This window comes from Salinisphaera dokdonensis CL-ES53 (genome assembly GCF_040361215.1).
Lineage (GTDB): Bacteria > Pseudomonadota > Gammaproteobacteria > Nevskiales > Salinisphaeraceae > Salinisphaera > Salinisphaera dokdonensis.
This window is the reverse complement of record NZ_APND01000001.1, coordinates 1189614-1247284: the sequence shown is the minus strand read 5'-3', so window position 1 is coordinate 1247284 and position 57671 is coordinate 1189614. Positions and strand designations below refer to the sequence as shown.

Sequence of the window (57671 nt, the reverse complement as noted above, 5' to 3'; positions counted from 1 at the left end):
AGCGTCAGGTCGTAGAGCGTGAAGTGCTGGGCGGTGGACACGGTGTGCGTCCAGGCCACGTTGTCGTTGAAACCGATCAGCGGAATCACGATGCCGATCAGGCCGGCGCCGTTGACGTCGTATACACCGGGGACCGTGATCTGCATCTGGTAGAGGCGACGGTTGCCGGTGTACGGGAAATGCGGGTTGGCCAGCAGGGCGCCCTTGCCGTTCTCGGTCATCTCGGAGCCGATGCCCCAGCCGTTGCTGCCCATGCCGCGGTCGTTGTAGTCGGTCTTAAGACCCAGTGCTTCCGGCGTAAGTCCTGCGACGTTGCTTGCCATCAGGCGCGCCTCGGCGCTGGCGGCATCGGCACTCGCTGCAGGCATCGCAGGCATGGGGGCCGGGCTCGTGTTGGGCGGCACGGCTGCAAACAGCGGTCCTTGAACGAAGTTGTCGCCACTCGCATAGAGCGCGACCAGTTGATAGTAGGCGTACAGGTCTTCGGCGCTGATCGACCGTACCCAGGGTGCCTGATTGCACTTGGCGGGCAGATCGGACGGCGCGGTTTCGTCGACGTACTTGTTATAGCCCTCGGCAAAGCCGCGGAGCATGGCCTGTGAAGGCGCTGAGAGTTCGGTGAATTCTTCGTTGGCTTTTTCCAGCAGGCCGAGCGCCTTGTAACTGAAATCTGTGACGACGTTGATACCGACCGGTAGGGCGGCGGCGACGTCCGGGCCCGGGCCGTAGAACAAAGCCCGCTCGCCGCGCGCGCGGATGATCGAGTCGGCAATCAGGCAGACGTTGTCTCGTGCCTGCACATAGCCGGAGCCGAAGGCGGCGGATTCGAGGTTGTCGGCGGTGATATGCGGCACGCCGCCGGTCGTGGTCTGAATGCGCGCACTCAGCTGGCCGTCCGGTGCATTGATCTGGCTGTCGCTCAGCGCCGGCAGGCCGTTGTTGCCACCGCCGTTGCCGGAGTCGCTGTCGCCGTCCGAAGAGCAGCCCATCAACCCGGCCGATAGACACAGCGAAATGCCGGCCACCAGCACTGGCCGTTTCCAGTGAATTGTTTTCATTTTCTCCCCCGTGATACGTCCTGAGTTGGACGGCTCGATATTAGCCAAGCCGAACGGGATTTGCACGCGCCATGCATCGGCACCTCGATATCGAGCTTTCCGGTCTCAAACATGCCGTTAGCGCTAGAGAGATACCCGCTGGCGCGACGAGATTCACGTGCGCTTGCATCCATGCCGGCGTCGCGGGGTTATAGTATTTCCATGAACAGAAAAATCTTCGTTCTCGCAATCTGTGGCGCGCTGTTGAGCGCCTGTGCCAGCGGTCCGGCTTACCGTCCGGCCGTGGAGCCCGACGACTACGGCTATCGTGATACGTTGCTGACATCAGATCGTTACCGGGTGAGTTTTTCCGGCGACTCCGGCATGGCACGCGAGACGGTGGAGAACTTCGCGCTGTTCCGTGCGGCCGATGTAGCGGTGAACCGCGGCGCGACCCGGTTCCGGATCAACTCGCGTGAAACCTCGCCGGTGACCAGCTACTCCGGCGGCGGCCCGAGCACGAGCATCGGCTATGGTTGGGGTTATCCCTTCTGGGGGACGAGCATCGGTTATTCGACCGGTGGCGCGAGCCGCACCCGCTATGAAACGGTGCTGGAGATCCAGATCGGCGACGAGGTGCCCGAGCAAGGGCAGGACGTCTACAATGCCACCGAACTCAAGCGCAATCTCTCGACCGCCGTCGCCGCCGACGGCGGCTAGGCGCTGGCCGGCTGAAGCCGGGTGAGAGGTCAGGCGTCGTGCTGGACGACGCCAGCCGGCGTGCCGAACGGATCCTGCGCACGCTTCGTTTCGGGATTGAGATGATTCATCGCGACTAAAGTATCCGCGTCCCGGTCTGCCCTGGCTCGCGACGCTAGCCTGTGCCCGCGACCGGGGCTCGTTGCCGCAGGTGCGCAGTCAGCCTTGGTCGATGAGCGTTACGAGCCGAGGATGTCGCGATAGGAGAGGTCTGCCGTTTCCGGCGAAGGCGGAGGGATGTCGGCCACGATGCGTTTGACCTTCATGGGCGTGTCTCCGGATAACCCGGTAGGCCCGGTCGCAACCGAAGGCGCGATCAGCGCAGCTGGAAACGCACCGGTACGGTCAAGGCCAGCCGCTGCATGGAGACGCTATCCGGCAGGGCCGGCATTGGATTGGCCTTGCGGATCATGTCGCGCACGGCCTCGTCGAGCAGTTCATGGCCGGAGCTTTCGCGGATCTCCCAGTCCAGCACGCGGCCGTTGCGATCCATGACGAAATACAGCAGTACGGTGCCCTCCTGACGCAGACGTCGAGCCCGGCGCGGGTAGTTCTTGTAGCGCTGCAGCCAGGCGCCGAGCTCGCTTTGATAGTCCGGCGGCGTTTCCGAGACGCTGCCCGTCGTGCCCTGCTGGGTGCGTTCGGCTTTCTGCGCGGCCTGCGCCGGCGCGTTTTCACGATTCTGGCCGCCGGCCGGCTTGGCGTTCTCCGAGCGCTGGGCCGTGCTCGTCGGCTGCGCTGGCTCTGGCTGCGGCTCGCGCCTGGGTTGGGGCTGCGGTTCCGGTTTCGGCTCGGGCTTGGGCGCCGGTTTCGGCTCAGGCTTCGGTTCGGGCTTTGGCTCCGGCTCGGGTTCCGGTTCCGGCTCGGGTTCCGGTTCCGGTTCCGGCACCGGCGTCGGTTCCGGCTCGGGTTCGGGCTCCGGTGTCGGAGCAGGTTCCGGTTCGGGCTGCGGCTCTGGTTCTGGTTCTGGCTCCGGTGGCGGAGCAGATTCTTCTTCCGGCGCGTCTTCTTCCTCGGGCGCGTCGGCGGCGACCTGTTCCGGCTTGGGTTCGCCCTGTTCGGGTGCGAGAGCGATGCGCACGCCGCTGGCACCCGTATTGGTCGCCGACAGCGTGTCCTCGACCTGGAAACGGATCAGGAGTGCCGCATGGGCGACGAGAGCGATCGCGAGTACGACCAGCCAGTGGCGCAGACCGATTCGTTTCATGGCTCTTCGTGTCGCGTCAGCAGGTCGACCTCGCTGATGCCTGCGCTTCGGAGTGCAGCGAACAGGCCCGTCATGGACTCGGCCTTGATGCCGCCGTCGGCACGAATCTGCAGGGGCTTGTCGTCCGGCCAGTCGGCCAGCGCTTCGGACAAGCCATCACGTTCGATCGGTTCGCCGGCAAAGGCGAGCCGGCCGTCGGCCGCGACGGCGAGAACCTGGCGCTCGAGCTGAGCCGAGTCTTCGGCTTCAGCGGTCGCGGGCGAGTTCAGTTCGAAAGGCGGGTTCTGGGCCAGCACGCCGGCGAGCATGAAAAAGATCAACAACAGGAAGACGATGTTGATCAGCGGCAGCACGTTCTCCTCGGTCGAGCGAGGCCGTTTCGGTGGTGGCACGATCATGGCTGGGAACCATTCGAGCCGGTGGCCAGCGACATCGGCGCCACGCCCGCGCCCGACAACGCATCGAGCGCGCCGACGGTGACGTCCAGCGTGGCTTCGGCGTCGGGCTGCACGATCACGGCAGAGATCTCGTCATTGCGCCGCAAGGTGTTCAGCCGCCGTGCCAGTTCACGCGTGTTGTCGTAACGGCGGCCGTCGTAGTTCAGGCCACCTTCGACATCCACACGGACGACAGCTGGCGGCGTTTCACTCTCCGGCGCGTCGGTGGTCCCGGTGGCCAGCGTGATCGGGCGCCAGTCGGTGAAGCTCGTTGCCAGCATGAAAAACACCAGCAGAATGAACACGACATCGATCAGCGGCGTGAGGCTGATCGTGTGCTTGCGTCGTTCGAAAGTCTCGATATGCATGGCAGGCGCCGATCGGAGTCCGGTCCGATCGAACCCTAGGCGTGCGCGGCCGAGGTCTTGGGCGTGCCGGCGCGCTGTCCCTGCTCTGCCGAGGCAGGATCGGCAAGCGCGGCCGCCTCATGGCGGGTGAAGAAACGGGTGAGCGCGTCCTGCATGTCCTCGTGCAGTCGCTCGACCACGCGTTCGCACCAGTTGAGCGCGACCACGGCAGGAATGGCTACCACCAGGCCCACGGCGGTGGTCAGCAAAGCTTCCCAGATGCCGTTCGACAGCAGCGACGGGTCGACCTGGCTACCGGCGTTCGCCAGTTGCTGGAATGCGGTGATCATGCCCATGACGGTGCCGAGCAGGCCCAGCAGCGGCGCGAGCGAGCCGATGACCTCGAGCGGACGGAAATAGCTGCGCATCTGGCTGAGGTGGCGGGCGCCGACACGGGCGGCTTCTTCGCGCACGATGGTCACGCTGGCGCCGGACGAAACACCGCGCATGGCGACCGCGAGAGCATCCGCAATCGGGTTGCGTTCATCGTCGAGCTCGGCAATGGCGCCGTTTCGGTCGCCGGAGCGCCACTGGTCCAGTGCCGGCGTGATGAAGCTGCGCTTGCCGACCCGCGCACTGGCGTACTGCCAGCACTTGAGCAGCACGATGGCCAGACCGACCACCGACATCGCGACCAGCACGGCGACGACGGGGCCGCCCAGGCTCAACAGGTCGAACAGACCGGCAAGATCGAAGATCGCGGAACTCTCTGGTGTCATTGCAGCTTTCCCGACTGATTTGGCGTGAAACGCAGCGCGTTACAACGCCAGGCAGTATGAATCAAAACCATTCTAAATGCGAACGATTATTATTAACTCTGCGCGATGTGCCGCTGCTCATCCATGGCGTGTCAGCCGCTGTCATGGGTGTAACGAACATGCCACATGCGCCTTTCGTCTGATGCAGGGTCGCTTTCTATGTGCGTATGCTGATTTGCATTCGCGTTAGATGCATTGGAGATTTTATGGCTGACAACAAGATCGAATCCGTCCTGCGAGAGGATCGACAGTTCGACCCGCCGCAGGCTTTCGTCGACGGTGCGACGCTCAAGCCGGCCGATGTCGATGCGCTGCGCAAGGCGGCCGCCGAAGACCACGAAGGCTTCTGGGCGGACCAGGCGCGCGAGAAGATCGACTGGCACAAGCCGTTCACGCAGGTTCTGGACGACTCTGACGCCCCGTTTTTCAAATGGTTCGCCGATGGCGAACTGAATGTCTCCTATAACTGCCTCGACCGGCATCTCGATACGAAGGGCGACAAGACCGCCATCATCTTCGAAGGGGACGATGGCGAGGTCGAGCACATCAGCTATCGCGAACTGCACGCCCGCGTCTGCCGCTTCGCTAACGCACTCAAGGCCAAGGGCCTGGGCAAGGGCGATCGCGCGGTCATCTATCTGCCCAATATCCCGCAGGCCGCGGTCGCCATGCTCGCCTGTGCGCGTATCGGCGCGATTCATTCGGTGGTGTTCGGCGGCTTCTCGGCCGTGTCGCTGCGTGATCGCATCGACGATGCCGAGGCCAAGATGTTGATCACCGCCGACGGCAACTATCGTGGCGGCAAGCTGATCCCGCTCAAGGAAACCGCCGACAAGGCGCTGTCAGAGGGCTGCAAGACGATCGAGACGGTCATGGTCTATAAGCGCTCCGGCGCCGACGTGACCATGGCCGACGGCCGCGATGTCTGGTGGCACGACGCCGTCGACGGCGAGTCCGACCAGTGCGAGCCGGAATGGGTGAGCGCGGAGCATCCGCTGTTCATTCTCTATACCTCCGGCTCGACCGGTAAGCCGAAAGGCATCCAGCATTCCTCCGGCGGCTATCTGCTGGGCGCGATCTGCACCTGCCGCTGGGTCTTCGACTACGGCGACGACGACGTCTTCTGGTGCACCGCCGACGTCGGCTGGGTCACCGGCCATACCTATATCACCTACGGCCCGACCGCCTGTGGCGGCACCCAGGTGATGTTCGAAGGCGTGCCGACCTATCCCGAGCCGGATCGGTTCTGGAAGATGGTCGATACCCATCAGGTCACCATCTTCTACACTGCGCCAACCGCGATTCGCGCGCTGATGAAGCACGGCGACGAGTACCCGCAGCGTCATGCGCTGGACAGCCTGCGCGTACTCGGCACGGTCGGCGAGCCGATCAACCCCGAAGCGTGGATGTGGTACCGCGAAGTCATCGGTCAGGAACGCTGCCCGATCGTGGATACCTGGTGGCAGACCGAAACCGGCGGGCACATGATCACGCCGATCGCCTCGGCCACGCCGACCAAGCCAGGCTCGGTGGCGCATGCGCTGCCCGGCATCGCAGCGGATATCCTCGACGAGTCCGGCGCGCCGGTCACCGATGCGAACGCCGGCGGCATTCTGGTCATGACCAAGCCGTGGCCGTACATGCTGCGTACGATCTGGGGCGACCCCGAGCGTTACAAGGACACCTACTTCGGCATGTTCGATGCCCATACCTATGTCGCGGGCGACTCCGCCCAGCGCGACGAGCAGGGCAACTTCCGAATTCTCGGTCGTATCGACGACGTGGTGAACATCTCCGGTCATCGCATGGGCACGATGGAGGTCGAATCGGCTCTGGTCGCCCACAAGGCTGTAGCAGAAGCCGCCGTGGTCAGTCGTCCTCACGAGATCAAGGGCGAGTGCATTGTCGCCTTCGTGATCCTCAAGAACGACGACCCGAGCGACGACCTTGCCAAGGAACTGCGTGACTGGGTCTCCGAGCAGCTCGGCGCGATCGCCAAGCCGGAAGAGATCCGTTTTGCCGACGGTCTGCCCAAGACCCGTTCCGGCAAGATCATGCGGCGCCTGCTGCGTACCGTGGCCCGCGACGAGGAAATCACCTCGGACGTGTCCACTCTCGAGAACCCGCAGATCATCGACCAGCTGCAGGCCAAGGGCAGCTAGCGTCGAGGCGATCCGCAGCGGCGGCGCTACCCGGCGCCGTCGCCTACGATCACAGGGGGTGGCTGGCCCGGCGTTGCGCATTGCGCGCGCCGGTGCCGGCCTTTTTTATGCGCGTCTTATAAGAAAGCCGACGCCACAGTCGCCTGCCGTTGTCCTGCGGGCCCTGATTTTTCGTAACATGGCGTCCTTCGTGCCGTCTCGCGGCTATTGGCTCTTCGTTTCAGGAGTACTCGCAAGTGAAGGACAACATCGTCATCGCCGCCGCCGGGCGTACCGCCATTGGCCGTTTCGGCGGCACCCTGGCGGGTATTCCCGCGACCGAACTCGGCGCCCACGCCATCCGAGCGCTGCTCGCGCGCCATGAGATTCCGGTCGATGCGGTCGACGAAGTGATTATGGGCCAGGTGCTCGCCGCCGGCGCGGGCCAGAACCCGGCCCGCCAGGCCTCGATCCGGGCCGGGCTCGGGGACGCAACGCCGGCCATGACCATCAACAAGGTCTGCGGTAGTGGTCTGAAGGCCGTGATGCTGGCAGCTCAGTCCGTGGCCATGGGCGACGCCGAACTGATCGTGGCCGGCGGGCAGGAGAACATGAGCGCATCGCCGCACGTGCTGCCGAACTCGCGCAACGGCAAGCGCATGGGCGACTGGGAACTGGTCGACACCATGATCCGCGACGGCCTCTGGGATGCCTTCAATGGCTACCACATGGGCCAGACCGCCGAGAACGTGGCCGATAAATACCGCGTCTCGCGTGAGGAGCAGGACGAATTCGCAGCCCGTTCCCAGCAGCTGGCCGAAGAAGCCCTCAAACACGGTCGTTTCGAGAGCGAAATCCTGCCGATCGAAGTGCCGCAGCGGAAAGGCGACGCCATCCAGTTCACCCGCGACGAGGGCCCGCGGCCCGGCGTAACCGCCGAAGGCCTGAGTGGCCTCAAGCCCGCTTTTACGCGTAACGGCACGGTCACGGCAGGCAACGCCTCCGGCCTCAACGACGGCGCCGCGGCGGTGGTGGTGACCACGCGCGAGAAGTGCGAAGCGCTGGGACTCACGCCGCTGGCGAGCATTGCCGGCTATGCCAATGCCGGCGTCGATCCGGCGCTGATGGGCATCGCGCCGGTATCGGCCACCCAGCGCTGTCTCAAGCGGGTTGGCTGGGAAGTGGCTGATCTCGACCTGATCGAGGCCAATGAGGCGTTCGCGGCCCAGTCCGTGGCGGTTGGTCGTCAGCTGGAATGGGATATCGCCAAGGTCAACGTCAACGGCGGTGCGATCGCCCTGGGGCACCCAATTGGTGCATCGGGCTGTCGCGTTCTGGTCACGCTGATTCACGAAATGATGCGTCGCGACGTGAACAAGGGTCTGGCGACCCTTTGCATCGGTGGCGGCCAGGGTGTGGCGCTGGCTCTCGAGCGTTGATTCGAGTCTCGAACGAATAATGCGAGCGGCCGCAGTCAGTTGTTATTCAAATAGTTGTCGGCGGTCAGGCGGCGTGACCGAACGTTCTGGTCATGCCGCCTGACGATGTTGGCCCTGCTTTTGCATTAACGAACACGTACAGCGATCCTTGCGCCGTGTTGTTCTCCTCCAATGCGCCCGCGCCCAAGTTTTTGCTTAATCGCTGTGCAATCGCGGTTTCCGGCCGGCGCTACGCGCCGGCCGGTTTTCTTTGTCCCGACGGGATTGAAGCCCTAGTTCTGCCAGGGCAGCGCCGGCGGCAGTTCGCCGGGCGCTTCGATGAGCCGCCGTGTGAGCAGGCTGCCATTCGCCACATGTAGATCGATCAATGCCTGGCGATAGGCAATGAATGCATTGATCCGGTCCAGCCGCGCGCTCAACAGATCGCGTTGCGCCTGGGCGACCAGTAGCCCGGTCGAGCGGCCGACATCGAATCGCGCCTGTTCGGCTTCCAATGTTTCCTGCTGCAGGCGCACGGTCGCAGCCGTGGCTTCGATCTGGGCGGCCGCCCGCTCGGCCTCGATCACCGCATAGCGCACTTCGGCGTCGATGACCCGTTCCAGGTTGTCGAGGCTGGCCTCGGCCTGGCGCACGCTGGCCTTCGCGCCGCGCGCGAGCGCCTTGCCCGCGCGGTTGCCCAGCGGATACTCGAATTCCAGCGCGCCGGACAGGTCGTAGGTGTCGCCGCTGTCGAGTTCGTCGTAGGCGCCGCCGTAGTTACGCGCGAATCCGGTCTGGCCGAGGGTGACGAACAGGTCGAGACGCGGCAGCAGGCCGTTGCGGGTGGCGACCACTTCCAGCTCGTTTCGGGCCACGTCGAGGCGCGCCTGGTTGAGTTCGGGTCGGCGCCGTTCGGCGAGCGCGACATAGTCGGCGGGCGCATCGAGCAGCGCGGCCTCGGTCACCACCTCGGTGGTCGGCGTGAGCGCGCGCTGGTAGCGGATTTCGCCGGGAATGCTGATCAGTTGTAGCAGGCGGATACGTAGACGCTCGGCCTCGGCTCGGCCGTCGATCAGGTCCTGCTGACGCCGCGCGGCTTCGGCTGCGAATGCGGCCTGTTCCACGCGCGCCACGGTGCCGGCCTCGATGCGCAGCCGGGCTTCCCGTGATTGCTGCTCGGCCACTTCCAGCGCGTTCTGCAGAATCTCGATCCGCCGACGCGCGCCGAGATAATCCCAATAGGTGGTCTCCACGTCGGCGACCAGTGAGGTCACGAAGCCGCGCAGCTCGTAGGCCGACGCCAGCGTGTCGGTACGCGCCTGGCGCAGGGCGACGAGGTTGCTGTCGATGCCGAAGCCGCGCAGCAAAGCCTGCGTGAGCGTCAGCCCGACGCGGGTGCCGGCCTGCTGCGGCGAGCGGTTGGACTGGGACAGATCCTGCTCGAGGCTGAGTTCCAGGTCGGTCCCGGTCGGCAGCGTCTGGCGTACGCCCACGCGGGCCAGTTCATCGTCGCTGCGTACATCGAAGTTCTGCTGGATATCCTCGGAGACGCGCTGGGCGACCTCGCGAGAGGTTTCCACACTGGCGAACACGCTCGGATCGAACACGGCCCGTTCGACCGCGGCGAACGTGCCGGTGATCAACGGCTGCAGGCGTTGGGCGGCCAGCGACGGATTGTGTTCGAGCGCGAGCGCGACCGCTTCCTCGACGCTCAGGTCGAGCTGATTGCGCGTGCCGAGATCGGCGAGATCGGGGTTGGTGCCGGACGCACCTTGCACCGGCGTTGGCGCGGCTTGCGCAGCCGGTTCGCCGGGCAGTGGCTTCTCCGGCCAGACCAGCGCTTGCGGGTTGAGCACCGCGAGCGCGGGTGTTGCCACGATGGCGAGCAGCGCCGCGGCCAGCCCCTGTCGGTGAACGCGCATCATGCGGCGCTCGCCCGGCGTGCAGGCCAGGCCCGATGCACGCCGGTATACACCACCGGAATCACCACCAGTGTGATCAGCGTGGCCGTGGTCATACCGCCGACCACCGCGCGCGCCAGCGGCGCCTGCGACTCGGAGCCTTCGCCGGCGCCGATCGCCAGCGGTACGAGGGCGAAGATGGTCGTCGCCGCGGTCATGAGGATCGGGCGCAGGCGTCGGCGCCCGGCCTCGCGCACGGCGGTGGTGGCGTCCAGGCCTTCGCGCTGCAGCAGGTTGGCCTGATCGACGATGAGAATGGCGTTGTTGACCACGATACCGATCAGCATCAGACAGCCCAGCATGGATTGTGAATTGAGCGTGGTGCCGGTGAGCATCAGCGTGGCGACCACGCCGATCAGCGCCAGCGGTACGGTGACCATCACGATCAGCGGGTCGACGAGCGATTCGTACAGACAGGCCATCACCATATAGACCAGCAGCAGGGCGAGCGCGACGTTCACGCCGATCTCACGAAAGGCGGCGACCTGGGCTTCGTATTCGCCGACCAGCTGCAGATCGTAGTTGGCTGGAATGGCGATCTCGTCGAGCGCGACCTGCACGTCGGCGACCACCGAACCCAGATCCCGGCCGGCGATATTGGCATCCACGCTGACGATGCGCTGCTGGTTGCGGCGATCGATCTCGACCGGGCCCTCGGAGGCCACCACCCGCGCCACGTCGTCGAGTTTGACCCGGTTGCCGTTCACGCCCGGCACCGGCAGGTCCAGAATCTGGGCGGTGCTGACCTGCATCGGATTGGCGAGTTGAACCCGCACCCGGACCTCGTCGCCGTCGTCGAGAAAATAACCGGCGTTGGTGCCGGCAATCGCGGTTTCGACGGTCTGGCCGATCGCCGCGACCGTGACGCCGAGATCGGCGGCCGCGCTGCGGTCGATGACGATCTCGCGCTGCGGCGCGGCGCCCTCGCGCGAGGCGCGCAGGTCGGTGATGCCGGGAATCGACAGAATGCGTTCCTGCACGCGGGCGACCAGGTCCTGCAGTACGTCGAAATCGTAGCCACGGACCTCGATTTCCAGGCTGCCGCCGTCGCGACCGATATCGAGCATGCGAAAGAAGAACGGTTGGCGCACGCCGACACGCACATCGGTATCCGGCAGTTTGCCGATGGCGGCACGCAGATCGGCCGCCACCTGCTGGCTGGTCCGGCTGCGCGCCGATGCAGAGGGCAGCTCGATACGAATATCGGCCTCGGCGCCGCCGTCGGCGCGGTAGCCGCCCGACCCCACGCTGGTCACCACCGAGACGGCTTCGGGCACCACGCGACGTACGATCGCCTCGGCTTTCTGTGTCTGCGCGTCGAGCAAGCCCAGGCGCGTGCCGGCGGGCATCTGCAGGCTCACGCGGACTTCGCCTTCGTCGGTGGCGGGCATGAATTCGCTGCCCAGTTGGGTAAAGCCGATCAGCGCCGCCAGGGTGGCGACCACGGCCGCGCCGACCACGCGCCGGGGCGCGGACAGTGCGCCTTCGAGCAGGCGTCGGTAGGCGGTGTCCATGCGTGCATAAATCTGGCTGCCGGTGCTCGCGACCCGTTGCATGGCGGCCCGCTGCGGCGCGCGCCGGGCGCCCACGAAACGGGCCGTGAGCATGGGCATCACGGTGAGCGCGACGATCAGCGAGCAGGTCAGCGCCAGGGCCACCACGATCGCCAGCTCTCGAAACAGCTGGCCGGCCAGCTCGCGGGCGAACAGCATGGGAATGAAGATCGCCAGCGTCGTCAGCGTGCTGGCCACGATCGGGCCGACGATCTCGTTACTGCCCGCGACCGCGGCGACGTGCGCGGACTCGCCCAATTCGGCACGTCGTCGCTGGATGTTTTCCAGCACCACGATGGCCGAGTCCACCATCATGCCCACGCCGAGGGCGAGGCCACCGAGCGTCATCAGATTGATGGTGTAGCCGAAGCCGTACATGAGCGCGAAGGTCGCGATCAGCGACACCGGGATCGCCACCGACACGGCGAGCGCGGCGCGCAGGTGCCCGAGAAATACCAGCAGCACCACGAAGGCCAGCACGCTGCCGTAGACAAGCGCGCGAGAGACGTTGGCGATCGAGCGGTTGATGTAATCCGCGGTATTGAAGAACGGCGTGATCCGTACCTGCGGGAATTCGCGGTTGAGGCGCTCGACCTCGCGGGTGATGCGTTCGGCGACCTCGACCGTGTTCGCGCCCGACTGCTTGCGCACGCCCATGCGCACGCCGCGCTCGCCGTTGATCCGAATCAGGCGGGTTTCGCGCTGCTGGGTGTCGCGCACGCGGGCGATATCGCCGAGCGTGATCGGCGTGCCCTCGCGCACGATCACCACCGCGCGGCGCAGATCGTCGAGATCCTTGAAACGCCCGGGCGTGCGCAGCGCCAGCTCCTGGTTGCCGATCTCGATCGACCCGGCGGGGAGGTTGCGGTTGGCAGAGTCCAGCGTGTCGCGGATATCGGTCAGCGACAGGCCCAGCGCGCGCACGCGGTCGATATCCAGATTGACCTGGATCTCGCGCTCGGGCTCGCCCCAGACCTCGACTGCGGCGACGCCCGGAATCTGCTGCAGACGATAGGACAGCTGGTTGTCGATCAGCCGGCGCAGCTCGATCGGGTCGATACCGCTGGCCAAGCCGAGCCCCATGACGGGCAGATCGGACGTGTCGAACTTGCGGATGCGCGGGCGGCCGGCCTCGTCCGGCAGTTCGTCGAGTTCGGAGAACAGGCGGTCGCGCACATCGTTGGCCGCGGCATCGATATCCGTGCCCCAGCCAAAACGCAGGGTCACGTCGGCGGTGCCCTCGACCGACGTGGATTCCATGTCCTCCAGTCCCGGCGTGGCGCCCACCGCCTGCTCCACGCGCCGGGTGATCAGCTCCTCCATGGTTTCAGGGCTGGCGTTCTCGTAGTCGACCGAGACGGTGAGCGTGGGCGTTTCGATATTCGGCAGCAGGTCCACCGGCAGCCGGCTCAATGCCACGCCGCCGAGCAGCAGGGCGATGGCCATGATCATCGAGGTCGCGACCGGCCGCGCGACCGAAAACGCCGGCAGGGTTCTCATGCGTCGCCGGGCGCGTCGGCCGTTGTGTCGGCGCTGTCATCCAGCGCCACGCCGATGCCGTCCTCGAGCTGGGCCTGGCCGAGCGTGACCACCGGCCCGTCGAGCGCGGCCGGCGAGCGCAGCGCGGCCTGCTCGCCCCGGGTGAAGGCAATCTCGGCGGGCACGAAGCGCGCTGTCGTCTGTTCGGTGTTCACCACGAATACGCCGTCGCGCCCGTCGCGGCTCACCAGCGCAGACCGCGGCACGACCAGCGCGTCATCCAGCCGTTCGGCGACCAGCCCGACCTGCACGAACATGCCGGGCGCCAGCCGGCCTTCGTCGTTCGGCGCGGTGAGTTCGACGCGCGCACGACGGGTTTCCGGGTCGAAGATGGGGGCGATACGCGTAATCTCGGCCTCGAACGCGGCGCTTTCCGCGCCCGCCACCCGCAGACGCGCGCTCTGGCCCACGGACAGCAGCGGGTAGAGCGCTTCCGGGACCTGGATCACGGCGGTCAGAGGACGCACGGATACGATGCGCAGCAGCGGCGTATTGGCGGCCACCGTGTCGCCGGGCTCGACTATGCGTTCGCCCACCCGGCGGCGGTTGTCGGCCTCCGGCCAGTTTGCGCGGATTTCGGTATAGCCGAGCCGGATACGCGCGGTCTCGACCTGGGCCTTCGCCTCGGCGATCGATGCGCGGGCCACCGACTGTGCGGCATTGGCGTTGGCCGCTTCCGCTTCGGCCGCATCCAGTTCGGCGGTGGCAGCGATGCCCTTGGCGTTGAGTGAGCGCACGCGCTCTCGACTGCGGTTGGCCGTGCGGGCGTCGCTGCGGGCTTGTTCGTACTGGGCGCGGGCCACCTGCAGCCGCGCCTCGGCCTCGGCCAGCGCCTGGCGGTATTCCTGATCGTCGAGGGTGATCAGCGTGTCGCCACTCGCAACCTCGTCGCCGATATCCACGGCCACGGCTTCGATGCGGCCGGCGATCTTGGGGGCGACGGTGAACTGGGCACTCGGCTCGAGGCTGCCCGAATATTCGCGGATGTCTTCGATATCCGCGAGACGAGCCGTCTGTGTTTCGACCGCGACGCGGCCTGTCTGTGTGGCCGCACCGGGACCCGTTTCAGTCGGCATGCCGTAGACCACGACAAGGAGCAGCGCGACCGCGATACAGGCGCCAATCGCGACCAGCGCACTACGGCGCGTCATGCGGCCAGCCCCGCGCAATAACCCGTGAACAGCATCCGTTCCTCGGTCGGCGCAGTATCGAAGAGAACACGGCCCGCCAGACGGCGTTGCGCGGCGCGATATTTATCCGGTACAACAAGTGCAGCGTGTTTCAACGTGCGGTCATCAGCCCGTGGAATGCTGACTTCTGCGGCGAAACCGGGCGAAGCGCGAAACAGGAGTGAACGGTTCGTGATGACGATTCCACGCATACTAAAGCTCGATGCGGGCGGTCTGCCCGTGGAATGGGTGGACTGGCGCGAGGCGGTCAGTCTTTATTTCACGGACAAGATTGCATGGGAAGCCGGCAGCGAAAAAATTCGCCTGCGCGGCGGCCGTTCCCGCGATACCGGTATCCGCAGCTTTCTGGAGATCGATTCCATCATCGCGGTGCGCGATCGCTCGCATCGCTTTGCCCGTAACCTGGTGCCGGCGCTGACCCGGCGGGAACTGTTCCACCGTGACGGCGGCCTGTGTCTGTATTGCGGTACCCGCTTGAGCTTCTCGCAGATGCAGATCGAGCACATCATGCCGCGTTCCAAGGGCGGCGAGCATGCCTGGACCAACGTCGTGTCCACCTGCGAAGGCTGCAATCGCTTCAAGGACGATCGCACCCCGGAGCAGGCCGGCATGAGCCTGCTCGCCTTGCCCTACGAACCCAATCTCGCGGAATGGCTGATCCTGGCCAACCGGCGCATCCTCGCCGATCAACAGGCGTTCCTCGAACGGCTTGCGCCCAAACGCAAGGCCCGCTTCGACGCCTGACATCGACGCGCGCGGCCTCTGCTACCTAGCGGCTGACGGTCGAGAACACCTTCTTCACGATGGCGCTGCCGGTCGCGGCCGGATTGGCGCGAATCTTCTGCTCCTGCTGGCCGATTACGGCGAAAAGTCCGTCTAGCGCCTGCTGGGTCACGTAGTCGTTGACGTCCAGATTCATGCCCGGCACGAACTGCAGCATCGGCTTGGCCTTGGAGGTGAGCGATTCGTAGCGCGAGACCGCCTGGGACTGGGCCGTGGTATTCGCGATGATCGGCTCGAACTTGGCGGCCAGATCGTCGCCGGCCTTGTCGCGCAGATATTCGGTTGCGGCGGTGTCCGAGCCCTGCAGGATGTCGTAGGCATCACGCACGCTCATGCTGTTGATGGTTTCGCGCACGATCGGGCCGGCTTCGGCGGTGGCCTGCTCGGCGGCGCGGTTCATCGACAACTGGAAACTATCCATCTGGTCGCCGAAACCAGCGCCGCGCAGCACGCCCGAGGTCTTGCCCATCCAGCCCGGAAGAGGGATGCGCCGTGCGGCGTCGCCCCAGAAGCCGTCGTTCTGGCCGAGCTGGGTGACCGCGGCGGAGGCGCCATCGGCGAGGGCTGCGCGCAGGCCGGATACGACCTCGCTCTCCGGCAACTGCTGTGCGCTGCTGTTGGCGTTGCCACCGTCCACGCTGCCCATGAACTGCTTGAATCGATCGCCCAGGCTCTGGGCGCCGACGGTCGTGGAAGCTGCCAGCGCGCCGCTGGCAATAAGGCCGATGAGTGCACGTCGCATAGTCGCCTAGTCCGTTGTTCTGTCTGCAAAGGGCGATCATACCGCGCTGCGCTCGAGTGCAATCGAACAGGATGCGGCAAGCGTTGCCGCTGGCCGGGCGCGGGCGGACAATGCCGTGCATGAAAGCGACGCGCGAACAGATCACGGCCGGCATTCTCGCCGGTGGCGCCGGGCGCCGGCTCGGCGGTGTCGACAAGGGCTGGTACGTTCTCGACAAGAGGCCGCTGGTCGAACACACCATCACTCGCGTACAGCCGCAGACCGCTGCCGTGATCATCAGCGCCAATCGTTCGCTGGACCGTTATCGCACGCTCGGCTGGCCGGTGGTGAGCGATGAAGACGCGACCTATCGCGGCCCGCTGGCCGGTATCGCCCGGTTGTTGCAGGCGGCGTCGACCCCGTATGTGCTCATTGTTCCCGTGGACACGCCACAGCTACCGGCGAACCTGGCCGTCCACCTGGCCGCGGCGCTGGATACGGATATCGACCTCTGCGTGGCACGTTGTGGCGGTCGACGCCAGCCGCTGCATGCGCTGGTGAGGCGCGAGCTCGCGGGCGGTCTGACCCGGGCGGTGGCCGAGGGCGTGTCGCGTGTCACCGATTGGCAGGACGCGCTGCGCATTCGGGTCGTCGATTGGCCGGAATGCGACGCCTTTGCCAATATCAACGCCCCCGCAGACGCACGACATTTGGCGCCGCGGCGTTGACTGACGCGCGCTGTCGCGCCGTACAGAACGCCAATTTCCCGATCACGAGCCATGCCATGACGCAGCCGTCCGAACAGTCCGCTTTTCGCCCGACCCCACAGGACAAGCCCATGCCGCTGGCCGAGGCGCGCGCCCGTATCGTGGACGCGATCACGCCGATCACGGATATCGAGCAGGTACCGCTGCCGGCGGCGCTGCATCGGGTGCTGGCCGAACAGGTGACCGCCGGGGTGGACGTGCCGGGCGCGGACAATTCCTCGATGGACGGTTACGGCTACCGTGCTGCGGACGCCGAACAGGACGGCGCGACGCTGCATGTCGTTGGCGAGAGCCTCGCCGGCCACCCCTTCGTCGGCCGTCTCGGCGCGGGTGAGTGCGTACGCATCATGACCGGCGCGGTCGTGCCCGAAGGCGTCGATACGGTGGTGATGCAGGAGAACACCCGCGCCGAAGACGAACAGGTCGTGATCGAAAAACGCCCGGCGCCCGGCAGCAACATCCGTCTAGCCGGCGAGGATCTGAAGGCCGGCGCGACGGTGCTCGCCGCCGGCCATTATCTGCGGCCCGCGGACATCTCGGTGCTCGCCTCGGTCGGCGTAAGCGAGGTGTCGGTCGTTCGCCGTCCGAAGGTGGCGTTCTTCTCCACTGGCGACGAACTGCGGCCTATCGACGGGCCGGCTGGCCGGTCGTTGGCGCCCGGCGAAATCTACGACAGCAACCGCTATGGCCTGGCTGCGCTGCTTTCGGATCTGGGTATGGAAGGCGTGGATCTCGGCGTGGTGGGCGATTCGCGCGAGGCTTTGCGAGACGCCTTTGCCGAGGCTGCGGCCTATGATGCGGTGGTAACCAGCGGCGGTGTGTCCGTGGGCGCCGCGGATTTCGTGCTCGACGTGCTCGGCGAGCAGGGCACGGTCGATTTCTGGCGGGTGGCGATCAAGCCCGGCAAACCGCTGGCATTCGGAACTGTGGGTAATGCGCGTTTCTTCGGTCTGCCGGGTAATCCGGTATCCACGGCCGTGACGTTCATCCAGTTGGTCCGACCCGCGCTGGTGCGCATGGCCGGTGGCGTGCCGGCCGATCCGATCCGATTTGCGCTGCCGACAACGGCGGACCTGCGCAAGAACCCCGGTCGCGAGAATTTCCTTCGCGCGCGGCTGGTCACCCACGCGGGTCGCGCTGCGGTCGAGCCGGTCGATCACCAGGGCTCCGGCGTCATGCGCTCGATGAGCCGGTCCGATTGTTTCATCGTGCTGCCGGCCGAACAGAGCGATGTGCCGGCTGGCGAAATCGTGCCGGTAGAACCGTTTGCGCAGACGATCTGGGGTCAGCCGGACGAGTGAATCGTCGCCCGTAAAAGGGCGGTCGGACCGAATTGCGGCGCCCTTGGCGACGCGCGAACCGAACGCCCCAACTTTGGTCGCATAGATGCTTGCGTGCGCCATGCAGCTGCTAGGGTAATTCGCCTAACTCGTATGCGTCGCGCCGCGGCGTGGGAAGTCAGGGGGATGAATGGCCGGTTTTTTTGAAAAGTCCAATACCGTGGCCAAGCCCGGTTTCAACCGCTGGATGGTGCCGCCCGCCGCACTCTGTATCCATCTGTGCATCGGGCAGGTCTACGCTTTTTCCGTATTCAAGATTCCCCTGACCCGAGTCGTCGGCGTGACTGAGTCGGCCGGCGCTGACTGGTCGCAATCGACGCTGGCCTGGATCTTCTCGTTGGCGATCGCCGCACTCGGGTTGGCCGCCGCGTTTGGCGGCCAGTGGCTGGAGCGGGTCGGCCCGCGCAAGGCCATGGCCCTCGCTGCGAGCTGCTTTGGCGGCGGCTTCATCGTTTCGGCCTTCGGCGTCTGGACCCACCAGATCTGGCTGATCTATCTCGGCTACGGCGTGCTGGGCGGCATCGGCCTGGGCATCGGCTATATCTCGCCGGTCTCCACCCTGATCAAGTGGTTCCCGGACCGTCCCGGTCTGGCGACCGGCATGGCGATCATGGGTTTCGGCGGCGGTGCGATGATCGGCTCGCCGCTGGCGACCTCGCTGATGGCGTTCTTCTCCGGACCGGAGTCGGTCGGCGTGGGCTCGACCTTCGTGGCCATGGGGATCATCTACTTCCTGTTCATGATGGTCGGTGCGCTCATCGTGCGTATTCCTGCCAAGGGCTGGACGCCGGAAGGGTTCGATCCCGAGCGTGATGGCAAGCAGGACAAGATGATCACCAATCATCATGTCCACGTGAACCAGGCCATGAAGACGCCGCAGTTCTACTTCATCTGGCTGGTGCTGTTCATGAACGTCACCGCCGGCATCGCGCTGCTCGAGCAGGCATCGCCCATGGCACAAGAAATGGTCGGCACCAGCGCGGCCGCGGCGGCCGGTTTCGTGGGCGTGCTGTCGATCTTCAACATGGCCGGACGCTTCTTCTGGGCGTCCACCTCCGACTACATCGGCCGCAAGATGACCTATGTCATCTTCTTCGTGCTCGGCATGCTGCTCTACGCCGCGGTGCCGAGCGTCGCGGCGGGCGGCAATATCGTGCTGTTCGTGCTGGCCTGCTGCGTGATCGTGTCGATGTACGGCGGCGGTTTCGCCACTGTGCCGGCCTATCTGCGCGATATCTTCGGCACCATGCATGTGGGCGCGATCCACGGCCGCCTGCTGACGGCCTGGGCCGCAGCCGGCGTTGTCGGCCCGGTGTTGCTCAACCAGCTGCGCGAGGGCCGGATCGATGCCGGCGTGGCGCCGGCAGAAGCCTATACCACGACGCTCTACATCATGGTCGCGCTGCTGGCAGCCGGCCTGGTCTGCAACCTGCTGGTGCGCCCGGTGGCCGACAAGCACCACTACCAGGGTGACACCAGCAACCCGGAGTAGGTGGCCATCGGCTCCATGAATCTACGGATTGATCAAGCTGCATCATGCAGGAGACAATTATGAATACCGACTCGACCGCAGTCGCGACGACGCCGACATGGCAGATTGCCGCCCTCTGGGCCATGGTCACGATCCCTGCGCTGTGGGGCTTTATCGAGACCCTGACGAAGGCGCTGCGCCTGTTTACGGGCTGAATCAGCAGCTCACACGGGGGCAAGCCCCGTCGACGGCCCGTCGTGCGCGCCACGGCGGGCTTTTTTTGTGGACGCAGTCTGTCGTCGTCAGAGCGCAACCGGACGGTATGACCATTGCGTAGGTCGGAGCGCCAGGGACCGAACAGGAGACCATGCATGGATGATGTTGCCGAGCAGATCGAGATTATCGTCGACGGCCAGGCCGTGCGGGCACGCCCCGGCCAGCTGCTGCCTGACGCGCTGGAGGGCACTGGCATCTATCTGCCGCATGTCTGCTATCACCCAAGCCTCGGGCCGCTGCAGACCTGCGATACCTGCTTCGTCGAGATCGATGGCAATCTCGTGCGCGGCTGTGGTGTGGCGGTCAAACCTGGGCTGGAAGTCACGATCGAAAGCGACACCGCGCACGCCGCGCGGCACGAGGGCATCGACCGCATCGCCTCGAACCACGATCTGTACTGCTCGGTCTGCGACAACAACAACGGCAACTGCGACGTGCACAACGCCGTGCGCGATATGGAAGTGCCGGGCCAGCACTACGAATACCGCGGCAAGCCGTACGAGAAGGACTACTCCAACCCCTTCTATATCTACGACCCGGATCAGTGCATCCTCTGCGGGCGCTGCGTCGAGGCCTGCCAGAACCTGCAGGTCAACGAGACGCTGTCGATCGACTGGTCACGCGAACGCCCGCGCGTGATCTGGGACGACGACGTACCCATCGAGGATTCGTCGTGCGTGTCCTGTGGCCACTGCGTGACCGTCTGCCCCTGCAACGCGCTGATGGAAACGACCATGATCGGCAACGCCGGGCCCATGACCGGCCTGTCACCGCAGGCGCGCGGGCGTTTCCAGCAGCTCGGCCGCTCGGCCATCGATCTGGTCAAGGCTGCCGAGCACACCACCGGCTTCGGGCCGATCTTCGCGGTCTCGGAAGTCGATGCCGCCATGCGCGAGACCGAACTCAAGCGCACCAAGACGGTGTGCACCTACTGTGGCGTGGGCTGCTCGTTCGAGATGTGGACGCGCGACCGCGAGCTGCTCAAGGTCCAGCCGCAGCCCGAAGCGCCGGCCAACGGCATCTCCACCTGTATCAAGGGCAAGTTCGGCTGGGGCCATATCAACAGCGAACACCGCCTGACCAAGCCCCTGATCCGTGAGAACGGCGCTTTTCGCGAAGCCGAATGGGACGAGGCCTATGCCCTGATCGCTCGTCGCTTCGGCGAGATCAAGGCCGAGCACGGCCCCGACGCGCTGGCCTTCATAGCCTCCTCGAAGTGCAGCAACGAGGAAGGCTATCTCATGCAGAAGTTCGCCCGCGCGGTCATGGGTACGAACAACATCGACAACTGCTCGCGCTACTGTCAGGCGCCGGCCACGGAAAGCCTCTGGCGCACTGTCGGCTATGGCGCGGATACCGGCTCGATCGCCGATCTCGAAGCCTCCGAACTGCTGATTATCGTCGGGTCCAACACCGCCGAGAGCCACCCGGTGATCGCGACCCGCATGAAACGGGCCGCCAAGCTGCGCGGCCAGAAGCATCTGGTGGCCGATCTGCGCAAGAACGAGATGGCGCAGCGGGCAGACATGTTCATCAAGCCCGAGCCGGGCACCGACATGATCTGGCTCAACGCCGTTGCCAGGACCATCATCGAGATGGGCCGCGCGGACGACCAGTTCATCAAGGACAATGCCGAGAACTACGACGACTACGTGGCCAGCCTCGAAGGCTTCACCATGGAGTTCGCCGAGCAGCGCTGCGGGTTGTCGCGCGACCAGCTCGACCGGGTGGTCGACATGGTGCTCGAGGCCAAGACCATCTGCGGCGTCTGGGCGATGGGCGTGACGCAGCACACCATGGGCGCGGACACCGCGACCGCGCTGTGCAACCTGCTGCTGGTGACCGGCAACTTCGGCAAGTTCGGTACCGGCGGCTATCCCATGCGCGGGCACAACAACGTGCAGGGCGCGAGCGACATGGGCTGCATGCCCGATCGTTTCCCCGGTTACGATTTCATCAGCGACGACACGGTGCGCGTGCGCTACGAAGACGCCTGGGGCGTCGAACTGCCCACTGGTAAGGGCCTCAACAACCACGAGATGGTCTCCACCATCCACGATGGTGATCTGAAGTCGTTGTATGTGGTCGGCGAGGACATGGGCATCGTCGATTCCGACGCACTGCATGTGCAGTCCGCGTTCGAGAAGCTCGATTTCATGGTTGTGCAGGACATGTTCTTCTCGCGCACCTGCGAGTATGCGGATGTCGTATTGCCGGCTAGCCCCTCGGTCGAGAAGGAGGGCACCTTCACCAACACCGAGCGGCGTATTCAGCGGCTCTACGAAGTGTTTCCGCCGCTCGGCGACTCGCGTCCGGACTGGCGTATCCATACCGAGCTGGCCCGCGCCATGGGTGCGGACTGGGCCTACGGCCACCCATCGGAGATCTTTGACGAGATGGCATCGCTAGCCGACATGTTCGCCGGTGCCAACTACGATGCGCTCGAGGGCTTCAAGTCGCAGCAGTGGCCGGTCGCGGCAGACGGCACGAGCCAGGCGAACCTATATTCAGACGGGCAGTTTCACTTCGACAGCGGCCGCGCACGTTTCCATCCGGTGCACTGGAACGAGCCGACCGACCAGCCCGATGAGGAGTTCGATCTGCACCTGAACAACGGCCGCCTGCTCGAGCATTTCCACGAAGGCAATCTCACCGACGAGACCGCCGGCATCGTGTTCAAGATCGAGCGCAGTTTTGTCGAGGTGTCGCCGGAACTGGCCGCAGAGCGTGGCGTGAAGGCCGGCAGCATCGTGCGCCTGGTCTCGCGGCGCGGCGCGATCAAGGTCAGCGTGGAGGTGACCGATCGCGTGCAAGGAAGACAGATGTACATGCCCATGCACGGCAAGAAGAACATCGAGGCGATCAACGTGCTCACCAGCTTCGAGTCCGACAAGGACACCGACACGCCGGCCTACAAGGAACTGGCGGTGAAGATGGAAGTGCTCAGCGTCGAGGGCCATCCGCCGCTCAAGGCGAACAACCAGCGCAACGCCACGCCCAATCCGGTGACCGGCGTACAGGTCAACCAGAAATGGCAGCGTGAGGACTACAAGCGTCCGCCCAAGCGGCGCCCGGCCGGCAGCGGTCTGTAGCCGTCGCGTTCAGCGCTTTCTCTTTCGCCTAAAGACTTTCAGGACTTCGCCATGGCAGAACAGATTCATTATCGGCCCGCCGAGGCCAAGCGGTTCCGCGAGGAAACGCTCGACGAATTCGAGCGTCTCGAAGGTCGGGTCGCCGAGATCAACGGCTTGCTAGACGAGCTCTACGACTCGGGCATGATCCGCTGGCTCAAGAATTTCGCCGGTGCCTTCCCGCAGATATCCAATATCGCCGTCGAAGGCATGAACACGCCCGAAGGCCATGCCGGCATGCGCAATCTGCTGGTGGTTGCCAAGCAGCTCGGCAAGATCGATCCGGACCAGCTCGAACGCACTTTCGACGCCGCCAACGCCGGGCTGGCCAAGGCCGGCCAGCCCGCGACCGAAGACACGCCCTACAACCCGCCCGGCGTGACCGGCGTGTTCAAGCTGCTGCACGACAAGGAACTCTGGGCCACGTTGTCGCCGCTGATTGCGGGCGCGAAAGCGTACTCCGAAGCCCAGCGACGTCAGCAGAGCGAAGACAAGTCGGACAGCGAAAAGAGCTGAGGCCGCGCGCGCCGCGGCTGGGTTCAGATCACGCCCAGTGCTGTCAGCGTGAATACGCCGGCCGTGATGGTGGCGCTGGCCGCCAGCGTGGTCACGGCGACGATATTGGCCGCCAACCGCGCGTTGCCGCCCATGGCCTGGACCATTATGAAACTGGCCGCGGCCGATGGCGTGGCAAAGAACAGGTAGAGCAGGCCGAGTTGCCGACCCTCGAAGCCGCATGCCCAGGCCGCCAGCGTGGCGGCGGCAGGGAAGATCACCATCTTGATCAGCGAGGCGGAAAAGGCGATGCCGCGGGCCTGATAGAGCGCGCCCAGCGACAACGTGCCGCCAATACAGATCAGCGCAAGTGGCAGGGTGAGGCGGGCGAAATACTCGCCGGAGGTCATCAGCCATTGCGGGATCGGCAGGCCGATGGCGGCCACCGGAATCGCGACCACGGTGCCGATGATCAGCGGGTTGGTGACGATGCCGCGGCTGATGCTACGCCAGTCGGCCTGCTGGTCCGGCTGATACCAGGTCAGGATCAGCACCGACAGCGTGTTGTAGAGCAGGATGACGAGGCCCACGAGGATGCCGCCGGCCGACAGGCCGAAATCGCCGTACATGCTGGCCGCCAGCGCCAGCCCCACGATGCCGCAGTTGCCGCGAAACGCGCCCTGCACATAGACGCCGCGTTCGATGCGCTCCACGCGCCAGATCGCCCATAGCCACGTCAGACCGAAACAGGCGAATGTAGCCACCGTGAAGAAGGCCATCAGCCCCGGCAGCAATGCCTGCGACAGATCGGCCTTCACGATGCTGATGAACACCAGTGTCGGCATGCTGCCCTTGAACACCAGCGTGGATGCCGTCTCGATAAAGCGGTCGTCGATCCAGCCGGCTTTCTTCAGCCCGATGCCGAGGAACACCATCGAGAACACCGGCAGGGTGACGTTGAGGGTCTGCAGAAAGACAGCGAAAAGATCCATGAACGAGATTGCGCGTGGATGGATGACAAGGCCCTGCAACCGACGTGCCGAAAAACGGCCGGGATGCCCGGTACGGGCCGCGATGCGCGTGCAGAATACACAGGTTCGTGCGGGCCGCCTTTATGCAACCGCCGCGTGCTTGAGCGATCGGTTACCGTGACAACATGACATCAGCTGAAGACGACGCCGAGCCGACAGGCGCACGCCCGCGCGAGATCGTGCGTATCCACGCCTACGGGCGCGACGGTTTCACGGCGCGTGACGACACGCTCGCGGTCGAGCGCGCGCTCGAGATCCATGTCGCCGGCGCCGACCCGCTGATCACCATGCGTACCCCCGGCGCGGATGCCGAACTCACCGCGGGCCTGATGCACGGCGAGGGCGTGATCCGCTCGCGCGACGACATCGTCTATCTGCGCCCGGCGCCGGGCGAGGACGACGTGATACGGCTGATGCTCAAGCCAGAGGCGCGTGGTCGCCTGGATAGGGTCGAGCGCAACACGCTGGCGACGAGCGCCTGCGGCGTCTGCGGCAAGCCGAGTTTCTCGCCGCCCACGCCAGGCCGTGACGCCGCTACACAAGCCGGCCCGGCACAGGTCACGCCCGAACTGCTGCTGTCGTTGCCCGACCGCATGCGCGCCGATCAGGGCGTGTTCGAATCCACCGGCGGCCTGCACGCGGCCGGGCTGTTCGACGCCAGCGGCACGCTGCTGTCTATCCGCGAGGACGTCGGCCGCCACAACGCGCTCGACAAGCTGATCGGGGCCGCGCTGCTCGAGGATCGGCTGCCGCTGTCCGACCGCATCGTCATGTTGTCCGGGCGCGCCAGCTACGAGCTGCTGCAGAAAAGCATCATGGGGGGCGTGCCGATCGTCTGTGCGGTGTCTGCGCCGAGCAGCTATGCCGTAGCGCTGGCCGAGCAGTTCGGCGTCACGCTGGTGGGGTTTCTGCGCGGCGATCGATTCAATGTCTATACCCACGGCGAGCGGCTGGCTGGCACGGTGGACTGATCGCCCGACCGCCAAATCCGTGTGCGAGCGCGTCGCTGCAAGGCCCTGCCACCATCGCCGCATTGATGGACTACGCAAAGCTCTGGTATTTCTGGCGATTACGCCAGCGTGCGCGCGGCTTCGAGTTATCAAGCAAAGAGGTGAACACATGGCCAGGAACAAGGCGAGCAAAGCCAGTCTCTGGGTGGCGACCATCGCGGGCGCGGGCTTGCTGCTCGCCGGCTGTGGCAATGGCGACGACAACGGCGAAGTGGATGCCCAAAGCTCGGCCGAAGGCAAGAGCGAGCCGGTCAACCTGATCTTCGGCACCGGCGGCACGTCCGGCAGCTATTACCCGATCGGCGGCGCGCTCAAGCGCGTGTTCGAGGACAGCGACCTGGTCGCCGGCGTACAGGTCGTGTCCACGGGCGCTTCGGTACAGAACATCAACAATATCGAGGACGGCACCAACCAGCTGGCGCTAGTGATGAGCGATGTCGCCTTCGATGCGGTCAATGGCAAGGGGCAGTTCGAAGGCCAGAAGGCCAAGATCAAGTCCATCGCCGGGATCTACCCCAACGTGGTCCAGATCGTGGCGACCGCAGATAGCGGTATCGAGAGCGTGGCGGACATGAAAGGCAAGCGCATCGGTGTAGGCAAGGTCGGCTCCGGCGTGGAGCAGAGCGCCAAGAAGGTGCTCGAAGCCGGCGGTATGACCTATGACGATCTCGCGCGCGTGAGCCATACCGGCTATGCGGACAGCGTTACCGAGATGAGCAACGGCAATCTCGACGCGGCGTTTTTCACCTCCGGCGTGCCGAACTCCAGCATCACGGGGCTGATGCAGAACACCGATGTGACTTTCGTCAACGTCGATGGCGAGACCGCGAACAAACTTCTCGAAACCTATCCGTACTACGAGAAGTACGAGATTCCGTCCGGCGCGCCCGAACGCTATGACCTCGACACGGCGGTGAACACCGTGGCGATCCGCAATCTGCTGATCGCACCGGAGTCGATGTCCGAGGACGTGAGCCGGGATCTGGCCAAGCGCTTCTACGAATACCTGGGCACCGACAAGGTCTCGGTCGGCGCGCTCAAGCAGTTCGATCGCGATCGCATGGGCGAGGATGTCGTGGTGCCTGTCGCTTCCGGTGCGCAGGCGTTCTACGACTCGCTTTCCGGTTCGGGCGACAGCGCCGGCGACGAGGGCGATGCCTCTGGCGACAGCATGTCTGAAGAAAACGAGGCCGAAAGCAGCGACGCCGGCTAGCCCCGCGGGCGCTGCGTGCTGACGCGTGTGCGCCGCGGGCGGGCGGTCATCGGTGGTGCAGCGCTGGTCGTGGTGGTCGTCATCGCGACCGGCCTGTGGCCGTCGAGCTGGCTGGTGGTGCGCGACGCGGCCGGGCTGCGCTATGCCTTCGTCGTCGACGAGGGCGCGCGGTTTTCGCTGGCCTGGCGGCATTCGGTCGAACAGGAAGACTGGATCGAGACTTTCAGCATTCGCGATGGCGCGATCGTGCTGGTCGAGACCCGCTTCAAGACTTTCGGTGCCGGCGTGCCGGCGCAGGTCGGGCGTCGCACCACCCTCGAAAACGGCTGGGTGGTGATGGACGGTATCGATCGCGTGGTCGATCCGTACGCCGTGCAGGCCGCGGCCGCCGAAAATTATCGAATGCGCCGTGGCAATAGCCGCTGGTTTGCTCTTTCCACTGAGTCGGCAGCGCCCATACTGCGCTTTGCCGTGATTCGTGCGCCGCTGGTCGCCATGATCGGTGGTGTCGTACGCGCCTGGCGCGCCCCTGCAGCAGGATTGCCATGAGTTCCGATACCCGCCACGCCGAGCCGGCCGAACCGGAAATCGTCGACCCGGAAACCCTGGAAAAATACGACGTCGAAAGCCGGGTGCGTCATTCGCTGCCCAGGCGGGTGACACAGTTCGTCGTCGTTGTGAGCGTGATGCTCGCGCTGTTTCATCTGTATACGTCGTTCTCGGGGCCGCTGGTCGACGTGGTCCAGCGCAGCATCCATCTCTATGTGCTGCTCGGGCTGACTTTCATCATCTACCCGTGGGCGATGCGCGGTTCACGCGAGCGGGTGGCCTGGGGCGACGTGATCTGCGCCGTTCTGGCGTTCGCGATCGGCGTCTATATGGTGTTCGCGGCCGACCGGGTGATCGCGTCGGCCGGGCGCATCAATACGCTCGACATGATCGTCGGGCTGGTCGCGCTCGCTTTGGTTATCGACGCGGCGCGTCGCGTGACCGGCTGGGGGCTGCCGGGGCTGGCGGTACTGTTCGTGGCGTACGGCTTCTACGCCAAGCTGTCGTTCTACCCGGAGCTCAACGGCGATATCGTGCTGGCGACGACGCGCCAGATCGTGTCGCATCTGGTCTACATAACTGAAGGCCTGCTCGGTACGGCGATCGCGGTCTCGGCGAGCTATATCATCCTGTTCATTCTGTTCGGCGCCTTCCTGGTCAAGTCCGGGCTGGGGCGGCTGTTCAACGATCTGGCGCTGGCGCTTGCCGGGCCCAGCCGAGGCGGGCCGGCCAAGGTGGCCGTGGTCGCGAGTGGGTTTCTGGGTTCGATCAACGGCTCGGCGATCGCGAACGTGGTTACGACCGGCGCGTTCACGATTCCGCTGATGAAGCGCACCGGCTACAAGGCCAATTTCGCGGGTGCGGTCGAGGCCGCGGCCAGCGTGGGTGGCCAGATCCTGCCGCCGATCATGGGCGCGGCGGCCTTCATCATGGCCGAGGTGCTGGGCGTGCCCTACACCCAGATCATGCTCGCCGGCATCATTCCGGCGCTGCTGTTCTATCTCGGCATTCTGTTCCAGGTGCATCTGCGCGCGCTGCGCAACGGGCTGGAAGGCATTCCGCGCTCCGAGCTGACGCCGCTCAAGTCCGTGTTGCTGGAGCGCGGCCATCTGCTGCTGCCGATGGTGATATTGCTGTGGCTGATCTTCGACGGCCGGGCGCCGTTTTTTGCGGCCTTCTGGTCGGTGGCCGCGACGGTGCTGATCTGCGGCACGCGCCGGGTGGTCGTGGGGCTGACGCTCGTTCTGATCGCGCTCGTGTTCGAGCCGCAGATCTGGGCGCTCGTCGACGGCCGCACGTTACCGGGGCTGCCCCCGGATCGGCTCTGGCTGTTCGCGATCATTGCGCTGCCGGTCGCGATCAATGCGATCCGCACGAGCCTGGGTCTACAGGCCGAAGTGATGGATATCGCCGACTGTCGCGATGCCATGACCGAAGGCGTGCGCAACTCGATCCCGGTCGCGATCGCCTGTGCGGCGGTGGGCATCGTCGTGGGCATCGCGACGCTGACCGGCATCGCGCTCGATGCGGCGGATGCGGTGGTCAGCCTCGGCCAGGCGATCCCCTCCGAGATGCTGCGGCTGTTGGTCACGCTGGCGCTGACCATGGGTGCGTCGATCGTGCTCGGCATGGGGCTGCCCAGTATCCCCTGCTACATCATCACCTCGACCATGGCCGCGCCGATCCTGCTCAACCTGCCGTTGTTCCGCGAACTGGCCGGGTCCAACGAAACGGCCATCTTCGTGGCCCATATGTTCGTGTTCTATTTCGGCATCTTCGCCAATCTCACGCCGCCCGTCGCGCTCGCGGCCTATGCCAGCGCGGGCATTTCCGGCGGCTCGCCGAACGCGACCGGCGTGCAGGCCATGAAGCTGGCGATCGCGGGCTTCGTGGTGCCGTACATGTTCGTGTTCGCGCACAGCATGCTGATGATCGATGCGACCTGGTTGAATGTCGCCACCGTGGCCGCGACCGGCATCGTCGGCGTACTGCTTCTCGCGGTCGCGGTGGAAGGCTATCTGCGCCGCGAACTGGCTACCGGATGGCGTCTGCTTGCGCTCGCGGGCGCCTTGGCGCTCATTTATCCGGGCTGGATCAGCGATGGGGTCGGCGCGCTGGTTGCGGTGGTGCTGTTTGCGATGGGCGGGGGCGGCAAGGCCCGCTCGGCTCCGGCACGGAGCGCCTAGGTTTTTTCGCGGCGCGCCGGAGCCCAGGTGGGCTATTGGTTCGCAGTGATCCATGAAGGCGCAGCAGGTGGCCGGATAGAGATGCTCCGTGGAATTGCGGAGTTGACTCTGCATGTGAAACGGAGGATTTTCTAAAGCTCGATATCGATGATCTCGAACCTTTGATCTCGGAGGAGCCATGGCCACACCTGCAGAACAGATCAAGCACACCGACGACGGCAAGCCCGATGTGGTGCCCGAACGCCGCGACCTGCATTTTCTGCCGCCCGAAGACCGTATCCACGACTGGCACAAGCTCGGCGCGCACATGACCCAGTTCATGAATGCGCTGTCGCTGTTCTTTCCCGCCGGCGAGCGCATGTTCATCGATGCCGTGCGCGATTACCGCGAAGAGATCCCGGACCCGGACCTGAAAAAGGCCGCCACGGCATTCATCGGCCAGGAGGCGATCCACAGCCGCGAACACAAGGAATACAACGATCTCATGACGCGCCAGGGCCTGCCGGCCGAGCAGCTGGACGCCTTCGTCTGGTCGTTTCTGGGCTCCATCAAGAAGCGCACGCCGCGCTCGTTCCCGCTGTCGGCCACGATCGCGCTCGAGCACTTCACGGCGCTCATGGGCAACTCGATCCTCGATAACCCGGACGCCATCGTCGGCTCGCAGGAAGACTACACGCGCATGTGGCAGTGGCATGCGCTCGAAGAGATCGAGCACAAGTCGGTCGCCTTCGATGTCTACGATCGTTGCGTGGGCCGCGGTCCGATCGCCTATGCCGAGCGCGCCGCCGGCATGGTGGCCGCGACAACGATCTTCTGGCCGCTGGTGGCGTATTTCTATTACCGCATGACCCAGGCCAGCGACGAATGCAGGAAAGAGGGTTGGCGTGGCCATCTGCGCGTGTTCAACACGCTGTTCGGTCGCCCCGGCGTGCTACGCCGGCAGCTTCCCGAGTGGGCGTCGTACTTTCGCTATGGTTTTCATCCCTGGCAGCAGAACAACAGCCATCATCTGAAGATGATCGACGAGCTGGTCGAGAAGACCGAGGGCGCTTATGCCACTAAGCATTAGCGACGATAACTCGGGTTAGGCTCGGGCCGTGTCCATTGCTTCCAGGATCATCTTCAGTCGCAATCTTGGGCGAATAAGAATGAGGCCCTATCCGGGAGCGCCTGAATCAACGGGAACGGTCTGGTCGGCTTGGGGTTTCGCGCTGCTGCGCGAGTGTCTTTTATTTGTTTGTCCAAATAAAAGGCACCAAAACAAAAGACACCCCGTCTTGCGTCGGCGCTACGCGCCGATACCCCGCGCGGCTCCGGCCGAAAGCGGGCCAGCCGGAAACTCGCTTCGCTCAGACATCCGGCTGTCTGCTTCCGCTTTCGGTCTCCACTGCTCGGCGCTACGCCCAAGGGGCCCCAATACAGAAAGCTCGCTTTTGCTCGCTTAAGTGTCCCGATCTACGTAGGCCGGGTTAGCCCAAGGCGTGATTCTTCAGGGTTACGGGCAACCGCCCTAACTTCAACTCTGCAGTTTCTAGGGCTTGGGGTACGGCTGTACTGCCTCTATTGCCCCCTTTGCACGGCGACGGAGACGCGCAGTGGCGAAGGGTGCCCGGCGCACTGCGCCGGTGCGGCCAGCTGTCTGAGGATCGCCAACGCGATCCGAGTTCTGGCCGCATCCCTTCGCCGCGAGCATCGGAGTGCCACCGGCGTAGCCGGCGCCGTGCTGGGTGTCTTTTTCTTTGCTTACTTTCTTTTGGACAAGCAAAAGAAAGTGAGTCGCACAGCAGTGCGAAATAAAAGGTTCGACTAACTCGTGAGTGGGGTAAGGCCGGAGGCCTTGAACCGCAGAGTCTGGATTGCCGAAGCAGGGTGGCTCACCTCGGAGTTCGAGCGCTATCGCACCGGCGCACGCCGTTTCGCAGGCGCACTCACCACGATCACGCCACTGATGATCGCCACACCGCCCACAATGAAGTTCCAGGTCAGCGCCTCGCCGAGTAGCAGGGCGCCGAACAGTACGCCGAACACCGGCGACAGGAACGAGAACACGCCCAGCCGCGAGGCGAGGTAGCGCCGCAGCAGCGCGAACCACAGCAGCAGAACCGCGAAGGCAATGCCGAGCGTCTGGAAGGTCATGCTGGCGAGTACGGGGCCGGTGACGTTGATATCCGACAGGTCGCCCATCAGCGCTGCGAACGGCAACAGCAACAGCCCCGCGATCACCAGCTGATAGGACAACGTCAGCGTCGGAGGCTGTTCCGACAGCTTCGTGGTGCGGATGACGACGGTGGTGGCGGCCCAGCCCATGCCGGCCATCGTGCCGAGAATATCGCCGATGATCAGCGACGACACCGCCGGCCCGCCGGCGCTTTCGCCGGTCGGCGCCATAGCGAGAATTATACCGATGAAGGCGATCGCGATACCGACCCAGTGACGCAGGCCCAGTTGCTCGCCGGGCACGAGAAAATGCAAGCCGAGCGCGGCGAAGACCGGCGCGGTATAGAGGAACACCGACATATGGGAGGCCGTGGTATAGCCCAGCCCGAGCGCTACGAAGCAGAACTCGCTGGCGAAACCCAGCCCCACAGCCACCCCGGGCCAGAATACGGCGCGCGCATCGGCCAGCCGCACGCCGCGCGCATAGGCCACGCCCATGACCAGAAACGCGGCCAGCGTTGAGCGAATCGCAATCTGCGCCAGCGGCGCGATATCCGCAGCCACCCATTTGATTGCGACCTGCTGCAGGCCAAGCGCCAGGCAGAACACAAGCATTAGCAGGCTGCCCTGCATATCGAGCGCACGTCGCGTTGCCTGCGGATAGGCGGGTTTGAGAGTGTCTGCGCGCGTGCTCATGGGAATGCGGTCGGCCTAGAGAATAGGCGCACAGCAAAGCACCGGGCACAAAGCTGTGCAAACCATTAAACTGGCGACCCAGGCTCAGGAAAACTCAACACTCGTGGTCGAGCGGCTGCCTCTCAACGCCTTGCGTGCCTTTGTGTTCGCGGCGCGCCATGAAAGCTTTAAGGCCGCGGCCGGTGAGCTGCATGTGACGCCGGGCGCGATCAGCCGCCACGTCAAGCAGTTGGAAACGGTGCTGGGCACCGCGCTGTTCATCCGTCATCCGCATGGCGTCAGCCTGACCGTACGCGGTGCACTGTTGGCCGAGGAGGCGGGCGATGCCTTTGCTGCGCTCTCACGCAGCGTGGAAGCGGCCCGCACTGTTTCGCCGACGGCGCTGCCGTTGACGGTCAGCGCATCGCCTTCGCTTATCCAGCATTGGCTGTTGCCGCGCCTGGTCGATTTCGAGGCCAGCCACCCGGGTGTGGATCTTGCGCTCGAAGCCAGCGCGAATCTGGTCGAACCTGCCTGGCGTGCCGACCGCGCGCAGCTGACCATCCGCTACGGGCAGGGTCCATGGCCGGGCGTGCACAGCCGGCAACTGATGAGCGAAACGCTTTTTCCCGTGTGTTCGCCGGCGCTGCTGGAGCAGGGGCCGCCGCTCGACACGCCCGCGGATCTGGCGCACCACACGTTGCTGCATGTGACCTGGCTGTCGAACCAGGCGGAGTTGTTTCCAGGCTGGCGAGCCTGGCTGGATGCCGCCGGCGCACCCGAGGTGGCCGTGCCCGTGCATCGGCGTTATTCGTTGTTCGGGCTGGCACTGGATCAGGCGATCGCCGGGCGCGGCGTGGCGCTGACTTCGAGCGTGCTCGCCGCGGATCGGTTGGCCAGCGGTGTGCTGGTGCGCCCGTTTGGCGATCGCTTCGCGCTGGTGTCGCCGTTTTCCTACGATCTGCTGATGCCGGCACGCGGCGAGGCGCCGCCCGTGGCCGCCGCGTTTGCCGACTGGCTGGTCGCGCAGGCCGCCCGTTTTCGCGAGGATGACGCTCAGCGGTGATGCCGGCTCGGTGCGTTTCTGCCGCGCTTGCGATCGGTGGCGCACAAACTAGGGTTCAGATCGCGCGCTGGATAAGGTCTAATGCGCGCGTTCGCACCGATATCGCTGCTGTTGTACGAGGAAGCTGCCCAATGGACGACAACGTCACCGTCATCAATCATCCGCTGATCGCGCACAAATTGACCTTGATGCGGCGCAAGAACTCGTCGACCCAGAAGTTCCGCAGCCTGCTGCGCGAGGTTGCCCATCTGCTGACCTACGAGATCACCCGCGATCTCGAGCTCACCACCGAGACGATCGAAACGCCCCTGCAGGAAATGGACGCGCCGACCCTGGCCGGCAAGAAGCTGTGCTTCGTGTCGATCCTGCGCGCGGGTAACGGCCTGCTGGAAGGCATGGTCGAGCTGATGCCCTCGGCGCGTGTCGGCCATATCGGCATGTTCCGCGATCCGGAATCGCTGCAGGCAGTCGAGTACTACTGCAAGGTACCGCAGGACATCGAGGAGCGGCGAGTGATCGTGGTCGATCCGATGCTCGCTACGGGCAATTCGGCGATCGCCGCGATCACGCATCTCAAGAAGCAGGGCGCAAAGAACATGAAGTTCCTTTGCCTGCTGGCCGCGCCGGAAGGCGTGAAGGCCCTGCGCGAGGCGCACCCGGACGTGCCGGTGTTTACCGCGGCCATCGACGAGCGCCTGGACGAACATGGCTATATCCGCCCCGGACTGGGCGACGCCGGCGACCGGATGTACGGCACCAAATAGCGATGCAGCAGCGGGCTATTGGCCCGTTTTCTGCGTGTCTCGCCAGTTCGGTCTTTTGAGCCGGACTTTTGATGGGAAGTAACAATATGTCGACGGGTGAGTTCGACGCACGGCCCGACGCCGAGGCCAGCGCCTACCGTTTTCGTGCCCGCGACGGCCTGCTCGGCGCGCAGATGCTGTTCGTGGCCTTTGGCTCGCTGGTGCTGGTGCCGTTGCTCACGGGCCTGGACCCCAACGTGGCGCTGTTCACGGCTGGTGTCGGTACGCTGATTTTCCAGATGGTCACCCGTGGCCGCGTGCCCGTGTTTCTGGCGTCGTCGTTCGCTTTCATCGCGCCGATCATCTATGGCGTCGAGACCTGGGGTATCCCAGGCACGCTCTGCGGGCTGATGGCCGCGGGCGTGGTGTACATGTTGTTGAGCCTGGTCATCCGCCTGCGCGGCGTGGGCGTGGTCACCCGGCTGCTGCCCACGATCGTGACCGGGCCGGTGATCATGGTGATCGGCCTTGTGCTGGCCCCGGTCGCGGTGAACCTGGCCATGGGCCTCGACGGTAACGGCGAGGCCCAGCTCGTGGCGTCCGGACCGGCGATGCTCGTGTCCTTCATCGCGCTGGCCGTGACCGTGGCAGTGTCGCTGCTGGCACGCGGTTTCCTGTCGCTGGTGCCGATCATCTGTGGCGTGATGGCAGGGTATATCGCGAGCCTGCCGTTTGGCCTTGTCGACTTTGCGCCGGTGGCCGAAGCGCCGTGGTTTGCGGTGCCGAACTTCGTGGCGCCGGAATGGAACTGGCAGGCCGTGCTGTTCATGATCCCGGTGGCGATTGCCCCCGCGATCGAGCATTTCGGCGATGTGGTCGCCATCCGGTCGGTGACCGGGCGCGATTACCTGAAAGACCCGGGCATCGATCGGACCATGCTAGGCGATGGCCTCGCCACCTCGGTGGCTGCCGCGCTCGGCGGGCCGCCGAACACCACCTATTCGGAAGTCACCGGCGCGGTCACGCTCACCAAGGCCTACAACCCGGCGCTGATGACCTGGGCCGCCGGGTTCGCGATCGTATTCGCCTTTGTCGGCAAGCTCGGCGCGCTGCTGGCGAGCATTCCCACCCCGGTAATGGGCGGCATCATCGTGCTGCTGTTCGGCGCAATTATCGTTGTGGGTCTGAACAGCCTGGCCAAGTCCGGCGAGGAACTCACCGAGCCGCGCAATCTGGCGGTGGTCGGCATCATTCTCGTTACCGGCGTGGGCGGCCTGAGCTTCTCGGCCGGCGAGTTCACGCTCGAGGGGATAGCGCTTGCAGGCGTGCTCGGCGTGGCACTGAATCTCGTGCTGCCGAGGACGCGCGCCTCGAACTAGGCTCGGATGATCGCCGCTGCCAATATTGACAGCGTGCGATGTAACGGTATTAACTGCGGCGTTGCAACCGACTGGAGGGTTTCATGCCGCAGCAGTCCGCCCGTACGTCCGAGGCCAATCGCGAGGCCGTTGACCACGATGTGATCGTCATTGGCGCAGGTTTTTCGGGCATCAATGCCGGTATCCGCCTGCGCGAGCAGGAAATCACCGATTTCATCATTCTCGAACGGGCAGACGACGTCGGCGGCACCTGGCGGGATAACACCTATCCAGGCTGTGCCTGCGACGTGCCTTCGCATCTGTATTCCTACTCCTTCGAGCAGAACCCGGACTGGTCGACGACCTATTCCGGCTCGGCCGAGATCCAGGCCTATATCCAGCGCTGCGCCGAAAAATACGGCCTGCACGAACACCTGCGTTTCGGCGTCGGTATCGCGAGCGCCGAGTTCGATGACGAACGCGGTGTCTGGCGCCTGCGCACCGAGGGCGGCGATTTTTACACCGCCCGCGCCGTGGTGTCGGCGGTCGGCGGGCTCGTGGAACCGTCCACGCCCAAATTTGCCGGCATGGACGAATTCAGCGGCGCGATCATGCATACCGCCCGCTGGAATCACGAAGTGGATCTGCACGACAAGAAAGTCGTGATCATCGGCACCGGCGCGAGTGGCATCCAGGTCATTCCTTCGATTGCGCCGGATGTCGCCCAGTTGACCGTCATCCAGCGCAGTGCGCCCTATGTGCTGCCCAAGGCCGACAAGGCGCTGCCGGAAGCCATGAAGGCGACCTTTCGTCGCATTCCGTTCGCGCAGACCGCATTCCGGCGCGCGATCCTGACGATCACGGAAGGGCTGGTCGGCCCGGCGGTCATTCTGGACTCGCCGCTGGCTACCGGCATGAAGAAGCTCGCGCTCTGGAACATGCGGTCGGCGGTTAAAGATCCGGTACTAAGGGACAAGCTCACGCCGGACTACGAGATCGGCTGCAAGCGCGTGCTGTTTGCCAGCAACTACTATCCGGCGCTCACCCGCGACAACGTGACGGTCGAGACCGAAGGCTTCGATCGCTTCACGGCCAACGGCGTGCGGCTGGCCGACGGGCGAGAGATCGAAGCGGATGTCGTGATCACCGCGACCGGCTTCAAGGTGAATATCGCCGAGCCGCCGTTTCCGATCCTGGGTCAGAACGGTGAAGCGCTGGCCGACAAGTGGGCCGGGCCGGGTGGCAAGGCCTACAAGGGTGTGGCCACGGCCGGCGTGCCCAACTGGTTCTTCATGCTCGGGCCCAACACCGGGCCGGGCCATACCTCGGTTCTGATTTATACCGAGGCGCAGGCGCGCTATATCACCGAAGCGATCCGTACCCTGTTGAACAAGGATCTCACCGCGATCGCGGTCAAGCCGAAGGTGATGCGCCGCTATCACGAGAAGCTGCAGAACCGCATGCGCTACACCTCGTGGACCTCGGGCTGCCAGAGCTGGTATCTCGACGCGCACGGCGAGAACCACACGCTGTTTCCGGGGTTGGCGACCGAGTACGCGTTGTCCATGCGTCGTTTCAAGCTCGGCGAGTACGAGGTGGCGCGCTAGCCTCGTTGGAGTGGGCACGGCTTCTCGCTGTGCCGTGGTGCCGTGCAATAAAAAGGCCCGCTCCCTTTCGCAGGGGCGGGCCTTTTTCATGATGCCGATGGGAGTCCGCGCACCGACATGCGGGCGCGGCGCCCGGCTTATTTCACGACATCGGCAATCGCGTTGCAGACATAGTCGAGGTTGGCGCTGTTCAGGCCGGCGACGTTAGCGCGGCCGGACTTGACCATGTAGATGCTGTGCTTGTCGCGCAGCTGAGCCACATGATCGGGGGTCAGGCCGGTGAACGAGAACATGCCGCGCTGCTCGGCGACATGGGCGAAGCGCTGGTCGAGGCCGTGCGGCGCGAGGCCTTTCACGAAGTCGCTGCGCAGGCCGTTGATGCGGCCACGCATCTCGTCGAGTTCCTCGCGCCACATGGCGGTCAGCTCATCCGAGTTGAAGATGGTCGCCACGATGGCGCTGCCGTGACCGGGCGGGTTGGAGTAGTTCTCGCGCGCGGTGATCGCCAGCTGCGAGCGCACGTCTTCCATGTCGTCGGCGTCCTTGGCGACCGCAATGAAGCAGCCGGTGCGTTCGCGATAGATGCCGAAGTTCTTGGAGCAGGACTGGGTGATGATCATCTCATCGAGCGTGTTGGCCAGCAGGCGCACGCCGTAGGCGTCCTCGTCGAGGCCGTCACCGAAGCCCTGGTAGGCGAAGTCGACCAGCGGCAGCAGGCTGCGCTCCTGGACCACGGCCAGCACCTGTTGCCACTGGTCCTTGGACAGGTCGAACCCGGTCGGGTTGTGGCAGCAGGCATGCAACAGCACGACATCGCCTTCCGGAATCTGCTTGAGCGCGGCGAGCATGCCGTCGAAGTCGAGCCGGTTGTCGGCATCGACGTACGGGTACTTCTCGATGTTGAGGCCGGCTGCGCCGAATACGCCCAAGTGGTTCGGCCAGGTCGGGTTGGACAGCCAGATCGATTTGCCCGGCAGGTTGGACTTGATGAAGTCCGCGGCCAGACGCAGCGCGCCGGTACCGCCCGGCGACTGGGTCGCGCTCGCGCGATTGGCGGCCAGCACTTCGCTGTCGGCGCCGAACACTGTCTCGAGCACGTCGGCGCCGTATTCCGGGTCGCCGTGGGAGCCGATATAGGCCTTGGTCTTTTCGGTCTCGATGAGCAGCTTTTCGGCTTCCTTGACCGCGCGCATCACCGGCGTGATGCCGGCTTCGTCGCGGTAGACGCCGACGCCGAGGTCGACCTTGTCCGGGTTGCTGTCGTTCTTGAAGGCTTCGATCAGCCCGAGAATGGCATCGCCGGGGACTCGCTCAATCGATTCGAACATCCTGTCGCATTCCTCGTGTTTTGCCGCGCCCGCGGAACACGGGCGCTTATTTCGTAGCGTAGTTTAACCCCTGCGACAGGGTGCTGCCGAATGCGGGAGCGACGGGTGCAGCGGGCGCGGCGACTGCTGCCGCCTGCGGCGCGGCCTCGGCAGGCGCTGTCTGTGGTTCGGGCTTGTAGCCGATACGCAGACCGCCCCAATGACGCCCGCCGACGATGATCGGCACCGACAGGTCGTGCATCACCTCGCCGGTATCGCGCTTGTAAGTCTGCACCAGCAGAGCCTCGGTATGCGCGCCGCAGCGTGAGCCGGTGGCGTCGTCGAAGATGCGCTTGTGGCGGCTGTGCTTGAGATCGGTTTCGTAGTCGCCGGTCAGCGTCTGACTGCAGTGTTGGTTATGGGTCGGGATATAGCCGCGCTGGTCGCAGGCCATCACGTAGGCGGCCTGCAGCGTTTCGAGGATCGGCTCCTGGATCGCCGGCAGGTGGCGATCGGTGAAGCTGTCGTAGGCGGTGCGGTATTTGGGCGGGTTGGTGCCCTCGATCGGCTCGTAACGGCTGTCGAACAGCCCGGCCTCAGAGAGCTCGCCGGTCTTGATCGCGCGCTCGAACAGTTTGCCGATCGCATCCGCGGCCTTGCGCGCCTGGATATAGACCTGCTGGTGGCGGCTGTCGAGGCGCTGTTGGGCGAGCTCGCCCTCGACCGCCTCGGCGGCGCTCATCAGCGACTGCGCCTGCTCGGCCAGCGCATGCATGTCGCGATTGCCATCGACGATATGTGCCTGCAGGGTGCCGAGCGTCTGCACCACCTGGCGGCCGTGCCCGCGGGTATCGGTCATCGCGTCCGCGATGCCGGCGATCTCGGTATCGACGGTGTCGAAATCCTCGCTCATGGTCGTGAGTTGCGCGCCGACAGATTCCACCTCCGTTGCGCGCTCGCTTACGCGGCGCATCAGGTGGCCGATGTTGTCGACGACTTTCTGGCTGCTGGCGCCGATCTCCTCGACGAGCGATTCGACCTGCTTGGTGGCATCAGCGGTACGCCGCGCCAACCCGCGTACCTCGCCGGCAACGACCGCAAACCCGCGGCCGTGCTCGCCCGCCCGGGCAGCCTCGATGGAGGCGTTGAGCGAGAGCAGATTGGTCTGCTCTGCGATTTCCTCGATCAGGCCGGTGACGCTGCGCACGCTGTCGGTCTTCTTGCTGAGCGTCTCCAGCATGTCCAGGGCTTCCTCGGAACGCTGGGCCAGTGCCGACATCTCGACGATCACGTGTTCGAGTGCGTCGCGGCTGTTCTGGCTGGCGCCGCGCGAACGGCTGGCCAGTTCCGAGACCTGACTCGCGCTGGCGGAGACCTGCTCGATGGCGGCGGTAATCGATTCCATGCGCGAAACGGCGTCGCGCACCACGGCATCCTGTTCGGTCAGCCGGCCGGCGAGGCGGTCGGCGTGCTGGGACACCTCGGCCGAGGCGATCGCCGTACGTCCGCCGCGCCGCACCAGCCGATGCGCCATACGCCGCAGCGACAGATAATCGCGGCCCGGCGCCGACAGTCCGAAGGTGCCCATACGCTCGAGGCCGGTTTCGTTGCCGGCATGAATACGCCCGAGCCGGTCGAAGCTCAGCCCGGCCAGCAGGCCCAGCGCGGTGGCCGCATGGATCGCCCAGTCGTTTTCGACATAACGGGCGACGGCCAGGGCGGCCAGCAAGAAAACAAGCGACAGCAGCAGTCCAATCCAGCGTTGCATGACGAATCCTCCCGGCGGATAAGGCCAACCATCGGCTGTGCCGGCTCGGAACTTGAGAAACCCCGGCTACGCGCCGCCGGGCCGTAAAGGATGGCTTGCAATCAGTCGATTGCGGTTCTGCGCCGGCTCGTATGCCGGGCCTGCGATCGCTTAAGGCTATCGATCAAGGCGCTTGAAAAGCCGCAAGGTATGCGCCGTTGTATGCGGTCCGGAGCGCGTGCACGGTCCGTGGCGCATCGTCGCGGGCAAGAAGCGCTGTGCTGGCAGGGTCGCGATATGACCCACCGGCGGGGCTAGCCTCGCGGCATGTTGGAAACCGCCTATCTCGAAGACCTCAACGCCGCCCAGCGCGAAGCCGTGACCCACGGCGTGACCATCGACGGGCGTTTCGATGCCGACCCGCTATTGGTGATCGCCGGCGCGGGCAGCGGCAAGACCCAGGCGCTGTCGCATCGCGCGGCGCATCTGATTCTGTCCGGCGTCGATCCGCGCCGGATCCTGCTGCTGACGTTTTCGCGCCGCGCGGCCGACGAGATGAGCCGCCGTGCCAACGGCGTCGTCGAGGCGGCCATGGCCGCGCGCGGACGCAAGGGGCAGGGCGTGACATTGACCTGGGCCGGCACCTTTCACGCGATGGGCGCGCGACTGCTGCGCGAGCATGCCGAACAGCTCGGTCTCGATAGCCAGTTCTCGATCCTCGATCGGGGTGACGCCGCCGATCTGCTCGACGTCTGCCGGCAAAGTCTGGATCTCGGCCGCGGCAAGACCCGTTTCCCACGCAAGGACACCTGCCTGGGCATCTATTCGCAGGTGGTCAACCGGCGCGACACGCTCGCCGCGGTGCTGGCGGCGCGCTATCCCTGGTGCGAAAACCACCACGACGCGCTCAAGCAATTATTCGCCGCCTATACAGAGCGCAAGCTGGCACAAAGCGCACTCGACTACGACGATCTGCTGCTGTTCTGGGCGATGATGCTGGAAAGCGCCGAGCTGGCCGAGCAGGTGGCGGGCCGTTTCGATCACGTGCTGGTCGATGAATACCAGGACACCAACCTGCTGCAGGCCGCGATTCTCAAGCGCATCTGTCCGGAAGGGCGCGGGCTGTGCGTGGTCGGCGACGATGCCCAGGCGATTTACGGGTTTCGTGCGGCCGAAGTGGCCAACATCCTTGGCTTCGCGAATGATTACCCGGGCTGTCGAACGGTGACGCTGGCGCAGAACTATCGTTCCACGAACGCGATTCTCGATGCCGCCAATGCATTGATCGGCGAAGCCACTGCCGGCTATAAAAAAGACCTGTTCGGCACCCGTGGCGCGGGTGCGATGCCGCGCCATGTCACCGTACGCGACAGCGTCGACGAGGCGCGTTATGTGGTCGATCGGGCCCTCGAACGTCGCGAGACCGGCGTCGAGCTCAAGCAGCAGGCGGTGCTGTTTCGCAACGCGCATCACGCCAACGATGTCGAGATCGAGCTGATCCGGCGGGATATCCCGTTTCGCAAGTATGGCGGGCTCAAGTTTCTCGAGGCCGCCCACGTGAAGGACCTGCTGGCCTTGCTGCGCCTGGCAGAGAATCCGCGCAACGAGATTGCCGCGCATCGTGTGTTTCAGCTCGTGCCTGGCATCGGGCCGGGTACGGCGCGCAAGACCTTCGAGCATCTGCAGGCACAGAACGATTCACTCACCGCGCTGGAAACCTTTCGACCGGGACGCGGCGACCGCGACGCCTGGCAGGTGCTCGCCGGCCAGCTGGCCGATGCCGCGGACTCAGCTTGGCCGGGCGGAATCGAACCGCTGGCGCGCTGGTACAAGACGACGCTGGACGAGCGCTTCGAGCCGCCGACCACGGCCCGCGCCGGCGATATCGACGATCTCGTGCGCATGGCCGGCCAGCACGCCGACAGGGCCGCCTTTCTGACCGATCTCACGCTCGATCCGCCATCGGCGACCGGCGATCACAACGACGATGCCGATCTCGACGAGGATTATCTCGTGCTTTCGACCGTACACAGCGCCAAGGGCCGGGAATGGGACAGCGTCTATCTTTTACACGTCGCCGACGGCACTTTCCCCAGCGAATACTCGGCCGACAGCGATGCCGCGCTCGATGAGGAGCGGCGGCTGATGTATGTGGCGTTTACGCGGGCGAAGAACGCGCTGGAAGTCGTGTCACCGCTGCGCTATTACGTCACCGAGCAGCATCGCCACGGCGACCGCCATGTTTATGGCGCGACCAGTCGTTTTCTCACGCCAGCGGTCATGCAGCATTTCGAGGCGGTCACCGATGGCACGGTGCCCGCCGGCGGACCGCAATCGGGCGTGGCCGCGGGGCCGCGTATCGACCTGGCCGCCGGCGCCCGGGCGCTCTGGCAGTAGGCCGACGGCATTACGCGGGGCGCGCAGCCCAGGTGCTGCCCGCCACCTTGCGGCGGTCTTTGCCGATCGCGGGGCGTGCAATGGAAATCGGCGCCACGTCCGGGTTCATTCGTTCGGCCAGGCCGAGCAATGCGCGTCGATCCGTGGTTTCGTGGCGCATCGGGCTGTGGAGATAGCTGGCGCGATTGCGCTCGTACGCCGGCATATCCAGCCGTGGGTTCAGGTGGATGCCAACCGCGCTGCGTACAAGGCTGGTGGGGCGCCCGCCGTAGCGGTTGAGACGGTTACGCAGATTGGAATCCTCGCCGCCCGTGCCGGCAAAGCGCTCGTCGAAACCGTTGACGCCGAACAGCAGACCACGGTCGACCGAGAAATTGCCGCCCAGCAGGCGCGGGCGCGTTGGCTTGCGACAGGCGATATGAAAACAGGCCTTGCTGTGGCGCCAGAACAGCCGCCGGCCGTGTTCCGCAGCCAGTGATTCGATTGCGGTTCGACGGCGCTCGCCGTGCCTGCGCAGGTCGTACAGTGCCTCGCTTTGGCGCGTGCTCAACCGGGCGTAATCGCCCACGGCATAGCCCATGGGTCGGTAGACCGCGCGGTGCCGCGCGACCCAGTCGCGAGGCGGCATGACGTCGCCGTCCAGAAACAGGAGCTGCTGGCCGCGGCTGGCGAGAATCGCGGCATTGAGCGCGACGGTCTTGCGAAATCCGCGATCGGCCTGGGTATGCACACGCAGCGGCGGCAGGCCGTCGAGGCGCTGTAAGGCGTCGATAAGTGCGAACGTGTCGTCGGTCGAACCGTCGTCGGCGATCAGGATCTCGTCGGCCTTTACGGTCTGTTCGGCCAGCGCGCGCAGCGTCAGTTCGAGCGCGCGCGGCTGGTTATAGGACGACACGATAATGCTGATCGACTCCGGCGCGCGCCGGCCACGTCGCAACAAGCCGCTGTTCGGGGTGTTTCCGGTGTAAGCCACAAGCGTTTTCCTTGAACACGTCTGCTGTTGCAGACCGCAAGCTCAAGAATGCGTTCCGTTTCTTGCGAAAATATGACGACTGCGGCATTTAGCGACGCGGGCAGCGGTTTGGTAGCGGCATATTGCGCGCGCACGTTCGTCCTGGAGTTAATGTAACCCTATGAACTGAAAGATCTCATATGGCTTAACGAAATCTTTTGGCACAGCTAACTGAAAACTGACATAGAAATCAATATTACCCGCGACTGTCAGTGAGTAGCCGGCGGGTCGGCGAGCTAGCGGCCGATATCCTCGTGCCAGAGATCGGGGCGCTGGCTGACGAAATCCTGCATCAGCGTGCGGCAGCCCGGGTCGTCGAGTACGCGGATGGTCACGCCGCGCTCGGCGAGTAGCGCCTCTTCACCCATGAAGCTGACGTTCTCGCCGATCACAACGCTTGGAATGCCGTAGAGCAGGATTGCGCCACTGCACATCGCGCAGGGCGAGAGCGTGGTGTAGAGCGTGACGTCCTTGTAGAACGTGCCGGGTTGGCGACCGGTCGTCTCGAGCGCGTCCATTTCGGCGTGCAGGATCGCGCTATCGCGTTGTACGCGACGGTTATGCCCGGCGCCTACGATCTCGCCGTTCTTGACCAGTACGCAGCCGATCGGCACGCCGCCCTCGTCGCGGCCTTTCTGGGCCTGTTTGCGCGCGGCGGACATGAAGTACTCGTCGTTCATGGCATGACTCAAAGGGCAAAGTCGCGATTTTAGGCGGTCGCAGGGCTGGCGGCGAGTTGCGTTGGGCTTTTTCTGGGTAGTGATGCGTAGTTATCCGGATTCGATGAGGGCGGCAGATCGGGCTACATCAGGGTTTGACGCCCTCTCGGGAGATCCGCACGCCATGGCCAAGGACCCCAAGCTCAAGAACTATCGCGACCGGCGGGATCCGGATCGCAGCCCCGAGCCTCATGGCGGCGCTGCGAAGCCGCGTACCGGCGGTGCGCCGATCTTCGTGATCCAGGAACACGATGCATCGACGCTGCACTATGACTTTCGGCTCGAGATCGATGGCGTGCTCAAATCCTGGGCGGTGCCGAAAGGGCCCTCCACCGATCCGCGTGAAAAGCGTCTGGCTGTCGAAACCGAGGATCACCCGCTCGACTATGCGCGTTTCGAGGGCCATATCCCCGAGAAGCAGTATGGCGGCGGCACGGTGCTGGTCTGGGACACCGGTACATTCGAGAATGCCAAGCGCGACGAGAATGGCGAGATCGAGAAGAGCCTGATCGAGTGTTTCGAAGACGGCCATCTCGCTGTGCAGTTGGCCGGAGAAAAACTGTCCGGCGGCTATTCGCTTACCCATTTTCGAACCGAGAATGGCAAGCGGCAGTGGCTGCTCGTGAAGATGGACGACGGCGACGCCGATGCGCGCCGTAATCCGGTGAAAACGCAGCCGGCATCGGTTCTGAGCGGCCGTCGAAAACAGGAGATCGAACAGGAAGAGGCCGGCCATGACGGCGGCCGCTGATTGGCAGGAGAGCCTGCCGGACGCTGTGGCCGATGCAGCACGCAGCGCTCGTATGCCGCGTCATTTCGAACCCATGTTGGCGACGCTTTCAGACACGCCGTTTTCGGACGATGAATGGATATTCGAGCGCAAGCTCGACGGGATCCGTCTGCTGGTTTTCTGCGACGCGGGTCATGTGGAACTGCTCACGCGCAACGGTCAGCCGCGCAACGCCCACTTCCCGGAGCTCGTCGAGTCGTTTGCGAGCCAGCCGCATCGTCGCTTTGTACTGGACGGCGAGGTCGTGGCGTTCGACGGCAAGGTCACCAGCTTTGCGCGATTGCAGCAGCGCGCCGGCATTGGCGATCCTGACGCGGCGCGCGCCAGCGGCGTGGCTGTCTATTTCTATATCTTCGATTGCCCCTGGCTGGACGGCCTCGACCTGCGGCGGGTGCCGTTGCGTGAACGCAAGCAGCTGCTGCGCAGCGAGTTCGTGTTCCACGATCCGCTTCGCTATACCGCGCACCGTAATGCCAGCGGCGAGGCTTATCTGGATGAAGCGCGCCGCAAGGGCTGGGAAGGCATTCTGGCCAAGCAGGCCGACAGTCCTTATCGCAGCGGCCGTTCCAGGCGTTGGCTCAAGCTCAAGTGCAGCCAGGGCCAGGAGCTTGTGATCGGCGGCTTCACCGATCCGCAAGGCTCGCGGAGTGGTTTTGGCGCCCTGTTGGTGGGCTACTACGAGAACGACGAACTGCGCTATGCAGGCCGTGTGGGCACCGGTTTCGACGACGCCGAACTGGCGCGTTTGCACCGCGCGCTCAAGCGTATCGAACGCAAGACGTCGCCCTTTATCGACCCGCCGGGTGGCCGCGGCGTGCATTGGGTCACGCCGGAGCGTGTCGCGGAGTTCGCATTCACCGAATGGACGGCTGACGGCCGGCTGCGTCATCCCAGCTATCTGGGCGAACGCGACGACAAGGACGCGCAGGATGTCGTGCGCGAACAGCCTCAGAGTCTGGCATGAGTATCGAGATCGATAACGCCGACAAGGTCTTTTTTCCTGGTGCCGGCTATACGAAGGCTGATCTCGCGGATTACTACCAGCGCATCGCGCCGCACATGCTGCCGCATATCGAGAACCGACCGCTGACCCTGCACCGGTTCCCGGACGGAATCGACAGCGTGAACTTCATTCAGAAGAGCGTGGCGGAGCATTATCCGGACTGGATTGAGCGGGCCACCATGGACAAGGAGGACGGGCAGATCACCCATGCGCTGGCCCCCGACGCGGACACACTGACCTGGCTCGTCGATCAGGGCACCGTTGCCTTCCACGTCTGGCTCTCGCGCGTCGACAAGCCCTATTGTCCCGATCGGCTGATCTTTGATCTCGACCCGCCGGGCGACGACTTTCCCGTGGTCATCAAGGCAGCCCGTGCCGTGCGGGAACGCCTCGAACAGTTGGGTCTTGAGCCGTTTGTCATGACCACCGGTTCGTCGGGGCTGCACGTTACCGTGCCGCTCGATCGCAGGACCGATTTCGAAAGCGTGCGCGGGTTTGCCGAGCGAATCGCCGAGCAGCTGGTTGCGGCGTACCCGGACGAGTTCACCACGGCCCATCGCAAGGACGAGCGCCGCGGCCGGCTGTATCTGGATATTCGGCGTAATGCCTATGCACAAACCGGGATCGCGCCGTATTCGCTACGCGCGAAACCCGGCGCGCCGATCGCGACGCCGTTGGACTGGCACGAACTCGGCGATGCGAAGATCGGCCCGCAGCGCTTTCATCTGGGCAATATCTTCCGTCGCCTCGCGCAGCGCGAGTGCCCATGGCGGGACATCGAGCGCCAGCGCCAGAGTCTGGCGAAGGCCGAGCGTAAGCTCGGCGCGGAATGAGCGCGGGCACGGCCGGCTGGTTGGCCGGGCCCGCGTTCGTATGGCCTAGGGTTCCTGCTTGAGCCGCCCGAAGTAGAACAGCCCGGAACCGATGCCCACCACCACCAGCGCCAGCATCACGCCGAACAACGGCCATGGCCCGAAGTTGTAGATGATCGGCAATGCCAGGCCGGTAATCAGGCCACCGCCGAAGAACGGTTCGAACACCATCTGCTTGTAGCCGAAGGCTTCATACGCAGGGGTCTTGTTGTCCGGGTCGGCGATCTTCATGAGGATCAGGCCGGTCGCGGTCACGCCCATGGACTGGCCGATATCGCCAATGCCGCGCTCGAACCAGTATTTCGGGATCACCTTGGGAGCCAGCCAAAGGAACATGCCCACGTTCCAGGCGATACCCGCAACACCGAGCAACAGGAAGGGCACGAAGTTGTCCGCGATAACGGTCAGCGACAGGCTGGCGATCGCCGCGCCGATCAGCAGGTCCAGTGCAAAGCCCTGAATACGCACCATCAGGTCGCGGTCGAGCAGGTCGTGCTTGTCGAAGCGCGTGAGCAGCTGCTGCACGATCAGGCCGCCAATCATGGCCAGCGGGAACAGCGGCACCGCGCCGAGCAGCTCGATGCCGTCTTCGCCCGCGCCCCAGGTCACGCTCTCGATCCAGGTCATGCCTTCGAGAATGCCGATGCCGAGAAGGATCGCCATGGCGATAAAGCCGAAATGCAGCGTCAGCGGTTCGATCGATTCCGAGCGTACCGTCATGCCGCCGGCCGACATCGGGCGTTCGTCTTCGGCCACGAGGCCGCGGCGCTGGTGATGCGGGATGCTGTCCACGCTCTTATCGAGCACGGCGCTCTTGCCGCGACGCACCCCCCAGTTGATCAGGATGATGCCGAACACGATGCCCGAGATCACACCGACGGTGGCCATGCCGACCGCCAGATCTGCGCCGTCTTCAAAGCCGAGATCGGCGAAGGTGCTCTGCAGGCCGGCGGCGGTACCATGGCCGCCCTCAAAGCCGATCTCGATCAGCGCGCCTGCCATCAGCGGCAGGCCGAAGAACGGCGCGAGGATGAGCGCGGCGATGAGAATACCGATCACGTACTGGCCAGCGCCCAGGGTCACGCCGAAGGCCAGCTGCGGCCCCGCGAGGCTCCATACGCGCTTCCATTTCGGCAGCGGCACGCCGAGCAGCAGGGTGGCGAACACCACGTTGATGAGCAGGCCGGGCAGGTCGCTCCAGATATCCAGCATGGATTCCGGAATGGCGCCCTGTGCCATCGGCGCGTCCTCGCCGCCGACCAGGCGCATGAGCGCGCCGAGTACGCCGGGGCCCAGGATCAAGCCGATGCCGCCGGCGAGAATCGATGCCGGCAGGAACAGCTGCTGCGCAGGTCGCCAGTTCATGCGAACCCATTTGCCCGCGTACAGAAGTACCGCAAGCATGAGCAGGGAAAAACCTATCTGGTCGGCGCTCATAATCTATCCCCAATTCGGTGTCGCGATCGGCCGGATCGAAACCCGTACATCTTAAAAGCCGCCGCTACAGCGGCGAAGCACTGTTTGGCGGGCGTTATAACAATCCGGCTTGTGTTCGTCGTATGCGATCCCCCGCGTACCCCTACAGTAAGCCTGTTCTTAGCGCGATTGAGAAGCCCGACATTACGCCGATGCCCCGGCGCGGGTCGTCGCAGAAGTCGTGCATTTTCCGTGCCGCCGGTGGGTTTCAGCGGCAATGTCGCACTAATCAGGCGTGTTCGCCGAGAGCGGCGAAACGGCCGCCGGTCAGCTTCGCCAGGTCATCCGGCGCCAGCTCGATTTCCAGTCCGCGGCGACCGCCGCTGATGAAGATGGTCTCGAATGCGTGCGCGGATGCGTCGATGAACGTGGCCAGCGCCTTCTTTTGGCCCAGCGGGCTGACGCCGCCGAGCACATAGCCCGTGGTCTTCTCGACCTTCGTACGCTCGGCCATGAACGCCTTTTTGGCGCCGGCGGCATTCGCCAGGCTTTTCATATGCAGCCGGCCGGATACCGGCACGATCGCCACCACCAGCTCGTGACTGTCGAGCTCTGCCACGAGTGTCTTGAAAACCCGGTCTGCCGGCACGCCGAGCTGGGCCGAGGCGTCGATGCCGTAATCGCTGTTCGCGGCGGTGTGTTGGTACGAGTGCAGGCGATAGTCGACGGCGTGCTGGTCGAGCAGGCGGGTGGCAGGTGTCATTAGAGGGTTTCTAAAAGCCGATAACCAATTCACGGCGGCTGTGGTCTAGGGATTAGGCTCCGCTTGCACGGCGCCTTTCACAGTTATTAACAACGCTTTCTACGAGCGCCCCAACATCACCAGACGTGTAGACGAGCCTCTCAAGCACCCAAGGGTAACGCTCAAAATGCTCGAACATTCCATATCCCCGCTCACCATCTTGAATAATCGGCTGTACTGGGAGCGAGGGAAGGTGCGGCACGATGGCGGCTAGTTCTTGTGGCACGCTCTTGGCACCAGAAATATCCGCTACGACAAAACGTGACATCGAAGCCAACGTCATTATGGTCTCAGTCAAATCACGAGATTCCGGCCCTTCGAAGTCGAACAGTACCGGTAAAAAACCGTGAGCCTGAATTTCAACCTTGATCTCATCCAATATGGCTTTTCGTTCTGGAGTGAACCTGCCAAGAATAAGAACAACCTTAGACGTGATTGTGTCAATTATTTTTCTTATATTCGAATTTCGGATTAGCAACGCAATGAACTGGGCCAGCTCCAAATCAGGGACGGTGATTGTTAGGTTTTCGGAAGAAATGTAGATGTTCTGCTGAGTCGCACCATCGAGCTTCAAATCCCAGGTCGACGTGCCATATACGAATACACCGTCTATAACTGTGTTCGAGAAATCGGCCTTGACCAGGCTCATGTTGTCCATTTGGGTACGAATTAGTTTCGAACCTACGAAGCTCGCCTCTTCTGCGGTGCAATATGAAAGCTTCGCATCACTGAAATCGCACCCGATAAATTCCGCTGACCCAATTTTAGAAACGTTCAGGCCAGCACCACAGAATTTTGAACGCTGGTGCAGGGAATCGACTAAATCTGCAAAATGCAGATGACTCTCCGAGAAATCGCAGTCGATGAAAGTGCAGTTCCTTAAGGATGCCCTGTTTAGGTTGCACCGCGAAAAGTTGTATGCGTCGTACTCAGGAAACATGAACTGGCTTCCATCCGAGCCAACTTCAAAAAAGCTGATATCACTTAGATCGACGGGACTATGGGAATGAGCCGACCGCCATTGGTTCCAGGCGCTTGCGCCTCGCGCTAACATTTCCATGTCGGACGATTTGGCCACCAAAAACCTAACCGCCGATATACGACATCTCGACCTTGCCATCGGCATTGCCGCGGCGGCGCTCGGTTTCCTCGCCGCGGCGTTCGGAATAGCGGTCGTCGCGCGCTTGCCAGATGCCGGCCAGCAGGTCGCATAGTTCGTCGTCGGTCGCGCCTGAGCGTAGCGGGGTGCGCAGGTCGCGGCCGTGCACGCCGAACAGGCAGGTATAGAGTTCGCCGATGGCGGACAGGCGCGCGCGGCTGCAGCCGCCGCAGAAAGGCTGGGAAACCGAAGCGATGATGCCGATCTCGCCGGCGCCGTCGTCGAAGATCCAGCGATTGGCGGTTTCGCCGGCCACGTTCGCCGGCAGGCGGCTGATGGCGTGGCGAGTGCGTACGGTCTCGACGACCTCGCGCGCGGTGACGACTTCTTCCATCCGCCAGCCGTTGGAGGTGCCGACGTCCATGAATTCGATGAAACGCAGCACCACGCCCGAGTGCCGGAAGTGCTCGACCATCGGCAGGATCTGGTCTTCGTTGACGCCGCGCTGGATCACGCAGTTCACCTTCACCGGCGTCAGGCCGGCCGCCTTGGCGTTGTCGATGGCGGTGAGCACCTTGGAGGCCGGATAGCCGACATCGTTGATCGCCTTGAAAACGTCGTCGTCGATGGCGTCGAGGCTGAGTGTCACGCGGTTCACGCCGGCAGCCTTGAGTTCACGGGCGCGTTTTTCGGTGAGCAGCGAGCCGTTGGTGGTCAGGCAGATATCGTCGATGCCGTTGATCGCGGCCAGACGCGCGATGAGCACGTCGATATCGCGCCGCAGCAGCGGCTCGCCACCCGTCAGCCGCAGTTTGCGTACGCCCAGGCTCGCGGCGATGCGCGCGAGGCGCTCGATCTCGTCGAAGTCGAGCAGCTCGCGGCGCGGCAGGAACAGGTGCTCGCTGCCGAACAGTTCCCGCGGCATGCAGTAGGTACAGCGAAAGTTGCAGCGATCCGTCAACGAGATCCGCAGATCCTGCAGTGGCCGCGCAAAGGTGTCGGTGACGGTGGTCATCGGTCGATCGGGTTCGCGGGTCGCGAAAGCAATAGCATCATAATCGGGGTTACGCGCGACAGTCTCAAGCCGAGGCGCGTTTAAGGGCACTGCGACCCGGCCCGCGGGTAAGCGGTCTTGTTCGTGCCTGGCTGTTCCCGGTGCCAGAATGCGGCCCGGCTATTGTGGTTTCGACGCCGCGCTGGAATCGGCAGCCGACCGCAACAAAAGGCATACTACTTTCGTAGTAGAGTCAGTCGCGCGACGTTTGTCGGCGTCGCCGCTCATTGCCAGGGTGGGTTTGCAGGAGTCGTCGATGGTGCTAGATGCGGAAATCCTGTCGCGAATACAGTTCGCGTTCGTGGTGTCGTTTCATATCCTGTTCCCGGCGTTCACCATCGGTCTGGCGAGCTGGCTGGCGATGTGCGAGGGCATGCACCTGTTTACCGGGCGCGATGTCTTTCGTCGGCTGTATCACTTCTGGGTGAAGATCTTTGCCGTGTCGTTCGGCATGGGCGTGGTTTCCGGCATCGTCATGAGCTTCCAGTTCGGCACCAACTGGTCGGTGTTCGCGGAAGCCACGGCACCCGTGCTCGGGCCGCTGTTTTCCTACGAGGTACTGACGGCCTTCTTCCTGGAGGCGACCTTCCTCGGGATCATGCTGTTTGGCTGGAACAAGGTCGGCCCGAAACTGCATTTCTTCGCGACCGCGATGGTCGCGATCGGCACCATGCTGTCCGCCTTCTGGATTCTGTCCGCGAATTCGTGGATGCATACGCCGGATGGCTTCGAGCTGCGCGACGGCATTTTCTACCCGGTCGACTGGTGGAAGATCGTGTTCAACCCGTCGTTCCCGTACCGGCTGGTGCACATGGTGTTGGCGGCCTTCCTGACCACGGCGTTCGTGATCCTCGGGGTCGGCGCCTGGTATCGGCTCAAGGGCACGGCCCACGAGGCCTCGCGCGTGATGCTGATCATGGGTGTGGCGTTCGTATCCATAGTCACGCCGTTGCAGATCGTCGCCGGTGATTTCCACGGCCTGAAGACGCTGGAATACCAGCCGGCCAAGATCGCGGCCATGGAAGCCCACTGGGAGACTGAAGAGGGCGCGGCCCTGGCCTTGTTCGCCTGGCCGGATGCCGAGAACGAAACCAACCACTTCGAGATCGCGGTGCCGAATCTCGCCAGTCTGATCCTCACCCACGAATGGAACGGCGAGCTGGTTGGGCTCAAGGATTTCCCGGAGAGCGAGCGTCCGCCGGTCGTGCCCATCTTTTTCTCGTTCCGGATCATGGTGGGGCTGGGCATCCTCATGCTGATTGCCGGCATGCTCGGCCTGTGGCTGGCATTTCGCGGCCGACTGTTCGATTCGCGCCTCTATCACCGCTATCTCGTGGCGATGATTCCTTCGGGCTTCATCGCGGTGCTGGCGGGTTGGATCACCACCGAGATCGGGCGCCAGCCGTATACGGTCTATGGCCTGTTGCGCACGTCCGACTCGCTGTCGCCGGTGGCGGCACCGAGCGTGGCGGCGACGCTGATCACCTTCGTAATCGTCTACGGCATCGTGTTTGGCGCCGGGCTGTATTACATCGTGCGCGTGGTGCGTACCGGGCCCGAGAAGGCGCCTGCGCATCCGGTGCCCGATCCTTATGCGACGCCGGCCCGGCCGTTGTCGTATCCGAATGAGCCGGTGGGAGACAAGTGATGAGTACGGTCGAAATCCTGCCGCTGATCTGGTTCGGCATCATCGGCTTTGGCGTGATCATGTACGTGCTGCTGGATGGCTTCGTGCTGGGCATCGGCATCCTGTCCGGCGTGGCCTACGGCGAGGCCGAACGCGACATCATGATGAATTCTGTCGCGCCGATCTGGGACGGCAACGAGACCTGGCTGGTGCTCGGCGGCGTGGCGCTGCTTGCGGCCTTCCCGCCGGCTTATACGGTGCTGCTGCCGGCGCTCTATCTGCCGCTGACCGGCATGCTGATCGCGTTGATCTTTCGCGGCGTGGCCTTCGAGTTCCGTTTCAAGGCGCGGCGCAAGTTCGGCTGGAACACGGCGTTCTTTCTCGGCTCGGTGTTGGCGACCTTCTTCCAGGGCGTGACCCTGGGCGCGATCGTGCAGGGCATCGAGGCCGACGGGGCCCAGTATGTCGGTGGTGCCTTCGACTGGTTCTCGCCGTTCACGATGCTCACCGGCGCAGCGCTGGTCGCCGGCTATGCCCTGCTTGGCGCCACATGGGTGGTGATGCGGACGACGGGGATGCTCCAGCAGCGGGCTTACGGGTGGAGCCGCATGCTGTTGACCGCGGTGATCGTGTTCATGGCGCTGGTGAGCATTTATGTGCCGTTCCTGGACGGTAACTATGCCGAGCGCTGGTTCGGCTTTCCGCATGCGTTCCTGCTGGTGCCGTTCCCGATTGCGGCGATCGTGGTGTCTTATTGCCTCTACTGGAGCGTGATCCGTCGCCACGAGTACTGGCCGTTCCTGCTGTCGTTGGCGATGTTCGTGATCGGCTACGGCGGGCTGGCCGCGAGCTTCTGGCCGCATATCATTCCGCCGCATCTAACGATCTGGAACGCGGCTTCGCCGCCGGAAACCCAGATGTTTCTGATCGTGGGGCTGGCGTTCCTGCTGCCGTTCATCTTGTTCTATACGGCGTGGTCGTACTGGATCTTTCGCGGCAAGGTGACCCGCGACATGGGTTATCACTAGCTGCCGGATAAGTCGGAGTCGTCATGAATGAAACCGGACGCCGTCTGTTGTGGTTCGTGGGGATCGGCGCCGCCAGCCTGCTGGTCTGGGGCACGGCCGCCTATGTGTTCCGCGAAGTGATCTTTTTCGTGCTCGAACACTAGCTTCGAGACGCAGCGCATCGGCGCGATGTTCTAATAGGCGCATGAATGCTGCCCGTCGCGCGGGCCGGCGCTGGACGCTGGCCGATCTGATCGATTTCGAAACGGTGCTGGCCCGCGTGGACGACGACACGCTGGCCGGCGACCGGCTCGTGTTCGCGCGCGACATCCGCCCGGCGCTCGGACGCGGTGACGAGTCGGCCCGTCGGCGCGACGGACTGCGCGCCTGGCTCGATCATCGTCGTGCACAGGTCCGGCTGGATGCCGGCCGCGCATGGACTCAAGGGCTCGGCCTGCTGCGCCTCGTACTTTGTCTCGTCATGAGCCTCGCGGGCGCAGGGCTGGTGGTCGGCCTGTGTGCAGGGCCGGCACAGAGCGTGCACGTCGTCGTGTTTTTCGCGTTGACGTTGGTCGTGCCCTGGGTGTTTTTCGTGCTTTGGCTCGGCGTGCGAATGATCGGCGGTGCGCGCCGGGCGACGCTGACGCGGGCATTGCAGACGATCGATCGTTTGGCCCGCCGAGTCCAGGGCGGGGGCGCGGCTGCGACGGACAGCGCGTCCCGGGGCACTCCCGTCGACTGGCAGAGCCGCCTGGCCGATAGTCGCCAGCCGCGGCGCGCGCTACAGGCGGCGCTGGCCGGCTCGCTGCAGCGCGGCGCGCTCGGCTTCAATATCGGGCTGGTGCTCGCCTTTGTCGGATCGCTGATGATTTTCGACGTGCGTTTCTACTGGGAGGCCACGCCGCAGACCGGGTCGCTCGTGCAGTCTTCCGTAACGCTGATCGCCACGCCGTGGCGCGCGGTCTGGCCCGAGGCGGTGCCCGACGCAAGCCAGATCGAGGCCAGCCGTGCGCGCCATGTTTCCGACACCCGCCAAGTGAGTGGCACGTCGGCGAGTACCGCGGCCTGGTGGCGGTTCCTGCTCATGTCGCTGCTGGTGTGGGGCGTGCTGCCCCGGCTGCTGCTGATCGCCGGCTATGCGCTGGTCGAAAGGCGCGCGTTGGCACGACTGGATTTCCAGGCGCCGCGACATCGCGAACTCTGGCGCCGACTGGCAAGTGTCGAACGCGGCGCGGTCGCGACACCTGTGACCGATGGTGCGCTCGTGCTGGATGTCGGCGGCAGCGGTATTCGGGCCGGCGATATCCGCGGTTTTCTGCTGCGCGCGTTGCGCGTGAACCCACAGGCCGAACACCGTATCGGTGTGCTCGACGAGACCGAAGAACAGGCCGCCGACGCCGCGCTGGCCGCGGACCCCGATCATGTCGTGCTGCTGGTCGAGGACTGGGGTCTGTCGCCACGCCAGGCCGGATCGCTGCAGGAGCGCGTGCGGGGCGCCGTGGGCTTGCGCACGCCGATCACCTGGTTGGTATTGGCGCGTGCCGAAGGCGCGCCCGCCGTGCCTGATGCGGATCATTTGCGCCGCTGGACCGCCTTCATCGACGGCCTGCGCGATCCTGCGACCGAAATCGTGGGCTACGCGCCGGGCACCTGAGATGGCGATGCGTCCCAAGAACGATGCGGTATCGGCCGGCGCCTGGGTAACCGACGCGGTGCCGTGCTTTGCCGTGGTCGGCAAGGTCAATATGGGCAAGTCGGCGGTGCTGGCGACGCTGCTCGAGGAAGACGACGATCGCGTTATCCGTATCTCGCCCGAGCCGGGCGAAACCACGCGCTGCCAGCGCCTGTCGCTGGTGCTCGACGGCGAAGAGCGGCTGCGCTTTATCGATACGCCCGGTTTTCAGCAGCCGGTGGAAGCGCTGCGCGCGATCCGTGCCCTGCACGGTGAGGCCGGCGGTACACCCGGCCTCGACACGCTGCGCGCTTTTGTGACCCAGTCGCGCAAGACGAAGCGGTTTGAAGACGAATGCCGGCTGCTCGAGCCGCTGCTGGAAGGCGCGGGCATTCTCTACGTGGTCGATCCCGGCGTACCGGTCTACGACAGCTTTCTGGCCGAGATCGAGATCCTGCGCTTTACCGGCCGGGCGCGGCTGGCCCTGCTCAACCAGCGCGGCGCGGACACGCCGGCCCACGATGCCGCCTGGCGCGAGCATCTCGGCAAGGCGTTCAATCTGGTGCGTGCCTTCGATGCTCATCGGGCACGGTTTGCGGCCCGGCGCGATCTGCTGGCCGCGCTCAACCAGATCGACGAGCGGGATCGGGATCATCTCGACGCCACGATGGACTTGCTCGAAAGCGAATGGCGGCAGCGCCGCGAACAGGCCGCCGAGCATGTTCAATCCTTTCTCCGCGCCGCGCTGCGTCTGCGTGAGAATGCCCATTACGCCGAAGACGGCCCCGCGCCGGCGACCGCTCGCCGCGAAGCGATCCAGCACGCCAGCCGCCGTTATTTCGCTCGCGTCAGCACGCTGGAGCGAGAGACGGCGGATGCGCTGCTCGGCATTTATCGCCACACCTCGGTACAGGCGCAGGCCATGGCCGGGTTTGGCGAGGATCTGGATCTGGCCAGCGACGAAACCTGGCGTCGGCTGGGGCTCACACGTCAGCAGCTCACCTGGCTGGGGGCAGCCGTGGGCGCGGGCGCGGGCATCGGGATCGATGCGGCCACGCTGGGGCACTCGCTGGGCATCGGTGCGCTGCTCGGCGGTATCGGCGGCGGGGCGCTGGCTTTCTTCAAGGGCGACGCGATTCCTACGCTCAAGCTCGATCTCGCGCGGGTTGGGCCGCTTGGCGGACGCCGGGTCACGCTCGGGCCGCCGCGCAACGCCAACTTTTCCTGGGTGCTGCTGGATTCGATCCTGATCCGCTACCGCCAGATTCTGTCGCGCGCACACGCCCGCCGGGGCGATGGCGCATTGGGCGGTGACGTGACCACTGAAAGCATTGCCCGACAGCTGCCGGGCGATCGTCAGAAGGCGCTGGCGCGCTGGTTCCGGGCCGTGGCCGGAGATCGCGATGACACAGAGCGCGACAGCGCGGCCTGGGCCGCGCTGATGGAGACGCTGGAAACGATCGAGCGCGACCTCTAGCCGCGCTTGATCTGGCGCGGTTATTCGCCGCCGTTCGTCTGCTCGTCGATCGCCTGCTGGATGCGCTCGTAGCCGACCACGCCGGAGAACATCTGGTTGCCGACGATCACGGTGGGCGTGGCGCGCAGGCCGATGGCCTTGCCGGCCTCGAGGTTGCGGGCGATGACTTCGTCCGGGCCGCCTTGGGCGACACACTGTTCCAGACGGTCGGCGTTTACGCCGGTTTCGACGGCCATGTCGAGGAACATTGTGGTGGGGTCGTTTTCCTGCGACCAACTGCGCTGACTGTCGAACAGGCGGTCGTGATACGTCCAGAACTTGTCCTGACGCGCGGCACAGCGTGCCGCCACGGCGGCTTGGCGGGCATGCGCGTGCATCGGCAGCGGGAAATCGAAGAACACAAAGCGCACGTCGCCGGAGTCGACGAGTTCGTCGCGAATACGCTTGGCCGTCGGCGCGAAGGCACCACAGGCCGGGCACTGGTAGTCGGCGAACTCGCGAATGGTGATCGGCGCATCGGCACTGCCGACCGCTTCGCCGATGGCGTCGAACTCGTTCTCGAAGCGCGTGATGGTGCTGGCATCGAGCGTGCGCACGTTGTCGCTGCTGGCCGATCGGCTCGAGCCGCTGTCGCCGCCGCTAAAGGTCATCACGAGAATCGCGAGAATGATCAGGCCACCCAGG

48 protein-coding genes (2 of these 48 cut by a window edge) are annotated in these 57671 nt (G+C 64.7%); 27 read left to right on the top strand and 21 right to left on the bottom strand.

Annotated elements, in window-relative coordinates; genetic code table 11:
- Positions 1 to 1058, bottom strand: partial view of a penicillin acylase family protein gene (locus SADO_RS05885; protein ID WP_353109992.1) — the beginning only. Its footprint begins 1657 nt before the window's first position; 1058 of the gene's 2715 nt are visible here — the first part of the coding sequence; the start codon lies at positions 1056 to 1058; its stop codon lies beyond the left edge, outside the window.
- 201 nt (positions 1059 to 1259) lie between these two features.
- On the opposite strand from SADO_RS05885, the gene SADO_RS05880 reads away from it, so the two are divergent.
- Positions 1260 to 1757: a CC0125/CC1285 family lipoprotein gene (locus SADO_RS05880; protein ID WP_353109990.1), complete on the top strand. Its 498-nt coding sequence runs from the start codon at positions 1260 to 1262 to the stop codon at positions 1755 to 1757.
- Between the two features lie 355 nt (positions 1758 to 2112).
- On the opposite strand, the gene SADO_RS05875 is transcribed toward SADO_RS05880, so the two are convergent.
- The 4 genes from SADO_RS05875 to SADO_RS05860 are packed head-to-tail and all read right to left on the bottom strand — an operon-like array spanning position 2113 to position 4566.
- Positions 2113 to 3003, bottom strand: a complete 891-nt coding sequence (locus tag SADO_RS05875) for an energy transducer TonB (protein WP_353109988.1) — start codon at positions 3001 to 3003, stop codon at positions 2113 to 2115.
- Complete coding sequence (locus SADO_RS05870) at positions 3000 to 3401, bottom strand: ExbD/TolR family protein (RefSeq protein WP_353109987.1); 402 nt, start codon at positions 3399 to 3401, stop codon at positions 3000 to 3002. The genes SADO_RS05875 and SADO_RS05870 overlap by 4 nt, the downstream gene beginning before the upstream one ends.
- Positions 3398 to 3808, bottom strand: a complete 411-nt coding sequence (locus tag SADO_RS05865) for an ExbD/TolR family protein (protein ID WP_353109985.1) — start codon at positions 3806 to 3808, stop codon at positions 3398 to 3400. The genes SADO_RS05870 and SADO_RS05865 overlap by 4 nt, the downstream gene beginning before the upstream one ends.
- Positions 3809 to 3843: 35 nt before the next feature.
- On the bottom strand, positions 3844 to 4566 hold the full coding sequence (locus SADO_RS05860; protein WP_353109984.1) for a MotA/TolQ/ExbB proton channel family protein: 723 nt from the start codon (positions 4564 to 4566) through the stop codon (positions 3844 to 3846).
- A 245-nt stretch (positions 4567 to 4811) separates the two neighbouring features.
- On the opposite strand from SADO_RS05860, the gene acs reads away from it, so the two are divergent.
- Complete coding sequence (gene acs, locus SADO_RS05855; RefSeq protein ID WP_353109983.1) at positions 4812 to 6767, top strand: acetate--CoA ligase; 1956 nt, start codon at positions 4812 to 4814, stop codon at positions 6765 to 6767.
- Between the two features lie 236 nt (positions 6768 to 7003).
- Positions 7004 to 8185: an acetyl-CoA C-acetyltransferase gene (locus tag SADO_RS05850; protein WP_353109981.1), complete on the top strand. Its 1182-nt coding sequence runs from the start codon at positions 7004 to 7006 to the stop codon at positions 8183 to 8185.
- A 272-nt stretch (positions 8186 to 8457) separates the two neighbouring features.
- On the opposite strand, the gene SADO_RS05845 is transcribed toward SADO_RS05850, so the two are convergent.
- From SADO_RS05845 to SADO_RS05830, 4 genes are read right to left on the bottom strand one after another with little or no spacing between them, the layout of a single operon-like run.
- Positions 8458 to 10089 carry a TolC family protein gene (locus SADO_RS05845; RefSeq protein ID WP_353109979.1) on the bottom strand — a complete coding sequence of 544 codons (1632 nt, stop codon included), beginning with the start codon at positions 10087 to 10089 and terminating at the stop codon, positions 8458 to 8460.
- Positions 10086 to 13178, bottom strand: a complete 3093-nt coding sequence (locus SADO_RS05840; RefSeq protein WP_353109977.1) for an efflux RND transporter permease subunit — start codon at positions 13176 to 13178, stop codon at positions 10086 to 10088. The genes SADO_RS05845 and SADO_RS05840 overlap by 4 nt, the downstream gene beginning before the upstream one ends.
- Positions 13175 to 14368, bottom strand: a complete 1194-nt coding sequence (locus tag SADO_RS05835; protein WP_353109975.1) for an efflux RND transporter periplasmic adaptor subunit — start codon at positions 14366 to 14368, stop codon at positions 13175 to 13177. The genes SADO_RS05840 and SADO_RS05835 overlap by 4 nt, the downstream gene beginning before the upstream one ends.
- Complete coding sequence (locus SADO_RS05830) at positions 14365 to 14598, bottom strand: hypothetical protein (protein ID WP_353109974.1); 234 nt, start codon at positions 14596 to 14598, stop codon at positions 14365 to 14367. Before SADO_RS05830 ends, SADO_RS05835 begins: the two co-directional genes overlap by 4 nt.
- Here SADO_RS05830 and SADO_RS05825 point away from each other — a divergent pair.
- On the top strand, positions 14582 to 15151 hold the full coding sequence (locus SADO_RS05825) for an HNH endonuclease (protein ID WP_353110090.1): 570 nt from the start codon (positions 14582 to 14584) through the stop codon (positions 15149 to 15151). The two genes, SADO_RS05830 and SADO_RS05825, sit on opposite strands and share 17 nt — an antisense overlap.
- A 25-nt stretch (positions 15152 to 15176) precedes the next feature.
- Here the strand turns inward: SADO_RS05825 and SADO_RS05820 are convergent, their stop codons facing one another.
- Positions 15177 to 15932: a DUF4197 domain-containing protein gene (locus SADO_RS05820; protein WP_353109973.1), complete on the bottom strand. Its 756-nt coding sequence runs from the start codon at positions 15930 to 15932 to the stop codon at positions 15177 to 15179.
- A gap of 119 nt (positions 15933 to 16051) precedes the next feature.
- On the opposite strand from SADO_RS05820, the gene mobA reads away from it, so the two are divergent.
- From mobA to SADO_RS05790, 6 genes are all read left to right on the top strand, one after another.
- Positions 16052 to 16639: a molybdenum cofactor guanylyltransferase MobA gene (gene mobA / locus SADO_RS05815; protein ID WP_353109971.1), complete on the top strand. Its 588-nt coding sequence runs from the start codon at positions 16052 to 16054 to the stop codon at positions 16637 to 16639.
- Between the two features lie 56 nt (positions 16640 to 16695).
- On the top strand, positions 16696 to 17979 hold the full coding sequence (gene moeA / locus SADO_RS05810; protein ID WP_353109969.1) for a molybdopterin molybdotransferase MoeA: 1284 nt from the start codon (positions 16696 to 16698) through the stop codon (positions 17977 to 17979).
- A gap of 169 nt (positions 17980 to 18148) precedes the next feature.
- Positions 18149 to 19510 (top strand): L-lactate MFS transporter, encoded by a 1362-nt coding sequence (locus SADO_RS05805; RefSeq protein ID WP_353109968.1) that lies wholly within the window; start codon positions 18149 to 18151, stop codon positions 19508 to 19510.
- Positions 19511 to 19569: 59 nt separating this feature from the next.
- Positions 19570 to 19704 carry an MFS transporter small subunit gene (locus tag SADO_RS05800; protein ID WP_353109967.1) on the top strand — a complete coding sequence of 45 codons (135 nt, stop codon included), beginning with the start codon at positions 19570 to 19572 and terminating at the stop codon, positions 19702 to 19704.
- A gap of 156 nt (positions 19705 to 19860) precedes the next feature.
- A complete protein-coding gene (gene fdhF, locus SADO_RS05795) occupies positions 19861 to 22857 on the top strand; it encodes a formate dehydrogenase subunit alpha (RefSeq protein ID WP_353109965.1) in 2997 nt (998 codons plus the stop codon).
- Positions 22858 to 22908: 51 nt separating this feature from the next.
- Positions 22909 to 23412 carry a helical membrane plugin domain-containing protein gene (locus tag SADO_RS05790; RefSeq protein ID WP_353109963.1) on the top strand — a complete coding sequence of 168 codons (504 nt, stop codon included), beginning with the start codon at positions 22909 to 22911 and terminating at the stop codon, positions 23410 to 23412.
- A gap of 23 nt (positions 23413 to 23435) precedes the next feature.
- Here the strand turns inward: SADO_RS05790 and SADO_RS05785 are convergent, their stop codons facing one another.
- Positions 23436 to 24383 carry an AEC family transporter gene (locus SADO_RS05785; RefSeq protein ID WP_353109962.1) on the bottom strand — a complete coding sequence of 316 codons (948 nt, stop codon included), beginning with the start codon at positions 24381 to 24383 and terminating at the stop codon, positions 23436 to 23438.
- A gap of 164 nt (positions 24384 to 24547) precedes the next feature.
- On the opposite strand from SADO_RS05785, the gene fdhD reads away from it, so the two are divergent.
- The 5 genes from fdhD (at position 24548) to SADO_RS05760 (ending at position 30449) form a co-directional block, all read left to right on the top strand.
- Positions 24548 to 25393: a formate dehydrogenase accessory sulfurtransferase FdhD gene (fdhD, locus tag SADO_RS05780; protein WP_353109961.1), complete on the top strand. Its 846-nt coding sequence runs from the start codon at positions 24548 to 24550 to the stop codon at positions 25391 to 25393.
- Positions 25394 to 25541: 148 nt separating this feature from the next.
- The gene (locus SADO_RS05775) at positions 25542 to 26645 is read left to right on the top strand and encodes a TAXI family TRAP transporter solute-binding subunit (RefSeq protein ID WP_353109959.1); all 1104 of its coding nucleotides are present in this window, start codon (positions 25542 to 25544) and stop codon (positions 26643 to 26645) included.
- A gap of 15 nt (positions 26646 to 26660) precedes the next feature.
- The gene (locus tag SADO_RS05770) at positions 26661 to 27194 is read left to right on the top strand and encodes a DUF1850 domain-containing protein (RefSeq protein WP_353109957.1); all 534 of its coding nucleotides are present in this window, start codon (positions 26661 to 26663) and stop codon (positions 27192 to 27194) included.
- On the top strand, positions 27191 to 29380 hold the full coding sequence (locus SADO_RS05765) for a TRAP transporter permease (RefSeq protein WP_353109955.1): 2190 nt from the start codon (positions 27191 to 27193) through the stop codon (positions 29378 to 29380). Before SADO_RS05770 ends, SADO_RS05765 begins: the two co-directional genes overlap by 4 nt.
- A gap of 178 nt (positions 29381 to 29558) precedes the next feature.
- A complete protein-coding gene (locus SADO_RS05760; RefSeq protein WP_353109954.1) occupies positions 29559 to 30449 on the top strand; it encodes a metal-dependent hydrolase in 891 nt (296 codons plus the stop codon).
- Between the two features lie 824 nt (positions 30450 to 31273).
- Here the strand turns inward: SADO_RS05760 and SADO_RS05755 are convergent.
- Positions 31274 to 32233: a DMT family transporter gene (locus SADO_RS05755; RefSeq protein WP_353109952.1), complete on the bottom strand. Its 960-nt coding sequence runs from the start codon at positions 32231 to 32233 to the stop codon at positions 31274 to 31276.
- Positions 32234 to 32288: 55 nt separating this feature from the next.
- Between SADO_RS05755 and SADO_RS05750 the strand changes: the two genes are divergently transcribed.
- From SADO_RS05750 to SADO_RS05735, 4 genes are all read left to right on the top strand, one after another.
- The gene (locus SADO_RS05750; protein WP_353109950.1) at positions 32289 to 33278 is read left to right on the top strand and encodes a LysR substrate-binding domain-containing protein; all 990 of its coding nucleotides are present in this window, start codon (positions 32289 to 32291) and stop codon (positions 33276 to 33278) included.
- Positions 33279 to 33409: 131 nt separating this feature from the next.
- Positions 33410 to 34042, top strand: a complete 633-nt coding sequence (gene upp, locus SADO_RS05745; RefSeq protein ID WP_353109948.1) for a uracil phosphoribosyltransferase — start codon at positions 33410 to 33412, stop codon at positions 34040 to 34042.
- Positions 34043 to 34128: 86 nt separating this feature from the next.
- Positions 34129 to 35400, top strand: coding sequence for a uracil-xanthine permease family protein (locus tag SADO_RS05740; RefSeq protein ID WP_353110088.1), 1272 nt, complete (start codon positions 34129 to 34131; stop codon positions 35398 to 35400).
- A gap of 83 nt (positions 35401 to 35483) precedes the next feature.
- Positions 35484 to 36986 carry a flavin-containing monooxygenase gene (locus SADO_RS05735; RefSeq protein ID WP_353109947.1) on the top strand — a complete coding sequence of 501 codons (1503 nt, stop codon included), beginning with the start codon at positions 35484 to 35486 and terminating at the stop codon, positions 36984 to 36986.
- A 137-nt stretch (positions 36987 to 37123) separates the two neighbouring features.
- Here the strand turns inward: SADO_RS05735 and SADO_RS05730 are convergent, their stop codons facing one another.
- Both SADO_RS05730 and SADO_RS05725 read right to left on the bottom strand, forming a co-directional pair.
- A complete protein-coding gene (locus SADO_RS05730) occupies positions 37124 to 38314 on the bottom strand; it encodes an amino acid aminotransferase (protein WP_353109946.1) in 1191 nt (396 codons plus the stop codon).
- Positions 38315 to 38360: 46 nt separating this feature from the next.
- Entirely contained in the window at positions 38361 to 40061 is a 1701-nt protein-coding gene (locus SADO_RS05725; RefSeq protein ID WP_353109944.1) for a methyl-accepting chemotaxis protein, read from the bottom strand.
- Positions 40062 to 40367: 306 nt separating this feature from the next.
- On the opposite strand from SADO_RS05725, the gene SADO_RS05720 reads away from it, so the two are divergent.
- Positions 40368 to 42437, top strand: coding sequence for an ATP-dependent helicase (locus SADO_RS05720; protein WP_353109943.1), 2070 nt, complete (start codon positions 40368 to 40370; stop codon positions 42435 to 42437).
- Between the two features lie 10 nt (positions 42438 to 42447).
- On the opposite strand, the gene SADO_RS05715 is transcribed toward SADO_RS05720, so the two are convergent.
- Together SADO_RS05715 and SADO_RS05710 are read right to left on the bottom strand one after the other, a co-directional pair.
- Positions 42448 to 43410: a glycosyltransferase gene (locus SADO_RS05715; protein WP_353109941.1), complete on the bottom strand. Its 963-nt coding sequence runs from the start codon at positions 43408 to 43410 to the stop codon at positions 42448 to 42450.
- A gap of 275 nt (positions 43411 to 43685) precedes the next feature.
- The gene (locus SADO_RS05710) at positions 43686 to 44129 is read right to left on the bottom strand and encodes a nucleoside deaminase (RefSeq protein ID WP_353109939.1); all 444 of its coding nucleotides are present in this window, start codon (positions 44127 to 44129) and stop codon (positions 43686 to 43688) included.
- Between the two features lie 163 nt (positions 44130 to 44292).
- Between SADO_RS05710 and SADO_RS05705 the strand changes: the two genes are divergently transcribed.
- The 3 genes from SADO_RS05705 to ligD (SADO_RS05695) are packed head-to-tail and all read left to right on the top strand — an operon-like array spanning position 44293 to position 46794.
- Positions 44293 to 44919, top strand: coding sequence for a DNA polymerase ligase N-terminal domain-containing protein (locus tag SADO_RS05705; RefSeq protein WP_353109937.1), 627 nt, complete (start codon positions 44293 to 44295; stop codon positions 44917 to 44919).
- Complete coding sequence (gene ligD, locus SADO_RS05700; RefSeq protein ID WP_353109935.1) at positions 44903 to 45922, top strand: non-homologous end-joining DNA ligase; 1020 nt, start codon at positions 44903 to 44905, stop codon at positions 45920 to 45922. The genes SADO_RS05705 and ligD (SADO_RS05700) overlap by 17 nt, the downstream gene beginning before the upstream one ends.
- A complete protein-coding gene (ligD, locus tag SADO_RS05695) occupies positions 45919 to 46794 on the top strand; it encodes a non-homologous end-joining DNA ligase (protein WP_353109933.1) in 876 nt (291 codons plus the stop codon). Before ligD (SADO_RS05700) ends, ligD (SADO_RS05695) begins: the two co-directional genes overlap by 4 nt.
- Before the next feature lie 45 nt (positions 46795 to 46839).
- On the opposite strand, the gene SADO_RS05690 is transcribed toward ligD (SADO_RS05695), so the two are convergent.
- The 4 genes from SADO_RS05690 to moaA all read right to left on the bottom strand — a co-directional run bounded on the left by SADO_RS05690 (position 46840) and on the right by moaA (position 51165).
- Positions 46840 to 48270 carry a sodium/glutamate symporter gene (locus SADO_RS05690; RefSeq protein WP_353109931.1) on the bottom strand — a complete coding sequence of 477 codons (1431 nt, stop codon included), beginning with the start codon at positions 48268 to 48270 and terminating at the stop codon, positions 46840 to 46842.
- Positions 48271 to 48538: 268 nt separating this feature from the next.
- Positions 48539 to 49012 carry a Cys-tRNA(Pro) deacylase gene (ybaK, locus tag SADO_RS05685; RefSeq protein ID WP_353109930.1) on the bottom strand — a complete coding sequence of 158 codons (474 nt, stop codon included), beginning with the start codon at positions 49010 to 49012 and terminating at the stop codon, positions 48539 to 48541.
- Between the two features lie 52 nt (positions 49013 to 49064).
- Positions 49065 to 50129 (bottom strand): pentapeptide repeat-containing protein, encoded by a 1065-nt coding sequence (locus tag SADO_RS05680; protein WP_353109928.1) that lies wholly within the window; start codon positions 50127 to 50129, stop codon positions 49065 to 49067.
- Between the two features lie 7 nt (positions 50130 to 50136).
- Positions 50137 to 51165 (bottom strand): GTP 3',8-cyclase MoaA, encoded by a 1029-nt coding sequence (moaA, locus tag SADO_RS05675; RefSeq protein ID WP_353109926.1) that lies wholly within the window; start codon positions 51163 to 51165, stop codon positions 50137 to 50139.
- A gap of 295 nt (positions 51166 to 51460) precedes the next feature.
- Here moaA and SADO_RS05670 point away from each other — a divergent pair, with 295 nt between their 5' ends.
- From SADO_RS05670 to SADO_RS05655, 4 genes are all read left to right on the top strand, one after another.
- Positions 51461 to 52852, top strand: a complete 1392-nt coding sequence (locus tag SADO_RS05670) for a cytochrome ubiquinol oxidase subunit I (protein WP_353109925.1) — start codon at positions 51461 to 51463, stop codon at positions 52850 to 52852.
- The gene (cydB, locus tag SADO_RS05665; RefSeq protein ID WP_353109923.1) at positions 52852 to 53859 is read left to right on the top strand and encodes a cytochrome d ubiquinol oxidase subunit II; all 1008 of its coding nucleotides are present in this window, start codon (positions 52852 to 52854) and stop codon (positions 53857 to 53859) included. The genes SADO_RS05670 and cydB overlap by 1 nt, the downstream gene beginning before the upstream one ends.
- 184 nt (positions 53860 to 54043) lie before the next feature.
- A complete protein-coding gene (locus SADO_RS05660; protein WP_353109922.1) occupies positions 54044 to 55492 on the top strand; it encodes a DUF2868 domain-containing protein in 1449 nt (482 codons plus the stop codon).
- Between the two features lie 7 nt (positions 55493 to 55499).
- Positions 55500 to 56987, top strand: a complete 1488-nt coding sequence (locus SADO_RS05655) for a DUF3482 domain-containing protein (protein ID WP_353109920.1) — start codon at positions 55500 to 55502, stop codon at positions 56985 to 56987.
- Between the two features lie 20 nt (positions 56988 to 57007).
- Here the strand turns inward: SADO_RS05655 and SADO_RS05650 are convergent, their stop codons facing one another.
- Positions 57008 to 57671, bottom strand: the 3' portion of a protein-coding gene (locus tag SADO_RS05650; protein ID WP_353109918.1) for a DsbA family protein. It continues 62 nt past the right edge of the window; the window shows 664 of its 726 coding nt (coding positions 63-726); the start codon falls outside the window, past its right edge; the stop codon is at positions 57008 to 57010.

Bases quoted from the DNA above. Each gene is read 5' to 3' on its own strand.
- SADO_RS05880 (WP_353109990.1), top strand. From the start codon at position 1,260: ATGAACAGAAAAATCTTCGTTCTCGCAATCTGTGGCGCGCTGTTGAGC.
- SADO_RS05875 (WP_353109988.1), bottom strand. From the start codon at position 3,003: ATGAAACGAATCGGTCTGCGCCACTGGCTGGTCGTACTCGCGATCGCT.
- SADO_RS05870 (WP_353109987.1), bottom strand. From the start codon at position 3,401: ATGATCGTGCCACCACCGAAACGGCCTCGCTCGACCGAGGAGAACGTG.
- SADO_RS05865 (WP_353109985.1), bottom strand. From the start codon at position 3,808: ATGCATATCGAGACTTTCGAACGACGCAAGCACACGATCAGCCTCACG.
- SADO_RS05860 (WP_353109984.1), bottom strand. From the start codon at position 4,566: ATGACACCAGAGAGTTCCGCGATCTTCGATCTTGCCGGTCTGTTCGAC.
- acs (WP_353109983.1), top strand. From the start codon at position 4,812: ATGGCTGACAACAAGATCGAATCCGTCCTGCGAGAGGATCGACAGTTC.
- SADO_RS05845 (WP_353109979.1), bottom strand. From the start codon at position 10,089: ATGATGCGCGTTCACCGACAGGGGCTGGCCGCGGCGCTGCTCGCCATC.
- SADO_RS05840 (WP_353109977.1), bottom strand. From the start codon at position 13,178: ATGAGAACCCTGCCGGCGTTTTCGGTCGCGCGGCCGGTCGCGACCTCG.
- SADO_RS05835 (WP_353109975.1), bottom strand. From the start codon at position 14,368: ATGACGCGCCGTAGTGCGCTGGTCGCGATTGGCGCCTGTATCGCGGTC.
- SADO_RS05825 (WP_353110090.1), top strand. From the start codon at position 14,582: ATGACGATTCCACGCATACTAAAGCTCGATGCGGGCGGTCTGCCCGTG.
- SADO_RS05830 (WP_353109974.1), bottom strand. From the start codon at position 14,598: ATGCGTGGAATCGTCATCACGAACCGTTCACTCCTGTTTCGCGCTTCG.
- SADO_RS05820 (WP_353109973.1), bottom strand. From the start codon at position 15,932: ATGCGACGTGCACTCATCGGCCTTATTGCCAGCGGCGCGCTGGCAGCT.
- mobA (WP_353109971.1), top strand. From the start codon at position 16,052: ATGAAAGCGACGCGCGAACAGATCACGGCCGGCATTCTCGCCGGTGGC.
- moeA (WP_353109969.1), top strand. From the start codon at position 16,696: ATGACGCAGCCGTCCGAACAGTCCGCTTTTCGCCCGACCCCACAGGAC.
- SADO_RS05805 (WP_353109968.1), top strand. From the start codon at position 18,149: ATGGCCGGTTTTTTTGAAAAGTCCAATACCGTGGCCAAGCCCGGTTTC.
- SADO_RS05800 (WP_353109967.1), top strand. From the start codon at position 19,570: ATGAATACCGACTCGACCGCAGTCGCGACGACGCCGACATGGCAGATT.
- fdhF (WP_353109965.1), top strand. From the start codon at position 19,861: ATGGATGATGTTGCCGAGCAGATCGAGATTATCGTCGACGGCCAGGCC.
- SADO_RS05790 (WP_353109963.1), top strand. From the start codon at position 22,909: ATGGCAGAACAGATTCATTATCGGCCCGCCGAGGCCAAGCGGTTCCGC.
- SADO_RS05785 (WP_353109962.1), bottom strand. From the start codon at position 24,383: ATGGATCTTTTCGCTGTCTTTCTGCAGACCCTCAACGTCACCCTGCCG.
- fdhD (WP_353109961.1), top strand. From the start codon at position 24,548: ATGACATCAGCTGAAGACGACGCCGAGCCGACAGGCGCACGCCCGCGC.
- SADO_RS05775 (WP_353109959.1), top strand. From the start codon at position 25,542: ATGGCCAGGAACAAGGCGAGCAAAGCCAGTCTCTGGGTGGCGACCATC.
- SADO_RS05765 (WP_353109955.1), top strand. From the start codon at position 27,191: ATGAGTTCCGATACCCGCCACGCCGAGCCGGCCGAACCGGAAATCGTC.
- SADO_RS05760 (WP_353109954.1), top strand. From the start codon at position 29,559: ATGGCCACACCTGCAGAACAGATCAAGCACACCGACGACGGCAAGCCC.
- SADO_RS05755 (WP_353109952.1), bottom strand. From the start codon at position 32,233: ATGAGCACGCGCGCAGACACTCTCAAACCCGCCTATCCGCAGGCAACG.
- upp (WP_353109948.1), top strand. From the start codon at position 33,410: ATGGACGACAACGTCACCGTCATCAATCATCCGCTGATCGCGCACAAA.
- SADO_RS05740 (WP_353110088.1), top strand. From the start codon at position 34,129: ATGTCGACGGGTGAGTTCGACGCACGGCCCGACGCCGAGGCCAGCGCC.
- SADO_RS05735 (WP_353109947.1), top strand. From the start codon at position 35,484: ATGCCGCAGCAGTCCGCCCGTACGTCCGAGGCCAATCGCGAGGCCGTT.
- SADO_RS05730 (WP_353109946.1), bottom strand. From the start codon at position 38,314: ATGTTCGAATCGATTGAGCGAGTCCCCGGCGATGCCATTCTCGGGCTG.
- SADO_RS05725 (WP_353109944.1), bottom strand. From the start codon at position 40,061: ATGCAACGCTGGATTGGACTGCTGCTGTCGCTTGTTTTCTTGCTGGCC.
- SADO_RS05720 (WP_353109943.1), top strand. From the start codon at position 40,368: ATGTTGGAAACCGCCTATCTCGAAGACCTCAACGCCGCCCAGCGCGAA.
- SADO_RS05710 (WP_353109939.1), bottom strand. From the start codon at position 44,129: ATGAACGACGAGTACTTCATGTCCGCCGCGCGCAAACAGGCCCAGAAA.
- SADO_RS05705 (WP_353109937.1), top strand. From the start codon at position 44,293: ATGGCCAAGGACCCCAAGCTCAAGAACTATCGCGACCGGCGGGATCCG.
- ligD (WP_353109935.1), top strand. From the start codon at position 44,903: ATGACGGCGGCCGCTGATTGGCAGGAGAGCCTGCCGGACGCTGTGGCC.
- ligD (WP_353109933.1), top strand. From the start codon at position 45,919: ATGAGTATCGAGATCGATAACGCCGACAAGGTCTTTTTTCCTGGTGCC.
- SADO_RS05690 (WP_353109931.1), bottom strand. From the start codon at position 48,270: ATGAGCGCCGACCAGATAGGTTTTTCCCTGCTCATGCTTGCGGTACTT.
- ybaK (WP_353109930.1), bottom strand. From the start codon at position 49,012: ATGACACCTGCCACCCGCCTGCTCGACCAGCACGCCGTCGACTATCGC.
- moaA (WP_353109926.1), bottom strand. From the start codon at position 51,165: ATGACCACCGTCACCGACACCTTTGCGCGGCCACTGCAGGATCTGCGG.
- SADO_RS05670 (WP_353109925.1), top strand. From the start codon at position 51,461: ATGGTGCTAGATGCGGAAATCCTGTCGCGAATACAGTTCGCGTTCGTG.
- cydB (WP_353109923.1), top strand. From the start codon at position 52,852: ATGAGTACGGTCGAAATCCTGCCGCTGATCTGGTTCGGCATCATCGGC.
- SADO_RS05660 (WP_353109922.1), top strand. From the start codon at position 54,044: ATGAATGCTGCCCGTCGCGCGGGCCGGCGCTGGACGCTGGCCGATCTG.
- SADO_RS05655 (WP_353109920.1), top strand. From the start codon at position 55,500: ATGCGTCCCAAGAACGATGCGGTATCGGCCGGCGCCTGGGTAACCGAC.